The following is a 57,671-nucleotide window of genomic DNA, read 5'->3' on the forward strand; positions in this document are numbered from 1 at the left end:
AGCTCACAAAGTCGTTGAGCTCATCGGTCGAGATCGCGTGCGCGAGCCCCTCATAGATGCGGGTCTCGGCGCGCGTGTGATCGACGAGCCAGTCTTCGGTGCGCTCAATTGCCGCCGCGGGAATCACTGGATCATCCGTGCCGCGACCCCAAAACACGGGCGGGCGGATGGCCGTGAGCGCCGCATCTCCGGGATGCTCGGCACTGGCCACGAAGCCGGAGAGTGCGACGGCACTCGTGAAGCGTTCCGGGGCTAGCCGCAAGAGTTGGAGGGCCATGGCGGCCCCTTGCGAGAAACCGAGGAGGCTCACACTCGTGTACTGCTGAGCATCGAGCCATTCGAGCACGGCGTTGGCGGCGTCATCCACGCCAGAAACCTGGGGGAGCCCGCCACCGCTGAGGTCGATGGGGAACCACGAGAACCCGCCGCTTTCGGGGATTGGCGCTCGCAGCGAGGCAATCACGGGGCCGAGTGGCAGGGCGGGAGCGAGCGAGAACAGATCGCCCTCGTGGGAGCCGTACCCGTGTAACAGCACGATGAGCGGGCGGCCGGCCCGTTCGCGTTCAGGGGCCGACCAAAGAACTGCGGAGGAATCGATCTGCATGGAGCAAAGCCTACGCGGCGCAGCTAGGGGCCGACGGTGGTAAGCATCAATCTTTGAAAGCTCCGCACAGCAGGCTTAGGGGTGAATGATCACCGCCAAAATTGCCCGGAGTTGACCGTAGGGCTCGGCTGCTGCAGCGTGCACTGCGGGATCACACGTCATCGTTGCGACGAGCGAGGTGCCGGAGTCGGGCATCGAGCGGGCAATGACTTCTGCAACCTGATGTTCGCCAGTTGGTAAGGTGAGCGCCAGAGTTCCTGTGGCGAATTCGATTGCGCTTTCGCCTTGTGTTGTAGAAAAAGTGACGTCGATGGTTCCCACGTCAAGAACCGAGGCTTCGGGGCCTTTGTCGGCGTAAGCCTCAATGACGCCATCGACCATTTCTTCTGAGGGAATGCTGTCAGTGGGACTCTCAGCCATCTGGCTAGCAACAGTTTGCGACGTGATGAGCGAACACCCGGTTTCGTCGTGCTGCCACACATTGACGCCATTGTCGTCGAAGGTGACGTGCTTCCAGTCAGGAGTCATTTGCCAAGCCCACACCGGCTGCCCATCAAACACCGCCAATGTCGTCAGCGGGATGTGTTCAACGCCACCAGCCAGCGGCGCAGGCGATTGCGTTGACTTTCCCTTCGTGATCGCTGTGCCTTCAGAATTGCAGCGATCATTGTCGCAATCCGCTGCTGGTGGAGTGCCGAAGACGAGACTTGCGGTCACGACGAACGCTGCGGCGATACCAATGAACACGAGTCCGCCGGCGGCGATGAGCGCCCACGCCCAGCGCGGTAACCCGCGTCGTGGGGTCGGGTCTCCAGCACTTGCCGGGTCGTGCGCCGACCCGTCCACCGGAAGGGGACGCTGAGGTGGACTGTCGCGGGGTGTCTGATCGGTCATGGGTTCCCTTTCGCAAGACAGGCGAGTGCCTGAGACATGAACGCTAATTCGGGGGGCTGGTGCCTCCAGCGTGGAGTGCGCGAGCTGTGCACTGCGCGAGAGAAAGCGGGATTGTGGGCGACTAGTCACCGGCCAGGGCAAGCCCGCCGCGGCATCCGACCGCCGACATCGTGCACGCCAAACCCGCACGATGGGTGACAATGGAGCATGAGCTCCGTCGGCACACCAGATCCCAACTCGTCTTGGCTTTCAGATGAGGAGCTTGCGGAGACCCGCAGGCGACTGCCGCTGCTCTATGTAGAGGCGGTTCCTGTGCGAGTAGATGGGCTGGGTCGCGTCACTGAGGTCGGCACTCTGGTGCGCGGCAACGATGGTGAGATTACTCGCACCCTCGTCTCTGGCCGTGTCATGTTTGGCGAGACGTTGCGCGATGCCCTGTTCCGTCATCTGGAAAAGGATCTGGGCCCGATGGCCTTCCCACTTTTGCCCGCAAGCCCGACCCCGTTCATGGTCGCCGAGTACTTCCCGTGGCCCGGCGATAGCCAGTTCACTGATCCCCGCCAGCACGCCGTTTCGATGGCCTACGTCGTTCCTGTCACGGGTACGTGCGAACCGCGTCAGGATGCGCTTGAGCTCACCTGGTTGAGCCCCGCCGCAGCGGTCTCCGACGACGTCACCGCCGACATGGAAGGCGGCCGCGGAGCACTCTTGCGCGCCGCCCTCGCTTCCGTCGGCGTTCTGCCGTAACTCGCGAGCCCCACCACCAGTTAAACGCCGAAGGGCGACGAACCCCAACCCAGCATTGCTGGGTGAGATTCGCCGCCCTCAGACGGTAAAGCTGTGTTGCGCTGAGCCTTAGCGCCCGCTGCTCGAAGCACGACGGTTGGGTCGCACTACCTGGCCAACGCGAACGGGTCCGCTTCCGGCCTGAGCGCGGCCCTTGCCGCCGCGCGGACGCGTGGGAGCTTCAGCTTGCTGCTGGCGCGGCTGCTGAGTTGAGCGCTGTTCGCTTGAGCCTGAACCGGCAACGACGGCGCCACGGCCGGAGCCTTGACGATCGTTACGCTGTTGGCCGCCACGAGCGCCGTCGCGAGCGCCATCACGTGCCTGGCCATCGCGAGCGGCACCGTTACGGCCACCACGAGAGTTACCTCCGTTGCCGCCACGTCCACCGGCTCCGCCACGTCCACCGGCGCCACCACGGCCACCCTCACGGGCACCATCACGTTCGCCTTCGTAGAATCCGCCTTCGCCGTCGCGACGTGAACGCTTGCGCTGGGCGTTTGCACCCTGCGAACGTCCACCCTGTGACTGGCCACGGGCGGGAGCTGCTGCGCGAGGCGCAGGCTTGACGTATTCGGCTACTTCACCGGTCAGGGCCACGACGGCTTCTGACTTGGCGTTGACGTGCTGCGGGGTCACCGTGATGGCGGCCTTACGCAGCAGTGCTGCAGTGTCTTTGCGCTGGGTCGGAAGAACGATCGTGACAACGTCGCCCTCTTCTCCGGCACGAGCGGTACGGCCACTGCGGTGCAGGTATGCCTTGTGCTCGGCGGGCGGGTCAACGTGGATGACCAGCTCAATGTTGTCGACGTGCACGCCGCGGGCTGCGACGTCAGTAGCAACAAGCACCTTCACGTCGCCAGCGGAGAACGCGGCGAGGTTACGGTCACGGGCAACCTGCGAGAGGTTTCCGTGCAGGTCGACGGCGGGGATTCCGGCATCCGTCAACTGGCGTGCCAGCTTCTTGGCGTGGTGCTTGGTGCGCATGAAGAGGATGCGGCGGCCGGTGCCCGAAGCAAGCTTCTCGATGAGAACGCGCTTGGATTCGACGCTCTCGGTCTCGAAGACGTGGTGGGTCATGGCGGAGACGTGCGAGTTTGCTTCGTCGACCGAGTGCAGAACCTCGTTGTGGAGGAAGCGGCGAACCAGCTTGTCTACACCGTTGTCGAGGGTGGCGCTGAACAGCATCCGCTGTCCATTGCTGGGGGTCTTGTCGAGGATGCGGGTCACGACGGGCAAGAATCCAAGGTCGGCCATGTGGTCGGCCTCGTCAAGCACGGTGATCTCGATTGCGTCAAGGCTCACGAAGCCCTGCTTCATGAGGTCTTCGAGGCGACCGGGGCAGGCAACGATAATGTCGACGCCGGCCTTGAGGGCAGCAACCTGGCGGTTCTGACTCACGCCACCGAAGATTGTGGTGGTGTTGAGGCCATACGCGGCAGCGAGAGGTTCGATCACAGCAGAGATCTGTGTGGCGAGCTCGCGGGTCGGTGCGAGCACGAGACCCAGCGGGCGACCCGGGCGACGCTTGCCACCGGAGAGTGTGCCACCGAGGCGAGCAACCATCGGAAGAGAGAAGGCGAGGGTCTTGCCCGAGCCTGTCTTTCCGCGGCCGAGAACATCGCGACCGTTGAGCGTGTCAGGCAGGGTGTCGAGCTGGATGGGGAACGGCGTGGTCTTGCCGTCGGCTGCAAGAGCAGCAACGAGAGGCGCGGGTACGCCAAGCGAGCTAAAAGTTTGTTCAGTCAAAGTAATGGTGCCTTTCAGGCATAAGTAACAGATGGGCGTTACACCGGAGGCACACGGGCACAGTTCAAAATGAACGTGGCAGTGCTGATCTACACCGACCCAATCAGGCGTTTCGCACGGGTGCGGCACACAGGTCAGATCTCGAACTTTCGTTCGGCGCGGATTACTCCAGTTCGCCGGAGAAAGTTTTCTACGAGCCGCACGTTTCTGATTGACGTGGGCGAGAAGAGGGAAGCGTTCTACGACGCAGGGAAACACAATTGTTTCGCAAGTAACCCCAGCGTAGCAGTTATGCCTCTAGTAGCGCTCGCCTACCGGCACTTGCCCAGCCAGAGTATTGCCGGCCTGCGCGAGCGGGCACGCCCACGCCGGGTCATAGGCGCATGACGGGTTGTACGCAAAGTTGAAGTCGAGCACGAGCGACTCGGGGGTACTACCCGGTCCGAGATCGGCACCCTTGACGGTGTCGAGAAGGTAGCGGCCACCACCGTAGGTTCCACCCTTCACGCGAGAAAGAGCATCCTTCACGGGGATGAAGATGCCGCCGCCATACGAAGCAAGGCGCCACACATCGAGCGAGCCAACCGAATCAATCTCGACCGTGCCCAGCAGGTCGAACGGCACCACGCCATCCGTTCCGGTCTCGACGTTCATGCGGCGACCGTCGCCCGGAACAATGGATGCCTCGAAACGCCAAGCGGGATCGTAGGCCTCGAACGGCAGCCCCTTAAAGCCGCGCACGTCCTCCGGCAAGAGCGGCGAAGCTGGATGCGTGGCAAACATCTCATCTCGACCCGCCCGCCAAGCGGCGTGGGCGCTCGCGGCATCCGGGTTCTCGCGGATAGCGGCGTAGAGAGCAAAGTTGCGGCGGCGCCAGTCGGCTACCTCAAGGGCGGTCATGGCTTCAGGTTATCTCGCGCAGCCGACAGTGCGGCGAGCGGATCCTCGAGCTGCGTCACCCGTTCCATCACTTCGCGGTACCCCAGTTGAGCAAGGTTGGGGTCGGCAAGTTCGTGCCAGGTGCGCGGCGTTGCCACGGTGGGATGGAGGCGCCCGCGCAACGAATACGGCGTCACCGTGGTCTTGGCGGCACTGTTTTGGCTCCAGTCGACGAGCACCTTGCCGGGGCGCAGCGAACGCTTCATGTCGCTGACGACGAGGTCGGGATGATCGGCCTCTAACGCTCGCGCAAGCTCGTGCGCCACCGCTGACATCTTCTGAGAGTTGGAGCGGCCATCGAGGCCTGCATACACGTGGATGCCTTTGCTCCCGCTGGTCACCGGCACCGGTTTCAGATCCATGTCTTCCAATAGCGCGCGAGCGTAGCGCGCGACTTCGGCGCACTCGGGCAGCCCGACGCCCTCGCCGGGGTCAAGGTCGAGCACTAGCCGATCGGGATTCTTGGGCTGGCCGTTCTTGCCGAATCGCCACTGCGGAACATGAAGTTCGAGGGCAGCCACCTGAGCGAACCAGGCGAGAGTCGCGCGGTCGTTGACGAGCGGGTACACGTTGGAGTGGTCTTTGTGTTTCATTGTGCGGCGAGCAATCCAGTCAGGCGCGAAGTTTTCGAGGTTTTTCTGAAAGAAGAAAGCGCCCGGGTTCTCAGCAGTTCCTACCCCGTCAACCCAGCGCTTTCGGGTGGCAGGGCGGTCGTGGGAGTGCGCGATGACCAAGTCGGCGACGGCGTCGTAGTACTCAAGAACGTCGGCTTTGGTGGTTCCCGTTTCTGGGTAGAGCACCTTGTCGAGATTGCTCAGGGTGAGGGAGTGGCCGTCGATGGTGATGGCCTGCCGTGAGTGCGCCATCCGTTCAGAATGCGCTCAAACCACTCGCCACACAAGGCCAGCGTTTGACTCAGTCGCGGGAGATTAACAGACGCACTTCACTTTCCGCGGAGGCGAGACGGTGCGGATCGATGGTCTCACCCGCCGAGAACAGGTCAACGATGCGGGGATCGACGTAGCTTTTCTTCGCGATGGCGGGCGTATTGCCGAGCACCTCCGCGGCGGCCTCCATCGCCTCTCGGATGACGCGCGAGCGTGCCCGTTGGCTCAGTTTCTTCACTGCCACGTCGGATGCGGCTGCGCTCACCGCCAGACTTGATGCCGCCGCAATCGTGCCGCGCAGCGTGCGAAAGTCCTTGGCGGTGAAGTCGCCACCGGTGCGTTCGCGAACGTAGTCGTTGATGTCCGCAGCGGTCAGCGACCGGCGCTCGCGGCCCTCCCGCCACGACAGTACCGATGCATCGGGAGCACTGCGCAGGCGTCGCCGGATGAACTCGGCGAGATCGGCATCCACTATTTCGCTTTCCCACTGCTGGCCGCTCTTGCCGGGAAAACAGAGTTGCACGCGGTCGCCGATGACGGTGACGTGGTCGCACAGCAGAGTGGAGAGGCCGTGGCTGCCGTGCTCTTCGGCATAGCGTTCGCTGCCGACGCGCAATGAGCCGGTGTCGAGCATCCGAAACGCGGCGGCACGAGTGCGCTCGCGGGGGTCGTCGCTGGAGCGCAAAGTACGGGTGACGACACCGCGGGCGCCGGGGAGCACTGCCGCGAGTTCGAGCGCGCGGTCGAACTTCACGCGATCTTGACGCTCACGCCAGGCCGGGTGGTAGATGTATTGGCGACGGCCTGCCTCGTCGAAGCCGGTCGCAAGCACGTGACCGTTTTCGTACGGACAAATCCACACGTCAGTCCATGCCGGTGGGATGCCCAGCGAGCCGAAACGCGCCTTGAGATCGGCCTCGGTTACTGTTTCGCCAGCAGGGTCGCGGTAGCTGAATCCCCGGCCCGATCGCACGCGCGAGTAGCCGCGCCCTGTTGTATTGCTTCGCCGCAGTCGAGGCACCGCGTGTTCCTTTCGCGCCCACGATTCGGCTCACGCCGACGGCTGAAGCCACAACGGTCAACCTAAAGATTGAGATTAGTTCTTCTTGTTGTGCCCCAACTCCACGTTGGGGCAAGTCGCTGCAGTGCGGCACCACGCCACTGCCAGAAGGCCCAATAGAGCGGCCACAGCAGGGGAGTGAGAATGCCAGCGCTAAAGATCAACTGGTCGCGATACAGAGTTTTTCCCCCGGGAGCGGGGCTGACGGCCATCGTGTGTTCCCACTCGGTGACGAGAGCGAGGGGGCCGCTGAGGCCGCGGCCACGGTCGCGCACGAGGCGAACACCATGAGGGGCCTCCTCGAACGATATGTCGATTACTTGCTGACCAACCGTTACAAGGCCGAGCGCTGCCATATTGACCGGATGCTCGCCGGGCTGCCACAGCTCAGGAAAGCCGCCGACCTCCAAGGATTTGAAGGTCGTCAGCGGGGCCGACACTTGTTGAAACACGTGCGGGCTGCGGATGGCACGCCACGCGTCGTCGGGGTCACAATCGAGTACGAGCTTCAGCAGAACGCGCATAGTCATAGTTTCTACCAGTGCGATTCAGGAATCCAGAGTGGAACAGAAAAGAACCAAGTGGCGCAGGCTCGTCCTAAACTGTGGGCACCGATTCGGCAGGAGCCGCGATGCCCATTCCTCCCCACACGAGTTCGAATCCGAGCACCGCCGGGGCGATACCCGAGACGATGACGGCCGTGACTGCTCGGCGCTATGGCGACACAGATGTCCTGGCGATCGAGACCATTCCGACTCCCGCTGTCACGCCGGGAAAGCTACTAGTGCAGGTGCTTGGTTCTTCCGCGAACGCTCTCGACTGGCGCATCCTGAGTGGCACGCCGCTGTTCGTTCGATTGGTCATGGGGCTGCGTAAACCCAAGCGTCTCAGCCCGGGAGCGGATGTCGCGGGGCGCGTGCTTGCGGTCGGCGAGGGCGTTACCGGCTTCGCGATCGGAGATGCTGTCTTTGGCGAGGCAGCCGGCGGAGCATTCGCCGAGTACGCGTCTGTCACCGCCAAGAACTGTGTTGTGCTGCCGGCGGGCGTCGACTTCGTGGCGGCCGGAGCAACGCCGGTCGCTGGCCTGACCGCGCTGCAGGGCTTGCGACGCGAAGGCGCAGTGCAGCCCGGTGACCGCGTGCTCATCAATGGTGCAGCGGGTGGAGTCGGCACGTTTGCCGTGCAGCTCGCTCGCATTCTCGGCGCAACGGAGATCACTGCAGTCTGCAGCGGTCGCAACGTGGAGCAATCGCGGGCCTTGGGCGCTACGCGCGTCATCGACTACGAAAGCGAGGACTACATCGCGGCCGGCGGCCAGTACGACGTGGTCTTCGACCTCATGGGCAACCGAACCGCAGACGAGCTGCGCAGCATCCTTGCTCCCGGCGCCCGCGTCGTGGGAGTCAGCGGCCCCATGACCAACCGGTGGGTCGGCCCCGTCTTCCACCTGATGCGCATGGGGCGGGCCTTCAAAGGGACGGATGTCTCCTTCCACCAGTTCACCGCTGCACCCACGCCCGACGACCTCACCTACCTGGCCGAGTTGCTCGCATCCGGCGAGCTCGTTCCCGCGATCGAACGCGTTGTCGGGCTCGACGGAGTCGTTGACGCGATCGACCAGATCGCCTCCAGCCATGGCAGCGGCAAGGTTGCGGTCGTGCCGAGTGGGGCTCCGAACCCTGCTGAATAGCTGCGTGATTTCGTCATTGCAGCGATGCGGCAGTCCGCAGCCGCCCGCCCGCGTCTGATGTCACATTCTGTAACCCAACGTGACCGAGACGACCGCCGCGTTTAACCTCAAGAAGTGAACGATCCCCGCACCCAACCCCAGTACCAAGTTCGCTTTGGCTTCGGCGGCGCCCAAGCGCTCGAGCTGAGCACCGGTGCCGACGTTGTCGTGTGGGCGGATGCTCTCGCCGACGGTTCAACGCCCGCCCCCGAGTTGCCCGGAACATTCTCGATTCTCAGCGCCGGCACCGGGGCAGCCAAGGCCGTCGCCGGATGGGTCATCGCGCAACAAGAACTCAAAGGTGACCGCTTCACCGTCGCCGTTATCGCTGCCGGAAACGCGCACGGCGGGTTCACCGTCGACGACCTCCTCGCGGCGGGTGCGATCGTAGATGCTCTCGCCGATGCCGGCATTGACTACATTTCGCCGGAAGCGGCATCCGCCGTCGCTGCGTTTACCGGCTTGCAGCCTGCCCACAACCACCTGCTGTCGGCGAGTACGGCAGGCCAGCTGCTGATTCAGGATGCCGGACGCGGCGCCCTCGATGAGGCCATTGTCAGCAACGCTGCAGCCAGTTTTGCCATCGTTCAGCACAGTCGGCAACTCGTTCGGGAATGACCCTCGCGCTGTGAGCGTTGAACCGAATAGTCACTGACTGAGCTACCTGTCATTGACTCACGACATCGACTCAACGGAGGACAGTATGAAGGCAGTAATCGGCGACACCGTCATCGCAGAAGCACCCAAGGAAGATCTCCTCAAGATTGAGGGCAACTGGTATTTCCCGCCGGCCAGCGTGAACCACGAACTGCTCGAGAAGAGCCCCACCCCGTACCACTGCCCGTGGAAGGGTGACTGCCAGTACTTCATCGTCAGCGCCAACGGCCAGAAGTTCCAGGACCGCGCTTTTAGCTACCCGAACATCCTCCCGGGAGCCGCAGAGCGCGTCGGCAAAGACTTCTCCAACTACGTCACCTTCTGGAAAGAGGTTCAGTTCGTCGACTAATCGACAACTTTCTCTAGTGCGCAGTTAGCGTGCCGCAGTGCGGGCACGATGGCTGCGCACTTTTGCGCGGTTACCGCAGCGCTGCATCGAGCACCAGCGGCGGTTATTGGAGCGGGATTCGTCGTAGAAGACGAGAGCGCAATCGTCGGCAGCGCACTCCCGGATGCGTTCGTGCTGCTCTTCGCCAAACAAGAAGACGGCTTCACGCGCCATCGTCGCGAGGGCTTGGCCGGTGCGAACGCGCGTGCGGCCTGCCTGCAGGTTTCCTCCCGCTAGCCGCGGGGGAACATCCGGGGTCGCCGCGAACAGGTTGATGATGTCGATCTGCTTCGGGTCGGGGTCACCGTTCACGCTCAGCGTGGTGGCGATCGACGCAATCGCTTCGCGTAGACCCTTCGCATCCGTGAGGTCACGATCGGTGACGGTGCCATCGCAGGCTTCAAAGCGACCCTCAAGCCACGTCGCCAGATCGGCTGGGGTGTGCAGGCGCTCCCACTCGGGATTGTTGCCCATCGCACCGGTGTAGGCGAAGTCGAGCGCGCGGGCGCCAGAATCGAACCACCACTGACGTGACGTGCGCGACTTAAACCATTGGCCAGTCGCACCGCCGGCGTTGTCGCTCGCGGGCGTGTTGGCGGGCATGGTTCTGGGCGTGCCAGTAGGAGTGGTGGTTTCGGGATGCTGCACCTAACCATTATCGCCGGTTACGCGACACCCCGTGACCGAGTGCGCTCGCGGCTACCCGCGAGGCCGCGACACAACCCGGTGCACCCAGTCGATGCGGTTGGCCGTGCTGAAGCGACGGGAGCACAGTCCGCACGCCAGCGGCCGGGTCGGTTTGCGGTAGCGAAAGTGTTGGTGGCCTGCCGGGCAAGTACCAACCCAGGGCGCGAATTCATCGGCGATGGCTCCGCCGTGCAGGCGTTTTCCCTCATAGCCGAGCTCCTTCGCAATGACCTTCCACTGGGCCCCATGGCCGGCACCGGGGCCAGCCATCGCGTGCGCAATCTCATGCAGCAAGATTTGGTGGATCTCGTCATCCTCATACCGCGCAGCCAAATACCGCGACACCGAGATGCGCTTATACGTGAAGTTGCAGAGCCCGGCGCGTGTTTTGGCGTTGTCAAAGGTGAACTGCCAGCTGTCATCCAAGTGCAATCGGATGAGCGCATCAGCCCACACGCGCACTCGGGAAAGTTCAGCCACCTGTTGAGGCTAATCGAAAAAGTTCTAGCCCAACCGCACGCGGTTATCGACCGGCTCGACCGCATCCGCGTCAGTTGCTGCTTCGATGGATGCCGCCCGATCGGCTTCGCGCTGAGCTCGCGCCCGGCGTCGCTTGCGCTTGCGGGCGCTCGAGATGACACCGCTGGCGATCATGAAGCCGGCATACACGAACAGCGCGATGGCGATGACGGGAACAAGCCACGTCGTGGCGCTGCCGTTCACGAAATTGCTGACGTAGCCAATCCACGGAACGCTGTACCAGAGCTTGCCCTGCACCTGAACAGGCAGCACTTGCAGTTCGTCGGCGACGTCATTGTTGTCGCCCTTGAGCGTAAAGGTGCGGGTGCCGTCGCTCGAGTTGGTGATTCCGGTGACGCGGTGAGTAATGACACCGGCCTTGCCTGACTCGATTTGGTAGGTGATGACATCCCCAACGATGATCTCGTTGGTGTCGATGGGCTTGACGACGATGAGCGTTCCCGGGGGAAGGCTCGGTTCCATCGAGCTTGTCAGCACGGTGAGGGGCTGCGCGCCCGCGAGGTTGGGGATGATGATGACGAGGGCGCCGACGAGTAACACCAAGGCGAATAGTCCTCCGCTAATACCCATGCCGAGGTAGTAGAGAACTCCGTGCGATCTTTCATCGTCTGTGACGTTGTTGCGAGCGTCTGCGCGCGTCGAAATCTTAGACATCGTCAGTCTCCTTTCGCGAGCGACGACCGACGAGCCACGAAATGCCGGCGCCGATCAGCGCGGCCAAGAACAGGATCAGTACAAGGTACTCCTGGTAGAGCCGCCACGAGTTGGGGTCAAGGTTGAATGAGGTGGGAAAAGTGGGGGTGAGGCCTGACGCCGTGTCGTCCGCAGTGTCGGCTATCGCAGGGCTGGGGCTCGGAGTGGGGATAGGCAGCGTTGATGAGCTTCCGGCTCCCGTAGCTGTTGTACCGGTTCCGTTCGTTGGCCCGGGAACGGCGGGAACCACCGGAACCGTCGAGCCTGAGTTTTCGCACTGCGTTGCAGGCAAAGTTCCCGGCGTCGTATCCGAGAGGGTGAACCGCAGCGATACGGATGCCGTCGCTCCTTGACCCTGCGAGCCAGTCAAGTTGCCGAGGGCGAGAGTTGCGGTCACGGGCACGGTCTGTCCGGCGGCAATGGTCACGCCCTCGTTGGTCACGAGGCAGGGCGAGGCTCCGCTGATGGCGTGGGCTGAGCCCGCATTGCTGGGAGTACTTGTTGTCACGCTGAGCGCGTTCGCGAAGGTGGCATCCGAGTAGGACACATCTTGCATCGTGACGCGGAGGAAGCCCGCGGCGGTGCCGGTGTTGCGCACGTACACGATGTCACTTTGGCTGTCACCGGGGCTCAAGAGTGCGATGCTGTCGAAGATCACACCAGGGTAGGTGCGGGCGAAGCTCACGCCGTCATCGCTCAGCTCAACGACGCCAACACCGGTCGCGGCGCTCGCGGGAGTTGCCCCGAGAACGACGCTCAGCGCCACTATTACTGCGAGGCCGGATGCCCGGCGAAGTCCTAGCCGCATGCGATACCACTATTGCCATTGCGTGGTTGCAGCGAGATCGCAGTTGAGCTGGCAGAGGTGGATCCATTGGAAGCGACCGCTCGCACGGTCAGGTTTCCAGAATTCCCGCCGCTTGCGCCATTCCCGGTGTCAGTCACGATTGCGTTGCCGCTATTGTTTCCTCTGTTGGAGATGAGCGTGCTTGTGTTCGTCGTGTTGCCAATCAAGACATTGTCGAGATAGACGTTGTAGCCGCCGTTGGGTGCTGTGAAGCCGCTCGGAGTAGTCCACGAGAGGGTGATGTACTCCTTGTCGTTCTCCACGTTTTCGCACGAAATGGCGGTCGGTGCGTTCGGGACAGTGGACTCGAACACGCTCTGCGTGATCGTGCGTTTCGCTTCGGTCTGGCTGTCAGTTGCAATCCACGAAGTTCCAGCGTTCGTGCGAACAGTGAGCGTCGCTGTGAGCGACTTTCCGGCGTCAGCAGTCATGTTGCCGGTAAAGGTTGTTGAAGCACAAAGAATGGCGGAACTAGAGGGATTGATCGAAACAGGGAGCCCGCTGAGCGACACCGTCCCGGAGCTGAGCGTGGTGGACACGATTGGGGTGCTGGTGGCGCAAGCGGTGCTGCTGCCGACCCAGAGCTTCAGGCTTACGAGTGATCCGGTGAGCGTGCTTGTGCTGCTGCGAGCGATGACGAGGTCTTTCAACGATGTCGCCACCGAACCCGTGTTCTGAACAACGATCGATTTCGTGACCGTTTGATTGCTCGCGGTGTAGGTGGATGGCCCGAGGGAAGAAAACGTGGACGCTCCAGCGCTGGTTCCGGTGGTAACTGCTACGGATCCGGTAGTCGCGGTCGCGGTTGTGGAGGACGATGCAGTCCAAGCGGCAAAGCTGATGCCAGAGACCAGAGTAAGAAAGACGGCAACACCCGCGATGATCGACATCCGGGTGGAGCGTTTCATGCCTCGGTATCCCACCGTGGCGGCGCTTTCTCCTGATCGGATCACGGCTGCACCCCCGAAATCGTTGCGGTGATGGCAACGTTAGTCGACTGGGCACTCGCAGGAGCGTTGTCGGGAAGGGCAACAACGAGACAGGCGCTCGCGGAGGCGCCAGCGGCGAGCGTGCTGCTCAGCGTTCCCGTAGGCGTTCCGGAGGTGGGGCATGCGCCGTTGGCGACGGAGATCGTGAAGGGGTTCGTCGTTGAGGAACCCGTTGCGGCAGCAGCGATCGCTGCTGAAAGCACGAGGGGCACGTCACCCGTGTTGGTGATGGTGAAGGTGCCGGTGACTGAGTTGCCCGGTGCGAGTGTTGACCAGTTCAACGACTGCGTGCCGACCGTGAGCGCGGCTGTTCCGGCGCTCAGAGTCGGCTCGGGCGTCGCGGTGAGTGAAGAGTTGAGGTAGGCGTAGGTACCGCCGGTGCCGACCAGGCCAAGTGACACGGCGATGGTGAGCACGGCGAGTGCTTTCACGACGCCAAGAGTTCCTCCGCCGAAGATGGCGAGGGGCGATGCTGCACGGCGCTGGTGGCGACCGTTAACCACGTCAAGGCGGTGCGAGCCGCGAACTGTTGAAGAGTCCATGGTGCACCGCCTTTCGATGAGAGAAACTGCTGTGAAATGTGAAGAGGATTGTCGGGTGTGCGTCCCCCCAGGCCGCACACCCAACCGGGTAAAACTAGTTTTGCGTGAGTGTGATGGTGAAGCCGCTCAGCGATGCCGCGCCGAGCTTGGAGCTGTTCTCGGCTCCGGCGGTGGCGCTCTTCGGGTACGTGATGGTGACAGAGACAACGACGGGCTGTGTGCCAGCGGCTGCAACGACGCTCGACGTGGCTGCTCCGTTGACGGTGAAGGTAGCCGACTCGGTGAGTGCTGCGGCGAGCGCGGTGTCTGCAGCGGATGAGCTTGCTGCGGTGATCGCGGTGGCGCCGAGTGCAGCGGTAGCGGCGAGGTTGTCGCCGGTTGCGGTCACGTTGAAGGTCTTGGTGTAGGTGACGGTGTCACCCGGAACGATCTTGAAGCTGGCGGGCGACGCGACGGTCGCTGCGGTGCCGAGCTTCCAGCCGTCGGTCGAGCCGCTACCGGCTGCGATGTCGAGCGTGCCAGCAGCGATGCTGCCGGGCGAAGCGACGGTTACTGAGGAGTTCCACGTAGCGAGGGTTCCTGCTCCACCGAGGAGAAGGGCGATTCCTGCTGCACCTGCGATGGAGCCTTTGACGAGCTTGTTCATGATTTCCTTTCGCGGCGCAGCGGAGCAGGCCGGGATGAGTGTGGTTCGGGTTGGTCGGGATTCAAGAAGCTGTCTGCTGGTTTCGGGTTCCTGCATCTCAGGTGAGAAGAAACGAGGTTCGGGCCTCGCTCTCAACTTCCTAAAAACGAATCTACTTGTCCTCCCTAAGGAGGACAGTCCCCAGTAATGGGGGGCAGGCTATGTCCGCACCATGGGGGACTAGACACACTCGTTTGGGGGACGAAATACCCCGTTTTTACGGGGTTGTCGCCCAAAAACCGCGAAAAGGGTACAGCGCTTGTACCCCGAAAGTCTCAGAAAAATCGGGGTACAAGGGGACAGATCTGTCTATCCTCTACCCGGTTTGACCTGAAAAATATTTTTGGATGGGGGTGGAGATTTCACCGCAGTGGCGTCTGTGACCACCGGAGAGCTGCCAATAAAGTCCAAAAGTTCCACTCCGGCGACCACTTTTGAGGGGTGCGGGCCACCGGCAAGAAGCCGCGGCATCCAATGCAGGGGCAGTGCTGAGGGTGAGCCGACAAGCACGATGTTGCCAAAACGACGCCCCTTGAGAATCTGAGTCTCGGCGAGCGCGGCCACATGGCCGACCGTGTGCTTGAGCGTTGCGGCCTGACTGCGTGCGAAAGCGAGCCCTGGGCCGTCAGCAACGTTGACGACGACAACGCCCTCGGGAGCGAGCAGCGTCATCGCTTCCTCGTAGAACTCAACACTCGTTACATGGGCCGGAGTGCGGGCGCCGCTGAAGACGTCTACGACAAGAAGATCGACGGCTCCGCGCATGCCTGCCGGAAACTTCGCCAGCACTTCCCGGGCATCGCCGTGACGAACGCGAATGGATGCCCGCTTCGACCACGGAAGTTCGGCGCGAACAAAGTCCACGAGATCTGATTCCAACTCCACGACCTGTTGGCGTGAGCCTGGACGTGTGGCCTCGACATAGCGGGGCAGGGTGAGGGCGCCGCCACCGAGGTGAATGGCCGTGATGGGGGCGCCGGGTTCTGAGAGCTGGTCGATGACGTGGCCCATGCGCTGCACGTACTCGAAGAACAGCTGGCTGGGGTCGTCCATGTTGACGTGCGACTGCGGGGTGCCGTCCACGGTCAAAGTGAAGGCGCCATCCTGCCAACGGTCAGGGGCAATTTCGGCAAAGTGGCCGCTCAATTTCAGGGTGGTGCTGGGATGTTCGGCCATGGCATTGACTTTGCCACACTCCGTACAGACATGCAGCCGCGCTCGCGGGCGCCAGAACCGCTGGGCGGTACGGTGAAGCATGGCCGATGTGAACCGCGAACTCCCTCCCCACCTCAAGGCGCAATTGAACGCGCAGTCCTACGTGGGGCCGGCAACGTTCGGAATGCGACCGATGCTGAGCGAGCCAGAGCAGCTCGATTCCTGGAAACCGGATGTCGCGGTCGTAGGTGCCCCCTGGGATGACAGCACCACCAACCGCCCCGGTGCCCGCTTCGGGCCTCGTGCTTTGCGCGCCAGCGCCTACGACCCCGGCACCTATCACCTCGATCTTGGTGTCGAGATCTTCGACCACCTCGACGTTGTCGATTACGGGGATGCCATTACGAGTCACGGAATGTGGGAGCTATCGAAGGCGGCCATCTTCGATCGCGTCTCTCAAGTTGCCAGTCGTGGCATCATCCCGTTCATCATCGGCGGAGATCACTCCATCACGTGGCCGGCAGCCACTGCGGTTGCCGAGCACCACGGTTTTGGCAATGTGGTCATGATTCATTTCGATGCCCACGCCGACACCGCGAACATTCTCGAGGGCAACCTCGCCAGCCACGGAACCCCGATGCGTCGTCTCATTGAATCGGGCGCGATCCCTGGCCCCAACTTCGTGCAGGTCGGCCTGCGCGGCTACTGGCCGGGAGAAGAAGATCAGAAGTGGATGCGCGACAACGGTCTCAAACACTTCATGATGCAAGAGTTTTGGGAGCGCGGCGTCAAGGAGATGATTCCCGAGATTATCGCGGCGGCGAAGGCTCGAGCATCCAAGGTCTACATCTCGATTGATATCGATGTGCTCGATCCCGGCTTCGCGCCGGCAACAGGAACGCCAGAGCCCGGTGGCTTCGCGCCCATTGATTTGCTGCGCATTATCCGCCAGATTGTGCTCGAAACGGATGTCGTTGGTTTCGATGTCATGGAGGTCGCGCCGGCCTACGACCACGCCGACATCACCGTAAACAACGCCCATCGGCTCATCTGGGAGGCCTTCGGAGCGATGGCGGCGAAGAAGCGTGCGGCGGGACTCACAGCAAACCCCTAGTCGAATTTGCGGTTTAGGTCAAGAATTGGGTGGACACGGCGCGGCATAGCGGCTTATAGTAGGTCCTTGCGCTCCCAGACAAATTAAGCAGTCATATTGCGGACAGCTGGGTGCCCCGAGTATAGCGGCGGGGCGTTTCTGGTGAGCATTTCATTACCGACCGTCATTTATCTTGACAGACGAACCCGACGGGGTTCACGGAGGTTGTTCCTTGGCTGCTGCGCGCGATGCGTCCACCAATAAGTCCCCGAAAAACGGCCGCTCAGCTTCGCGGCTTTCTTTCGCAAAAATCACTGACACGCTAACGGTTCCCGATCTGCTCGCCTTGCAGACCGAGAGCTTTGATTGGCTCGTCGGAAACGACATCTGGAAGAACCGTGTAACTGACGGTGTTGCCGCTGGTCGTACCGATCTGCCGACTCGTAGTGGTCTCGATGAAATCTTTGAAGAGATTTCACCGATTGAAGACCTCGGCGAGACGATGCAACTGTCGTTCACTGATCCTGAGCTTGAAGAACCCAAGTACTCGATTGACGAGTGCAAGGAGCGCGGCAAGACTTTCGCTGCGCCTCTCTACGTGAACGCTGAGTTCATGAATCACCTCACCGGTGAAATCAAGACTCAGACTGTTTTCATGGGCGACTTCCCCCTCATGACCGCTCGCGGTACTTTCATCATCAACGGAACCGAGCGCGTAGTTGTTTCGCAGCTCGTCCGTTCGCCTGGTGTGTACTTCGACCGCCAGCCCGAGAAGCTGTCCGACAAGGACATCTACTCGGCTCGCATCATCCCGAGCCGTGGTGCTTGGCTTGAGTTCGAGATCGACAAGCGCGACCAGGTCGGCGTTCGCATCGACCGCAAGCGCAAGCAGTCGGTCACGGTCTTCCTGAAGGCCCTCGGCCTGTCCAGCGAAGAGATCCTCGAGGAGTTCAAGGGCTTCCCGTCGATCGAAGCCACCTTGGAGAAGGACAACATCCTTACCAAGGAAGAGGCGCTCAAGGACATTTACCGCAAGCTTCGCCCCGGCGAGCAGGTTGCTGCAGAAGCCGCACGCGCGCTTCTCGACAACTTCTACTTCAACTCGAAGCGCTACGACCTCGCGAAGGTTGGTCGTTACAAGATCAACCGCAAGCTCGGTCTCGACACTGACATTAAAGAGTCGGTACTCACCGTTGAAGACATCATCGCGACCATCAAGTACATGGTTTCGCTTCACGACACTTCGGCACCCAACGTTTCGGTAAGCGACAGCGGTGTAGCCAGTGTTAAGGGCGTCCGCGATGGCAAGAAGGTTGCCGTTCGTCTCGACATTGACGACATCGACCACTTCGGCAACCGTCGTATCCGTGCTGTTGGTGAGCTCATCCAGAACCAGGTTCGTACCGGCCTCAGCCGTATGGAGCGTGTTGTTCGTGAGCGCATGACCACACAGGACATCGAAGCGATCACCCCGCAGACCCTGATCAACGTGCGCCCCGTCGTCGCCGCGATCAAGGAGTTCTTCGGAACGTCGCAGCTCTCGCAGTTCATGGACCAGAACAACCCGCTCGCGGGACTGACCCACAAGCGTCGCCTTTCGGCGCTGGGCCCAGGTGGTTTGAGCCGTGAGCGCGCTGGTGTTGAAGTTCGAGACGTTCACCCCTCTCACTACGGCCGTATGTGCCCGATTGAGACTCCTGAAGGCCCCAACATTGGTCTGATTGGTTCGCTCGCATCGTTCGCACGTATTAACGCATTCGGTTTCATCGAGACCCCGTACCGTCGCCTCATTGACGGCGTTGTTTCGACGACCATCGACTACCTGACTGCAAGCGACGAAGACGACTACATCGTCGCGCAGGCAAACGCACCGCTCACGAAGGACATGAAGTTCGCTGAGCCTCGCGTGCTTGCACGTAAGAAGGGTGGCGAGGTTGACCTCGTTCCCGTTGAAGACATTGCCTACATGGATGTCTCGCCGCGCCAGATGGTGTCGGTAGCGACCTCGATCATCCCGTTCCTCGAGCACGACGATGCAAACCGCGCACTCATGGGTGCCAACATGCAGCGTCAGGCTGTCCCGCTGCTGCGCAGCGAGAGCCCGCTTGTCGGAACCGGTATGGAAGCCTTCGCCGCAATTGACTCTGGTGACGTTGTCACCACGCTCAAGGCTGGTGTTGTCTCTGAGGTTTCAGCAGACGTCGTTGTTGTTCAGCTCGATGAGGGCGGAACGCAGGAATACTTCCTGCGCAAGTTCGACCGCTCTAACCAGGGCACGAGCTACAACCACCGCGTCATCGTCAGCGCCGGAGAGCGCGTCGAAGTTGGTCAGGTCATCGCTGATGGTCCTGCAACCGAGAACGGCGAGCTCGCACTCGGAAAGAACCTCCTCGTGGCATTCATGCCGTGGGAGGGTCACAACTTCGAGGACGCGATCATCCTGAGCCAGAACCTGGTTAAGGATGACGTACTGTCGTCGATCCACATCGAAGAATACGAAGTGGATGCTCGCGACACCAAGCTCGGTAAGGAAGAGATCACGCGCGATCTGCCGAACGTTAGCCCAGAACTTTTGGCTGACCTCGACGAGCGTGGAATCATCCGTATCGGTGCAGAGGTTCGCCCCGGCGACATCCTCGTCGGCAAGGTCACGCCTAAGGGTGAGACTGAGCTTTCGGCTGAAGAGCGTCTGCTCCGTGCCATCTTCAACGAGAAGAGCCGCGAAGTTCGCGACACCTCGCTGAAGGTTCCCCACGGTGAGCAGGGCACAATCATTGCTGTCAAGGAATTCTCTGCAGACAACGATGACGAGCTCGGCTCGGGTGTCAACCAGCGTGTTGTTGTGTACATCGCCCAGAAGCGCAAGATCACCGAAGGTGACAAGCTCGCTGGTCGTCACGGCAACAAGGGTGTTATCTCCAAGATTCTGCCTGTCGAAGACATGCCGTTCTTGGCCGATGGAACCCCGGTCGACATCATCCTGAACCCGCTCGGTATCCCCGGTCGAATGAACTTCGGTCAGGTTCTCGAAACTCACCTCGGTTGGGTTGCGAAGCAGGGTTGGGAAGTTGAAGGCAAGCCGGAGTGGGCGAAGAACCTTCCTGAGGAAGCGTTCAGCGCTGCACCAGGAACCAAGGTTGCTACCCCTGTATTCGACGGTGCTTACGAAGAGGAAATCGCGGGTCTTCTTGACTCCACGACTCCTACTCGTGACGGCGTTCGTCTCATCGACCACACGGGTAAGACCCCGTTGTTCGATGGTCGTTCGGGTGAGCCGTTCCCGGCTCCCGTTTCGGTCGGTTACATGTACATCCTCAAGCTGCACCACCTCGTTGACGACAAGATCCACGCTCGTTCAACCGGTCCGTACTCCATGATTACTCAGCAGCCACTCGGTGGTAAGGCTCAGTTCGGTGGACAGCGCTTCGGTGAGATGGAAGTGTGGGCACTCGAGGCCTATGGTGCCGCCTACGCTCTGCAGGAGCTTCTGACGATCAAGTCGGATGACATCCTCGGTCGCGTCAAGGTATACGAAGCCATCGTTAAGGGCGAGAACATTCAGGAGCCCGGTATCCCCGAGAGCTTCAAGGTTCTTATCAAGGAAATGCAGTCGCTGTGCCTCAACGTCGAAGTTCTTTCGGCCGACGGTTCAACGGTCAACCTGCGCGACACGGACGATGAAGCGTTCCGTGCCGCTGAAGAGTTGGGCATCAACATTTCCGCGCGGTTCGAGTCCTCGTCTGTTGACGAGATTTAACTCGACCGACCACGACTGCAGAACTTTCGAAGAGAGAAGATAAATTGCTCGACGTTCACGCGTTTGATGAAATCAAAATCGGTCTCGCTACCGCCGACGACATTCGTCGCTGGTCGCACGGTGAAGTAAAAAAGCCAGAGACCATTAACTACCGCACACTCAAGCCGGAGAAAGATGGTCTGTTCGGCGAACAGATCTTTGGACCTTCGCGCGACTGGGAGTGCTCCTGTGGCAAGTACAAGCGTGTCCGCTTTAAGGGCATCGTTTGTGAGCGCTGTGGTGTTGAAGTAACCAAGTCGGCTGTGCGCCGTGAGCGCATGGGTCACATCGAGCTTGCTGCTCCGGTTACCCACATCTGGTACTTCAAGGGTGTTCCGAGTCGTCTCGGTTACCTGCTTGACATGGCACCGAAGGACCTCGAAAAGGTCATCTACTTCGCTGCATACATGATCATTTCGGTTGACGAAGAGGGCCGTCACGCTGACCTGCCTGCGCTTGAGAACGAGATCCGTCTCGAAATCAAGACGCTTGAGGGCCAGCGCGATTCCCGCATCGCTGACCGCTTGACCAAGTTCGAGGAAGACCTCGCCGCTCTTGAAGAAGAGGGTGCGAAGGCCGACCAGAAGCGTCGTGTCAAGGATGCTGCTGAGAAAGAAATGTCTCAGCTGCGCAAGTCGATCGATGAGCAGATTGCTCAGCTTGAGCGCGTGTGGGAAGACTTCCGCACCCTCAAGATCGGTGACCTGAAGCCTGAAGACTCTGTCTTCCAGGAACTGCAGGACCGTTTCGGTAGCTACTTCGAAGCATTCATGGGTGCCGAGGCAATCAAGAAGCGCCTTCAGGCCTTCGACCTTGCTCTCGAGAGCGTTGAACTGCACGACCAGATCGCTAACGGCAAGGGTCAGAAGAAGATCCGCGCCATCAAGCGCCTGCGCGTAGTCAACTCGTTCCTTCAGACCGGCAACTCGCCGGCCGCGATGGTGCTCGACGTTGTCCCGGTTATTCCTCCGGAGCTTCGCCCGATGGTTCAGCTGGACGGTGGCCGCTTTGCGACCTCCGACCTCAACGACCTCTACCGTCGTGTTATCAACCGCAACAACCGTCTGCGTCGACTCCTTGACCTCGGTGCTCCCGAGATCATCGTCAACAACGAGAAGCGCATGCTTCAGGAAGCCGTTGACGCACTGTTCGACAACGGTCGTCGTGGTCGCCCCGTCACGGGTACTGGTAACCGTGCCCTCAAGTCCCTGAGTGACATGCTCAAGGGTAAGCAGGGTCGTTTCCGCCAGAACCTGCTCGGAAAGCGCGTTGACTACTCCGGTCGTTCGGTAATCATCGTGGGACCGCAGCTCAAACTGCACCAGTGTGGTCTCCCGAAGCAGATGGCTCTCGAGCTGTTCAAGCCGTTCGTTATCAAGCGCCTGATCGACCTGAGCCACGCTCAGAACATCAAGAGCGCTAAGCGCATGGTTGAGCGTGCACGTCCGCAGGTCTGGGACGTCCTCGAAGAGATCATCCGCGAGCGCCCCGTGCTGCTGAACCGTGCACCAACACTGCACCGTTTGGGCATCCAGGCATTCGAACCTCAGCTCGTTGAGGGTAAGGCTATTCAGCTTCACCCCCTCGTCTGTGCTGCGTTCAACGCTGACTTCGACGGTGACCAGATGGCTGTTCACCTTCCGTTGTCGGTTGAAGCACAAGCTGAAGCTCGCATCCTGATGCTCGCAAGCAACAACATCCTCAAGCCGTCTGACGGTCGCCCAGTGACCCTGCCCACCCAGGACATGATCATTGGTCTGCACCACCTGACCACGCTCAAGGAAGGCGTTGCTGGCGAAGGCCGCGCGTTCTCGTCGGTTGCTGAAGCGATCTTCGCGTTCGATCAGCACTCGCTCGACCTCAACGCCAAGGTGCGTCTGCGTCTCGACAACGTGTACCTCTCTGAAGAAGATGCCCCTGAGGGCTTCGTTCAGGGTCAGTCCAAGCTCATGGAGACGACCCTCGGTCGTGCCCTCTTCAACGAGGCGCTTCCGAAGGACTACCCGTACATTGAGGCACTCGCTGACAAGGGCCAGATTTCGGCTATCGTCAACGACCTCGCTGAGCGGTACGTGAAGGTGGATGTTGCATCAGCTCTTGACGCGATCAAGGACGCTGGATTCCACTGGGCTACTCGCTCCGGTGTAACCGTTGCGCTGTCTGACATCGTGACCCCGCCGAACAAGCCGGAGATCATTGGCCGCTACGAGAAGATCGCAGCCAAGGTTCAGGGCCAGTACGAGAAGGGACTCACGACCGACGCCGAGCGTCGTCAGGAGCTCATCGAGATCTGGAACAAGGCAACCGCAGAAGTAGCGACTGCCATGCAGTCCAACTTCCGCACCGACAACAACATCAACCGCATGGTGTCGTCTGGTGCTCGTGGTAACTGGATGCAGGTTCGTCAGATCGCCGGTATGCGTGGTCTGGTATCGAACCCGAAGGGTGAGATCATTCCTCGCCCGATCGTTCACTCCTACAAGGAGGGCCTGACTGTAGCCGAGTACTTCATCTCGACTCACGGTGCTCGTAAGGGACTGGCTGACACCGCACTGCGTACTGCAGACTCGGGATACCTCACGCGTCGACTCGTTGACGTGTCGCAGGATGTCATCATTCGTGAAAACGACTGTGGCACCCGCAAGGGACTCGACATGCCGATCGCAGCGCAGAACGCTGATGGCAAGTGGATCCTCGACGACAACGTTGAGAACTCGGTCTACGCTCGCAGCCTTGCTGCGGAAGCCACCAACGACAAGGGCGATGTAGTTGCTGCTGCTGGTGCAGACGTCGGAGACGTTCTGCTCGAGAAGCTCGTGGCTGCTGGTGTTCACAGCATCAAGGTTCGTTCGGTACTCACGTGTGAGTCCGCTGTTGGTGTGTGTGCAGTCTGCTACGGCCGCTCGCTCGCAACGGGACTTCTCGTTGACATCGGTGAGGCTGTCGGAATTATCGCCGCACAGTCGATCGGTGAGCCCGGTACTCAGCTGACCATGCGTACCTTCCACACCGGTGGTGTTGCTTCGGCAGACGACATTACGCAGGGTCTTCCCCGCGTTACGGAACTCTTCGAAGCTCGTACCCCTAAGGGTGCAAGCCCCATCGCAGAAGCCGCTGGTCGCGTCACGATCGAAGACACCGACCGCAGCCGCAAGCTGATCCTCACGCCAGACAATGGTGACGAGCCCATCGCTTACCCGATTCTGCGTCGCGCAACCCTCCTCATCGAGGATGGCCAGCACGTTGAGCTCGGCACGCAGCTGCACGTCGGAAACGTTGACCCGAAGGAAGTTCTTCGTGTTCGCGGTGTCCGTGCCGTACAGCAGCACCTCGTCGATGGTGTCCAGGGCGTTTACCGCTCGCAGGGTGTTCCGATTCACGATAAGCACATTGAGGTCATCGTTCGTCAGATGCTCCGCAAGGTGACTGTTGTTGACCACGGTGACACCGGACTCCTTCCGGGTGAGCTGGTCGACCGTTCGAAGTACAACGAGCTCAACCGCGGTGTTCTCACCGAGGGCAAGGCAACGGCATCCGCGCGTCAGGAGATCTTGGGTATCACCAAGGCCTCGCTGGCAACGGAGTCGTGGCTGTCGGCTGCGTCGTTCCAGGAGACCACCCGCGTTCTTACGCAGGCGGCCATGGAAGGCAAGTCTGACCCGCTCATGGGACTCAAGGAGAACGTCATCATCGGTAAGCTCATCCCGGCTGGTACGGGATTGCCGCGCTACCGCGATGTATCGGTCGAGGCAACGGAAGAGGCGAAAGCCGAACGTTACCCCAACCGCATCTTCGCTGATGACGCAAGCCTCACCGAGAGCGACTTGAGCTTCGTCGACTTCGACAGCTTCAGCTCGAATGATTCCACGCCGGGAACCTACAACTAAGTAGTCTCGGCATCACCTCCGGGTGATACCACGAAGGGCCCTCGTCATTGCGACGGGGGCCCTTTGTCGTGCGACTGAAGTTGGCCGCTAGAGCGACGGAATTTCGATGCGGGAGTACTCGTCGTCATCCGCCACGAGCGTGGCCAGCAGTGGCCGGCCAGCGGGCAGTAAACGGATCGTGACTGCGCCGGTGTTGGCGGAGTCAAGGATGCGCACCGCGGCTTCTGTGATGATCGGCAGAGTGCCGTAGGGCAGCGGCAGAGGGTAGCGGTCATCGAGCAGTACCACCGAGATTCCTCGTCGCCGGGTGCGCTGCACTGCGGCCACAATCTCGGGCAGGTCGAGCTGGCGGGCGCGCAAACTATCTCGTAAGCGCGCCTCAGCGATGAGCAGTTCGTCGCGTTCCGCCGTCGTCAACTCAACTCCATCCGCTATGCGTTGCAGCTGGGGCCCCACGGCTGAGTCGAGGGCAACAAGCCGGCGGGAACGTTCCGCTGTGCGAGCGAGCGCCGCAGCTTCTGCGGCGGCGCGTGCCGTCTCAGCCTCATGGATGCCGTCCAAACGCTGGCTGGTGCGGCGCATGCCCAGAGAGAAGAGAGAGCCGACCAGCACGAAAGGTGCTTGGCGCGCAACGAGCACAATTGCTTCGAGGAGCCGGTCGTCCGTTGTGAAGCCCCACAGGATGACGGTCGTGCCGATTGCGGCGAATCCGATCCACGCGAGAAGGTCACGGCGGCGCAAGCTGAGGTAGAACATCGCGATGGCTCCGGCGCCGACGTACCACTGCGAGAACCCTCCCGTGATGGCGTTGTCGGAGGAGAGGGCGGAAGCGGCAACGCTGGCGACGATGACGTACACGCTCACTCCGGTGCTCACCCGTGGGTGAGTGTCTCGCGTGAGGACGAACCAGATGGTGGCGAACAACCCAATGGAGATGTACACCGGCACAGGGGATCGCACGTCATCCAGTGAGAGCAGTGCGAGCGACGACATCGTGACGAAGTAGATCCAGATCAATAGATGGGCACCACGACCGGTTATTTGGGGCAGTTCAAGGCGTCGAGATTGAGTGGCATCTTGTTTCATTCGGTCCACCCCACAGTCACGCACGTTCCCTCGCCGGGTTTTGACACCACGGTGGCGTAGGCGCCGGAAAGTGCCTGCACCCGGCCGAGAATGCTGACCACAATGCCAAGCCGGTTCGCGGGAACACTCTGTGGATCGAATCCTTGCCCATCGTCAGTCACCGATATTTCTACCCGGTCGGTAGCGAGCCGCAAGAGCACGTCGCGGCTGACGGGCTCGACAGTGGCCGCCGCATGGACGACGCTATTGCGCAAGGCTTCGACGGTGGCTTCGATGAGCGCACTTGCGATCGACGACGGGAGCGGTTTTCGTCGGGTGCCCTCGACAGTGAAGGTGGCGGCATCCGTCGTCTCATTGATGGATGTCGTGAGGCCCTGGATTAGGTAGTCGACGTGGATGAGCTCGGGGACACTTGCGGTCGCGTCTTTGAGCTCTCTCAGGCGGGCGATGGTGCGGGCCGCCTGAAGTCGGGTGGAGGAGGAATCGCTGCGACCGGCGCCGGCCGCGGCAAAGATTGTGGCGATCACTTCGTCATGCACGAGCGCGTCGAGGTGAGCTTGCTCCTCTCCACGCGCGGTGAGGGCTGCGGCACGCATGGTTGACGTGCGAGCGGCGGCCGTTGCGGCATCCACTTCACGTCCAGCACCCATCGCCACGGTAGCCACCGCGGTGAATGCGGCACACACCGTGATGGTGAAGAACGCGAATTGCACGGCGAGTGAGACGTCGGCGCCACCATCAGCAAGGATACGAATGGGCGTGATCGCAAAGGAATTACCGAGCAAAAAGGCCCACGCTGCGACCGGACGCCAGGCTATCGCCGCGGGTACGGTGCCGAGCGCAGTCAGGCCGACGGTCCAGGGGGCCATCTCGCCGGGCATGGGGCCGTTGATGAAAGCGGGCACCCAACTCAGCACCGCGATCGCGAAGATGACGGCATATGCCCCATGGAGAATGCGAAGCTGGTGCAAGGAACTCCACGGCGCGACGGCCACCATCACTAGGGGAGTTCCAAAGACGGCAATGCCGGCGACGAGTTGCCAATAGGGATAGGAATACTGCGCCTGATCGAAGAACGAACTAGCGGTGAGCGCCAAGAAGAAGAGTGTTGCCGCCGCCAGCACGGTTGTCATACTCCGGACAACCCCGAGTTCTGCACCTTCGGAACCGGGCGGCGTCCTCATGAGGCTGATCACGCTGCGGCCCTTCTTCATGAACTGGGAGGAGGAAGGATGCCGTCTTCGACCGCGCGCTTGTAGAGGTCGACTTTGGTGTGGGCGGGGCGCCCGGCCATCGCATATTTGTGGCGGATGCGGCGCACATACTCGGCAACGGTGCTGGTGGAGAGTCCAGCGCGGTGGGCGACCGCAACAGACTTATCGCCTGAGGCGTAGTGGGCGAGCACCTCTTGTTCCTTCGGGCTCAAGCCGGCTGCCGATAGCTCGGGGTCGGAGTCGAGCGCGGCAGCCCAGTCGGTCGTGACCACAGGATTGCCCAACGCTGCTTCGCGCACAGCATCGACGATGATGTCGCGTGCTTCCGATTTGCGCACAATACCAAGCACGCCTGCCCGGGATGCGGCCCGCACCTCGGAGGCATTGTCTGCAGCGGTGAACACCAACACGTTGAGCCCGCGCTCGCGCAGCCACGCGACGTTCTGTTCGACGGTGCTGCCGTCCGAGAGGCGCACGTCAAGAACGACGAGGTCGAGGAGGTGCACCACCGATTCGAGGTCGCTTACGCTCGACGCTGAGGCAAGGAGGGTGATGTCAGGGCAGTGGCCGAGCAACGACGCGAAGCCGAGCTGCACAGTTTCGTGGTCGTCCACGTGTGCCACTCGGTAGGAGCGTGGTGGTTGGTCCTGCGTTGTCAATGGTGCCTCGTTCGGATCGGGGTAGGCGTGTTGTTGGCAAAGGATTGCAGTTACCACAGACAAATCTACCGGAACTTTCTGTCTGTCCCCCAAACGGGTGTCATTGATAATGACGACTGTTAGAAGTGGGCACCCAGTGACACGATCAACTCGTACGACTACTTAGGGGGCAGAGGGCTTGTGAATCGTCACGCCGTTAATGATCTGATTGACTGCTCTCTTCACCGCTGGTATCGCATGGTCTCCGAATGGCGCAGCCCCGCTCCCGGAACCGAAGCTGGTTGTGTCACGTGCCGCGAATCTGAATTCGCCGCTGCTGATCGCCGCGGTCACTGGCCGCACGACCTCATCCACTCGTTCGTGGAAACACTGGAAGTTGTGACGTTCCAACTTGCTGTCTCGTTGCATGAAGAGCGACACTGCCCCGGCACGGATGCGCGTTCCACCAAGCCGTGTCCGACGTGCGTGGCAGCGGCGCGATCCACTGTGCAGGCGTGTGCTCATCGTCACGCGCAAGATATTGCCGATGTCGTGACTGAATGCGCGTTGCCGCGATTGGCCGTTTACGTCGAAAAAAACATCAATTTGGCACTTAATGCTGCGACTCGCGGCGAATGGGCTTCCTGAAACGTCCTGACTACCCCTCACAAGTGGGGCTAGTGGTGCAGATGTGAGTCGATTAGCGTTGGACTCCGCTAGGACCTTGGGGGGAGGCACGCGTGACAACACTTGCTGAAGTATTGATTCTTCGCGGAATGATGCCGATTGAGAGCATTGATTCTGTAGGAACTTCGCACTCTGATGAGGAAGCCCTCGTCAGAAATCTACTCGACAGCGGAACAATTTCGCCGGCACAACTCGCGTCCGCGCGTGCTGCGCAGGCTGGAGTGCCGTTCGTTGAGCTCGTTGACTTCGCGGTTGACCACCAGGCTGTTGCGCTTGCACCGGCCTCGATTTGCCGCCGCCACGAGGTTTTGCCGATCGCGTTCAGCGAGGGATACCTCGTGCTCGCCATGGTCGACCCCGGCAACATCTTCGCCCTCGATGACATCCGTGCAGCCACCGGTCGCCAAGTGCGCACCGTCGTTGCTGAGCGCAGCGATCTCCAAGCAGCCCTCGACCGTTTCCACCGTGCTGATGGCGAACTCTCGAGCCTCTCCAGCGAACTCGAGCAAGAAGCGACCTCCACGGATGTCGCGCTTGCCTCGAATAACAATGAGCCGACCGAAGACGACGCACCTATCGTTCGCTTCGTGAACTTGCTGATTAGCCAGGGCATCCAAGACAAGGCGTCGGATATTCACATCGAGCCCGGTGAGCATGACCTCGGAGTGCGCTACCGCATCGACGGTGTTCTGCACGAAATGCAGCGCGCACCGCGTCAGATCCAGAACGGTGTGATCTCGCGCCTGAAGATCATGGCCGAGATGGACATCGCTGAACGACGTAAGCCTCAGGATGGCCGTATTTCTGTCATCCACGGTCAGAAGAAGATTGACCTTCGTGTCGCAACGTTGCCGACCGTATACGGCGAAAAAGTCGTTATGCGTATTCTCGATAACTCGAACACGACGCTCGACCTGAGCCAGCTTTATCTGCTGGAGCACAACGCCAAGATCTTCAAAGAGGCATACACGAAGCCGTACGGCATGATCCTCGTTACCGGGCCTACGGGTTCCGGTAAGTCGACCACGTTGTACACGACGCTCAACGCGGTGGCTCGTCCCGAGATCAACGTCATCACGGTTGAAGACCCGGTGGAGTACCGCATGGCGGGCATCAACCAGGTGCAGGTTAACCCGAAGGCCGGCCTCACGTTCGCGAGTGCGCTGCGCTCGATTCTGCGTTCTGACCCGGATGTTGTTCTCATCGGTGAAATTCGAGACCAAGAGACGGCGCAGATCGCGATCGAAGCCGCTCTCACTGGCCACCTCGTGTTGAGCACCCTGCACACCAACGGCGCACCTGCCGCGATCACCCGACTGATTGAGATGGACATCGAGCCGTTCTTGGTCGGCTCCGCTATCGACTGTGTCGTCGCCCAGCGACTGGCACGACGCCTGTGCGATCGCTGCAAGCAGCCTGCGGCTCACAACCCGCAGGACCTCGTTAACTTGAAGGTCGGCTTCAACCCAGAAGGTCCGATGCCGACCCTGTACGCACCTGTTGGGTGCACCGTGTGTTCCAAGACGGGATACCGCGGTCGAATCGCACTGCACGAAGTGATGGCAGTGTCCGAAGAGATTGAACGTCTTGCTGTTGCTCGTTCGTCGAGTGCGGAGATCAGCCGCGTCGCGATCGATCAGGGGATGCGCACTCTGCGCATGGACGGCTGGGCGAAGGCTCAACTGGGCCTGACGTCCATTGAAGAGATTTTGCGCGTCGTCGCATAAGACGAAGTATCTGGGGGAATTATGGCTAAGCGGATTTACGACATCCCGTCGCAATCGGTAGACGAAAGTTTGTTCACACCGAAGGGACAGAGCGCGCCTTCCGGGCAGAGCGTCCCGGCGGATGCTCCACCGCCCATGCCGGGAACCAGCGTTCCTGGCCCGAGCAATCCACAAGCATCGTCGTCAGCGTTCCCGGAGTGGGCGCAGACGGGCGCGGCGCCGTCGGCATCGGCCGCAACGGTACCGGCTTCGCCGCTTCCGACGATTCCGCCGCCGTCTGGCTCGATCAAGAGCACCGACACTGCTGCTTCAGCGCCACCGGTGCCGCCGGCCCCAGCCGCACCAGCGGAGCCTGCCGCGCAAGCTCCGGCCGAGCCGGTCGCTACACCGGCAGCAGATGCTGCTGCCGAGGGCGGGCGTCGTGCACGCCGCATGGCAACTGAGCCGGTCACCTCGATCGACTCGCTCGATGAGCTGTTCCGTCAAGCCGCAGCGGGCGCAATGTCCCAGACGTCGGCAGCAACGTCGGCCGCTGGCGCTTCCATGCCGGCCCCGGCGGCTCCGCCTGTCGACGAGGCACCGCCTGTTGCTGCAGCACCGCCAGCACCGCCTATTCCGTCGCCGACGGCGGCCGAGGTGCCGTACTTTACCGAGGCTAGTTCTGATGCCGGCGAAAGCCCCACGGAAATCCTGAATGAGGTTCCGTTGGATCCGCCCACGATGGCGTTCCCGCCGCCGTCCGCTGCTGCTGCTGAGGGTGGTCTGCTTGACCTGCCCGAGGTTGCGCCGGAGGCAGATGAAGCCCTGAACTTCCCGCCGCCTGGAGTGGACGAGGGGCTTTTGAGCTTCACGAGTGGTTTCGGCGCTGCCGAGCCCGCTCCCACTCCCGCTCGCGAGTCGCAGCTGCTTTCTGTTCCTGAGATTGTCGAAGAGGCCCGCGAGCTGCGCCCCGACATGGAACTTACTGCGCGTGAAGGATCAAGCCCTGAGCTGCTCGAGGCGCTCAAGGAAGTTGTTTACACCGGCGCCTCTGACCTTCACATCTCATCGGGTGCTGTTCCGATGATCCGTGTTGATGGTGGACTTCAGCCGCTCAAGGGCATGGGGGAGTGGGATAAAGATCGCACTCGCGCTGCTCTGTTCAGCATCCTCGACCAGAACCAAGAAGAGCAATTCCTTGAGGTACTCGAGCTCGACTTCGCGTTCGAGCTCTCTGAGGCCGCGCGTTTCCGCGTGAATTTCTACATGGATCGCGGAAACCTTGGTGCCGCTTTCCGAATCATCCCGACCGAGATCAAGCAGCTCAAGGACCTCGGAATTCAGGAGTCGGTCGGCAACTTCGCTGGCCTTCCGCGTGGGCTCGTTCTTGTAACCGGGCCGACCGGTTCGGGAAAGTCGACAACGCTCGCCGCACTGATCGACCTCGTCAACCGCACGCGTGCTGACCACATCGTTACGGTCGAAGACCCGATCGAGTTCTTGCACGGAAACCAGAAGTCACTCGTCAACCAGCGAGAAGTTGGCCGCGATACTCACTCGTTTACCGCGGCGCTGAAGCACGTTCTGCGTCAAGACCCCGATGTCATCCTGATTGGTGAGCTTCGAGACCTCGAGACGATCTCTATCGCGCTAACCGCAGCGGAGACCGGTCACCTTGTGTTCGCAACCCTGCACACGCAGGATGCCGCTCAAACCGTTGACCGCATCATCGACGTCTTCCCGCCGCACCAGCAGGGCCAGGTTCGTACTCAGCTCGCTGCCGTGCTCCAGGGCATCGTCTGTCAGACACTCGTGCGAAAAGCCAGTGGCAAGGGTCGAGTAGCAGCCACTGAGGTGCTCACGATGACTCCCGCTATCGGAAACCTCATTCGTGAGGGCAAGATCTACCAGATTCCTTCAGCGATGCAAGCAGGTCGCGGTGGAGGAATGCACACAATGGACCAGCACCTTGCTGGCCTCGCCAAATCGGGTGCTATTACCGAAGAAGCCGCGCTGGCGAAGTCGCATGACCCTGAGGGCATGCATCGCTTGATGAGCGACAACTCAACGGGAGTACCGAGATAATGGCCGCCACCACGTCAGGCACGAAGTCCTATGAGTACAAGGCCCGTGATCACTCGGGCAAGGTCGTCAAAGGCCGCATCGACGCTTCGAGCGAGAACGCTGTTCTTACCCGTTTGCGTGCGATGGAAATTAGCCCGATCTCAGTAACCGAGGCTGGTTCCGGAACAGGTCTGAACAAGGAGATAAATATCTCCTTCCTGCAAAAGGGTGTTGGGCTTGATGACCTCGCGGTGATGAGCCGTCAGATGTCGACGATGATCTCCTCGGGTCTTTCCTTGATCCGCGCCCTGGTCATCCTGTCGGAGCAAACCGAGAACCCCACGTTGGCGAAGGCTTTGGCCGAGATTCGTCAGGACGTGGAAACCGGTGGCACGCTCTCCGACGCGTTCGCCAAGCACGGCACTGTTTTCCCGCCCATCATGATTCACCTCGTTCGCGCGGGTGAAACTGGCGGGTTCCTCGACAATGCCCTCGAGTCGATCGCTAATAACTTCGAGGGCGAGGTGAAGCTCCGTGGAACCATTAAGTCGGCGCTAACCTACCCGGTTGTTGTGCTCATCATGGCTATCGCGGCGGTTATCGGCATGCTGCTGTTCATCGTTCCGGTCTTCGAGGAGATGTTCGCCGACCTGGGCGGTGAGCTTCCGCTACTGACCCAGATCTTGGTGTGGATGTCGGATGCGATGGTCATTGTCGCGCCGATCCTCGTGATCGGTGGCATCGTCTTCAGCGTCTGGTGGGGCAAGAACAAGCACACGGAGCGGGTCCGGAAGTTCCTCGACCCGTGGAAGCTCCGGATGCCCGTCTTCGGCCCGCTGTTCCGCAAGGTGTCGATATCGCGCTTTACGCGCAACTTTGGAACGATGCTCGGTGCCGGTGTTCCCATTCTTCAGGCGCTGTCGATCGTCGGCGAGACGTCGGGGAACTATGTCATCGAAGAGTCTCTGCGTCGCGTTGCCGATGCTGTCCGCTCGGGGCAGTCGGTTTCAGTGCCGTTGGCGAAAGAAACGGTGTTCCCGTCGATGGTGACTCAGATGGTCGCGGTTGGTGAAGACTCCGGATCAATGGAGGTCATGCTGTCAAAGATCGCTGACTTCTACGACGACGAGGTTCAAAAGACTACTGAGCAGCTCACGGCGCTTATTGAGCCCCTCATGATTGGTGTCATCGGTGCAATCGTCGGTGTCATGGTTATCGCGCTTTATATGCCGATCTTCGCCATCTTCGACCAGATCAAGTAGTCCCTAGCCGTTAGGCACCTAGCAGGCCCAAGCGGGGGCGTCGCGACCCGAGTCGCGATGCCCCCGCTTGGTCTTTAACGACCAGGAGGCCGCCGCGGCGATGAAATAGCCGGCTGCGGTTTACTGCGGTGTCGGTGGGAGCGGCGGCACATTCCGGCCGTCATTACCCACGAATAGGGCGCAAAACCGGCACCGACGCGCGTGTCACCCCTCAGACTGGGGGCGTGATTCGAGCGGTTCACCCCCGTTTGTGGGATTCTCAGGTTGCCCACATGTTGGCATTATTTTTTGTGGGGGGCTGAGAAGCTAATTTTTTCTGGGGGCCCCTGTCCAAGATCCGAACCACAGACAGGAAAACCAAAATGATCGCACGTTTGAACGAAGCACTGCGCACCAAGCGCAACGACCTCGACAACGACCAGAAGGGCTTCACTCTCGTTGAGCTCCTCGTCGTTGTTCTGATCATCGGCATCCTTGCCGCGATCGCTATCCCCTTCTTCCTCAACCAGCGCCAGGGCGCTTGGGAATCACAGGTCAAGTCGGACATCGCTAACGCTGTTATCGCAGCTGAGACCTTCGCGGTAAGCCACAACGGTGCCTTCACCGGCATGGACCTCACCGGACTCACCGACAACGGCTACAAGCCGACGCCTTCTGTTGAGTTGACCCTCGGCACGGTTGACGCGACGAGCTACGAGTTCATCGTTACTCACACCGAATACACCGACCCCACCTGGACCTACACCAGCTCCACTGGTGTAACCGTAAAGTCCTAGTCCTCTAGGGCTCACCGAGACGGGGCGTCGCCAAGCGGCGGCGCCCCGTTTCCGGTCCATCCGAGAGTGATCGCTCTCACCGGGGAGAACCCATCTCCCAGCTTGACTTGCACACCCTTAACACCCGCACGAAAGGGCTCATCATGAATAAGGTTCTACAGCGTCTTCGTAGCTCCGAGTCAGGATTGAGCCTTCTTGAGGTTCTCGTCGCGATGATGATCTTCGCGATCGTATCGCTCGGCGTATTGCAGACCCTCACCACGGTGCTGGCCATCACCCGCGACAACCGCGCTCGCGTTGTTGCCACCAACTTGGCTGCTCAAGAGGTCGACCTGGCACGTGACGCCGGCGATGTCTTCACACTCTTTGATGAGACCTACACCAAGACGCTCAACGGCGACGTCTTCACGGTCTCTCGCTCTACCGCGTGGGTTCCTTCCAGCAATACCGCAGCGTCCTGCGGTTCGGGCGGTGGAACGCTCCAGTACAAGCGCATCAACGTCGAGGTCAGCTGGCCCAACATGCGCGAAGGCACAGAGCCTGTTCGCTTCGACACGCTTCTTGCTCCGGATGACCGCATCAATGACCCGGCACTGGGAACCATTCTGGTGTCGGTCCTCGGCGGCTCCGGCGAAGGATCGTCGGGCGTGAGCGTGAATGCCAGCCCTGCGTCTCCTGCAGAGGGCGCTCAAAGTCTTTCGACGTCGCCCGCGGCGACCGATGCTCAAGGCTGCAGCTTCATTTTGAAGGTTGCTCCTGGCAACTACAACGTGAGTGTGTCGCGCTCGGGATACATCACCGACGACGGGCAGTCGTCGTCGCCGTCGCAGCTCACCCAGGTCGTTGCCGGAACCGCGAGCTCAGTCTCGTTCAACTACGACGACGCCGCTCGCTTCGACCTGAGCTACGTTTCAGACCCGGTACCTTCGGACGTTGAAATCCCGAAGAATATGGATACCACGTTCCTCAGCTCCTATGGTGTCTACGCCGACACGGCCAGTACAACGAGCCTCACCCGCAATGTAGATCTCTTCCCGTGGCGGTCCGGTTATGTCGGAATCGCTGGTGAGTACATTCCCAAGCCGGAAGACCCCGCGAGCACCGCAGACTATTGTGCGTCTCCGAACCCTGCCTTGTGGCCGGAGGAAGATGTCGCGGGAGTCACCTACCGTTCTCCCGATCCGGCTGCCGTTGCGGCTAACCCTGGCGACAGCGTCGACATGGTCGTGCCGATGGGCCTCGTCGATGTGAGCGGTATCGCAGGTTCTAAGATTCGCGTGAAGTCGACAGCGCCGGTAGTCGGCAGCGGTGACCCGGGCTGCACCGAGTCCATCACGTTGAACTTCAATACCTTGGATGCCAGCACTCAGTACATCGCTTTGCCCTACGGAACGTGGGAAGTCGAGCGGCGCATCGCAGGCATCTGGCTTCCGCTCGGGCTCGGTAGCGTCCTCGCTCCCATCGTGGGCGGAACAGAAACTGTTGCTGGCGTAGTGACTGTCGACCCGCGGGTGGCTAGCTAATGCAAAGACTTCGGACTGCACTGTTTTCGCGGGTGTCACGACTCCGTCGTGACGACGCTGGCGTGACGCTGAGCGAACTCATCGTCACGATCGCGCTCATGGGAATGCTCCTCGCGATGGTCATGACGATCTTTATTACCTTCACGCGAACCTTCAGCGAAGAGCGCTCCGCTAGCGCAAATACTTCGGCCGCCACGATCGCAATGAACGAGCTCACTCGTGTTATTCGCTCGGGAACAGAGAACCCGGTGGCATCGGCAACGTTGAACGAGCCAGTTTTTAGCTTCGCTAGTCCTGAGAACGTGGTTTTGCAGGCCTATCTGGACACGGATGCACTGAGTCCAGAGCCCGTCAGAGTCCAGTTTGAAATCACTGGCGACCGCACTCTGGTCGAAACTCGCTGGGATGCGCGGCCCTTGTCCTCCGGCTACTTCTCCTTTTACAGCACTGCCGCCTCTGAGCGCACTGTGGTGCGTCAAATCGCTTCGGGCTCGACCCCTGTTTTCCGCTTCTTCACGAAAGACAACGTCGAGCTGACGATTCCTTCTGGCGGCTCTCTCTCCGAAGCTGACCGTCGTCAGATCGCCGCGGTGAAAGTGACGATGACCGTGCAAACCGATTCGACCGGTAATGCTAAAACCGCGACTCTCGAAAATACCGTAGGTATCCCGAACCTAGGGTTCTCCAGGATTGGAATCGATCGATGATCCGTTTTCTTCGTGCTCGTATCGGTGGCGAACAGGGTGCAGCCCTGCCCATGGTGATTGGTATCACCGTCGTTCTCGGGCTTCTTGTCACGACCGCCGTCGCGTACGCCACCGGTGGGTTCCGCCAAGCAGCCGCGACTCAAGAGTGGTCGGCATCGCTGGCAGCGGCCTACGCCGGCGTTGAGGATTACCAGAGCCGACTCTCCGAAGACACGTCGTACGTGCAGTATGGCAATCCGGCCGCAGATTTTTCGTCGACGAGTGACGTACGCCTTCCCACGGGAACAAACGCGAACCCTGCGTTCAACGTTACTGCCGGCGAAACGTGGGTCAAGGTTCCCGGTAGCGCCGATGATTCGTATTTCCGCTACGAAGTCGACAACTCTAAGTACCAGAGCAGCGGAACTATCCGCGTGCGGTCGACAGGAAAAGTTGGTGGCGAGACTCGCACGATCGTGGCAGACCTTCGTCAGTCCGGCTTCATCGACTTCCTGTACTTCACTGACTACGAGATCATGGACCCCTCGTTTAGTAGCGCCCCTAGCAGTTGCGTTAAGTACTGGTGGGATGGTCGAAGCAGCATTTCAGGGAACTGCGGTGAAATCGCCTTCTCCGGCGGTGACACCATCGATGGCCCCGTCCACTCGAACGACACCATCCGTATTTGCAGCGCAAGCTTCCTCGGTGCCGTAACGACGAGTTACCGTCCCTCGAGCGGAAACAAGTACAACTCTCGTGACTCAAATGGCAACTACTGCAGCGGCCAGTACTTCGACATCCCCGGATCGCCGAGCTTCAGCCCGGTAATCGGAATGCCGGCGACGAACTCACAGCACTTGCGCGAGACACGTTCCGATCTGGTTACCGATGGCGTTCCTCGTCCCGGCTGCTTGTACACCGGTCCCACCGAGATCACGCTGAACTCCAACGGCACCATCACGGTGCACTCCCCGTGGACCAAGAAGACCCAGATCACGGGTTCACCGGCTACCGGAGGCAGCACCCCCGCAATGTGCGGAAGCGTCTCGCAGCTCAACAGCAGCTCCGGAGCCACCTTCACCTTGCCGCCGAGCAACGTGATCTACGTGCAGAACGTACCCAGTGTTTCTAGCGACCCCAACTACTGGGCAAGCTGGAACCGCCCGAGTGGACTCTCCTGCGTTGGCGAAAGCGGATACAAGGACAGCAACGGCAACGGTAACGGAATCGGGTACCCGATCCGCTACGAAGTCGCTCCCAATGGAAGCTACGACTGCCGCAACGGCGACTTGTTCGTGAAGGGCACGCTGAGTGGACAGACCACGTTGTCAGCCGAGCACTATGTGTACGTCACGGGCGACATCAAATATAACGATCCTCAAGAGGACGTCCTCGGCCTGGTCGGAAACGATGCAGTATGGGTCTGGAATCCGACGACGGGTGACAACCGTTACTACCACCACACGTTGCTTGGCGGCACGAACCGCCGCATCGACGCTGCCATCCTCTCCGTCGGCCACACCTTTGCCGTGCAGAATCCCAGCATCGGAGGCGGTCGGGGAACACTGACTGTCAACGGCGCTATCGCGCAGAAATTCCGTGGAATCGTGCGCAGTGGTAGTGGCGGCTACGTCAAGGACTATGTCTACGACGGTCGCCTCAAGTACACCGCCCCGCCGAAGTTCCTTTCGCCCGTCACGACCACGTATGGTGTGAACGTGTGGATTGAAGTGGAGCCGGCCTTCGAGGCATCAGGCGCTGCTCGATGACAGCAACTGCTCTGCTGGTTATCTTCGCTGTAATTTTGGGACTTGCCGTCGGCTCGTTCTTGAACGTAGTGGTGTGGCGGCTGCCGCGGGGCGAGAACCTCACGTCGCCGCCGAGCGCCTGCCCCAAGTGTGAACATCGCATCCGCTGGTACGACAACGTCCCGGTGCTGGGCTGGCTCATGTTGCGTGGGCGCTGCCGCGACTGCTCCGAACCGATCGCGGTTCGTTACCCGTTGGTCGAAGCAGCGACTGCACTCGCTTTCGGCGCAGTAGCGGCGGTGATTGGCGCCGAGACTAGTCTCATCTGGGCTGTGCCGGCATTCCTCTATTTGGCAGCGATCTCCATCGCCTTGACCCTGATCGACCTGGATACGCAGACGTTGCCGAACCGCATCGTGCTGCCGTCGATCATTGTTGGCATCGTACTTCTGGCCGTCGCGAGTGCTGGCACCGGCGATTGGGGAGCGTTCCTAGGAGCTCTCCTCGGTGGTGCGGCGCTCTTTACTTTTTACTTGATCGTCGCTCTCATTCAGCCTCGCGGCATGGGAATGGGCGACGTCAAACTTGCTGCCGTGCTTGGCCTCTACCTGGGGTGGCTCGGATGGGGGGTCGTAGCGGTGGGTGCCTTTGCGGCATTCTTGCTCGGGGGCATCTTTGCAATCGCACTGCTCATTGTTCGGCGAGCAGGCCGTCGCACAGCCATCCCATTTGGACCGTGGATGATCGCGGGCGCGTGGGTAGGCATTGCTTTCGGTTCACAACTGTGGAATGGATATATGGTGGCCGCCGGTCTCGTCTGACCGTGGCCCGGGGGGAACTATGGGAAAGAAATTAGTAGGGCTGGATATCGGCTCAACGGCAGTTCGTGCTGTTGAAGTCGAAAACCCGCACCTTCAGAAGCCAACGGTGCTTCGCTTCGGTGAAGTATCGCTGCCAGAGGGCGCTGTGCGCGCGGGCGAGGTCATTGACTCTGCCACCGTCACGGCATCCATTAAAAAGCTGTGGTCGGCAAACGGCTTTCGCACCCGCGATGTCGTAATCGGCTACGGCAACTCCAAGGTTGTCGCACGCGATGTAACGGTGCCACGACTTCCGCTGAACCAAGTGCGCGAGTCGCTGCCCTTCCAGGTGCAGGATCTCTTGCCCGTTCCTGCTTCGGATGCCCTGCTCGACTTTTATCCCGCTGCTGAGTCAGAGGGCGAAAACGGTCCGATGCTGCAGGGAATGCTCGTCGCGGCGATCAAGGCGCCCGTTCTCGTGAACGTCAATGCTGCATCCGCCGGCGGTGTGACACCCGTCAACGTGGATCTCGCACCCTTTGCGCTCACGCGTTTGTTTTCCACGCCGGAGCTTTCGACGATGACGACACTGTTGGTCGACATCGGAGCTTCGACGACCACGTTGGTCGCGTTGGAGGGTCACGTCCCTCACTTCATCCGCTTCCTTCCCAACGGTGGCGCTGACATCACCAAGGGAATTTCACAGCGCCTCGATATTTCAACGCGAGATGCAGAAGCAATTAAGCGTTCAGTCGGCGTTGTCGCAGCACGCGCGACGGCTGAGCAGCGCCCCGCGCTTGAAGTCTCGTTCGAACTGGTTAACGAAACGCTCATGGCGATTCGTGCCACGATCGCTTACTTCCAGAATGCACGCAATAACCGTGCGATCGATCGCATCGTCATGACTGGTGGCGGTTCACAGTTGTTGGGCCTCGTAGAAACAGTTTCTGAGTTCACGAAGACGCCGGCATCGTTGCCTGACCCGTTCACTATGACCGCGGTCTCTCGTGGTCTCAAGGGAACCGGGTCGCCGTTCGATATGGCAGTGGCACTGGGATTGGTTACGGGGGTTTCCGCATGAGCGACAATAAGCAAAAAGCACCTAAGGCTCGTAAGGAGCTCAAGGTTCCTACCGCGTACCCGCCCTACGTCAATCTGCTGCCGCCAGAAGTCGGTCAGAAGAAGGCAGCGGCCCGTGCTCGTGGCCGTGCAATTTTCGTTGCAATCATTGCGATTGGTGTCGTAGTCCTCGCGTCGGCGGGTATGAACCTGTATGCCCTGCAGCGCTACCTCGCGCTCGAGAACGCGCGCTCGCTCACCCAAAGCTTGCTCACGCAGCAGGGTGAATACAACGATGTTCGCGTCGCGAGTCAGATGGTGCAGTCCACGCAAAGCGCTCGGATCTTCGCCCTTTCTACCGAAATCTCGCTGAATAGCATCGTTCTTGGCCTCAACAAGCTACTCCCCAGTGCATCTGCAGTCGTGTCATACAGCTTTGAGACGTCGACCCCACTGCAGGCCTACGGCGAGTCGACATCGGTGCTTGACCCACTGCGAATCGGCCAGTTAGCAATGGAAGTCAACTTCCCGTCTGTTTCTGACGTTGACAAGTGGGTTCGTGCGGCGCAGAACGTCGACGGCGTCACGGATGCGACTCTTGTGACGGTCGAGATGGAGGAGGATGGCTCCTACACCGCTGCGGTCATCATCTTCGTGAACGACGAAGCGTTGCTTCACCGGTTTGACGGGGTCGTTGCCGAAGCTGAAGAAGCTGAGGCCGAGCCCGCACCAGAGCCTGCGCCGGAACCAACGTCGACGCCAGCGCCGACTGAAGAACCGACCGAAGAATCGACTGAAGAGGGGAGCGGATCATGACCATGACACGCCTGTGGACCTTGATCGGCGCAATCGCCGTGATCATCATTCTCGCCGGTGGTTACGCCGTCGGCGTGGGCCCTGCCTACAACGCGTCGGTGGATTCTGACGGGCAACTTGCTGATGTCGAATTGCAGAACCAGGTGAAAGCTACCGAGCTTGAACGGCTTAAGGCGCTCGACGAAAACTCGGAAGAATTGTTCGCCGAGCTCGAAGAGCTTCAGTTGGCTATCCCCGCTTCGCACGACACGTCGGTCTTTGCGGCCCAGCTTGCTGACCTCGCGGCAAAAGCGGGAGTCACGCTCAACAGCGTCTCGTATGTGAGCGCTGAGCCCGCGTTGGCACCAGAGTCGGATGAAGCTCCCGCTGCGCCCGTCGAAGGCGAAGAAGACGCTGACGCGGATTCTCCGGCGGAGGTCGAGGCAGGCTCTGACGAGAACACCCAAGCAGTTGGTTCCGTGCCTGGGCTGGTAGCTGTTGCCGTCAGCATTGAGATCGAAGGCGAGTATGCCGCGGTCCATTCGTTCCTGGAACGAGTGCAGAAGGCCGTTCGTGCTTTTACCGTTGGGCAGGTCACTGTCGATGAGGGCGACGAGGCTGGCCAGTTTGAGCTTAAGGCAACCGGATACGTGTATGTGCTTCCTGGTGCGGAAGTTTCATCGGTCACCGCTGACGCAACCGGTGATGACTCGACTGTCGGATAGCGTTTAGGTACGATTTGCAAGAACGCCACGACCTTTGGGTCGTGGCGTTCTTCTCGTTTCTGAGGGTTGCTTCGGTAGACTGAGCGAATCAGTCGCTGGCACGAGGAGGCATCAGTCATGACCGATCCATCTGTAGAGCGTGGTTCTTCACCGGAGAACGACGACAACATCGAGGATGCTGTGGTTGTCGACGAGACCCCCGCTGCTTCTGACGCTGCAACGCCGCTTGTCGATCCCTTCGAGGCGCCTACTGCGCCCACTGAGTCTGCTGTGTACGACGACGCCACGCTCGAAGCTGAAGCGGAGCCTGTTGCGGAGCCCGCTCTGGTGGTGGCGCCCGAGATCGTCGCCGAGCCCGAGCCCGAGCCCGAGCCGGTGGTGGCCGAGACGACGGGAGCCGCTGCATCCGGTGAGCCCCGGGTCGTTTATGTGACTGCGCCGACGCCGCCGAAGGTTGCGGGCAACCGTGGATTCGGTATTTTCATTGCGCTGGCATCCACTGTCGCCTTCGCGATCGTTTTCGCCATCGCTGTCGTCATCATTGGTGCAGCCGAGTCGGGCCGAGTTGCGGTCGCTTTCGTGCAGGCGCCCTCGTTCTACGTTCCTGTCGCCTTCTTCGCACTTGGTGCCATCGTGATCGCGCTCATTGTGAACCGCGCAGGTTGGGCGGCACACGTCTTTTCGAGCATCATCGTGGGGCTCGTCGTGTACTTCGGTACAGTCGGCGCCCTCTTGCTCATCAACGGTGTCATTCAAAATACTCCGGAGCAGGCTCACGCAATGTTCCTTGCAGCGCTGGCGGATCCGCTTGTGATCGCAGCCGGTTTGCTGGGCCGTGAGGTCTCGCTGTGGACGGGTGCGTTGGTCGCGAGACGAGGCCGCAAGGTCACGCAACGCAACGTGGATGCGCGTGCCAAGTGGGAAGCTGAGCTCGCGGAGAAAACTGCTGCTCAGCGCTAAAGTCTCTGCCGTGCACGCGTGCCCTGTTCTGGAGCCTGCGTGTGGGCTGTGACCATTTGACCCCGGCCTATCCCGGGGGCTATTCTTTCTGAGGTGTGCGCTTTGTCGTGCGCTTAAGCCATGCCTCTCGAGGATTACCGCTCACGCGGGGTTTAGGCGCGAGTCACTCCACACCACAGGGTTCGACCTTCCGGTTGGCCCCCACGGCATACCCACAAACCAACCGATCAGTTCGGTAGGGGCGTGGGTCCAGATGAACTCGGTGTTCTGAAAAGAACGTCGAATGCTAACCATCATGACGCTGTCACCGTGCAGCAAAATCAAGGAGTAATTTAGTGCCCACCATTCAGCAGTTGGTGCGTAAGGGACGCTCGCCGAAGGTCGTCAAGACCAAAACGCCCGCCCTTAAGTCCAACCCGCAGCAGCGCGGCGTTTGCACGCGCGTCTACACAACAACTCCGAAGAAGCCGAACTCGGCTCTTCGCAAGGTTGCTCGTGTCAAGCTTTCTAACGGTACCGAGGTCACGGCCTACATTCCCGGTGAAGGTCACAACCTTCAAGAGCACTCGATGGTGCTCATCCGCGGTGGTCGTGTAAAGGACCTCCCCGGTGTTCGCTACAAGATCGTTCGCGGAGCGCTCGACACCCAGGCCGTTAAGAACCGTAAGCAGGCTCGTAGCCTCTACGGCGCGAAGAAGGATAAGAAGTAATGCCTCGTAAAGGACCAGCACCAAAGCGTCCCGTAGTCGCAGACCCGGTTTACGGCGCACCCATTGTCAGCCAGCTTGTCAACAAGATTCTTCTTGATGGCAAGAAGGGCCTTGCTGAGCGCATCGTTTACGGCGCACTCGAAGGCGTAACCGAGAAGACCGGCCAAGACGCCGTTGTCACGCTCAAGAAGGCTCTCGATAACGTTCGCCCGACCCTCGAGGTCAAGTCGCGTCGTGTCGGTGGATCGACCTACCAGGTTCCTGTTGAGGTCAAGTCGCACCGTGCTAACACGCTCGCATTGCGTTGGCTCACGAGCTACGCAAAGGGTCGTCGTGAAAAGACGATGACTGAGCGTCTCACCAACGAGATCTTGGACGCATCGAATGGCCTTGGCGCCGCTGTAAAGCGCCGCGAAGACACCCACAAGATGGCCGAGTCGAACAAGGCATTCGCTCACTACCGCTGGTAGTCAGCACCTCGCAGTGAGGCGGGTCAGACGCTGTCTGGCTCGCTTCACTCTTGAGATTCTCGCTTCACCAACATACTTCGGAGGAACCTGTGGCACAGGACGTGCTCACCGACCTGACTAAGGTCCGCAACATTGGCATCATGGCTCACATCGATGCCGGCAAGACCACTACGACTGAGCGCATCCTGTTCTACACGGGTGTAAACCACAAAATTGGTGAAACTCACGATGGTGCGTCGACTACTGACTGGATGGAGCAGGAGCAAGAGCGTGGCATCACGATCACGTCCGCTGCTGTGACCTGTTACTGGGACAAAAACCAGATCAACATCATCGACACCCCCGGCCACGTTGACTTCACGGTTGAGGTGGAGCGTTCGCTCCGCGTTCTCGACGGTGCAGTCGCTGTGTTCGACGGTAAAGAGGGTGTTGAGCCGCAGTCGGAGACTGTATGGCGCCAGGCCGACAAGTACGACGTTCCTCGCATCTGCTTCGTCAACAAGATGGACAAGATGGGCGCGGACTTCTACTACACGGTAGACACCATCGTGAAGCGCCTCGGTGCTCGTCCCCTCGTTATCCAGCTCCCCATCGGACTCGAGTCTGAGTTCGAGGGTGTTGTTGACCTCGTTGAGATGCGTGCACTCACGTGGCGCGGCGACTCCAAGGGTGACGTTCAGATGGGCGCCAAGTACGCCATCGAAGAGATCCCCGAAGACCTCAAGGAGAAAGCTGCGGAATACCGCACCGCTCTGCTCGAGGTTGTCGCTGAGACCGACGACGCCATCATGGAGCGTTACTTCGCCGGCGAAGAGATCAGCGTTGCTGAGATCAAGGCTGCGATCCGTAAGCTCACCGTCAACAGCGAGATCTACCCGGTTCTCTGTGGTTCTGCTTTCAAGAACCGCGGCGTTCAGCCGATGCTCGACGCTGTTATCGACTACCTTCCCTCGCCGGTTGACGTGCCTCCCATGGAAGCACGCGACCCCCGCGATGAAGACAAGATCATCATCCGCAAGCCTGACGCTTCGGAGCCGTTCTCGGCTCTGGCCTTCAAGGTTGCTGTGCACCCCTTCTTCGGTCGCCTCACGTACATTCGCGTGTACTCGGGACACCTTGACTCTGGTGGAGCTGTTGCTAACTCCACCAAGGGCAAGAAGGAGCGCATCGGAAAGATCTTCCAGATGGCTGCTAACAAGGAAATCCCTGTCGACAGCGTTACCGCTGGACACATCTACGCCGTCATTGGCCTCAAGGACACCACGACTGGTGACACGCTGTGTGACCCGAACGACCAGGTCGTTCTTGAGTCGATGACATTCCCTGAGCCCGTGATCGAGGTAGCGATCGAGCCGAAGACGAAGGCTGACCAAGAGAAGCTTGGTATTGCTATTCAGAAGCTCGCTGAAGAAGACCCCACGTTCCGTACCGAACAGAACCAGGAAACTGGCCAGACGGTAATCAAGGGAATGGGTGAACTTCACCTCGACATCCTCGTAGACCGCATGAAGCGCGAATTCAACGTTGAAGCCAACGTTGGTAAGCCGCAGGTTGCGTACCGCGAGACCATCCGCCGCATCGTGGACAAGCACGACTACACCCACAAGAAGCAGACGGGTGGATCGGGACAGTTCGCTAAGGTCCAGATCTCGCTCGAGCCGATGGAGGTTGAAGGCGACAAGATTTACGAATTCGTAAATAAGGTCACCGGTGGCCGTATTCCTCGTGAATACATTGGCTCAATCGACCAGGGTTTCCAGGCATCGATGAACGTCGGAATCCTCGCAGGATTCCCGATGGTCGGCGTCAAGGGAATCATCCTCGATGGTGCTGCTCACGATGTTGACTCGTCAGAAATGGCGTTCAAGATCGCGGGAACCATGGCATTCAAAGAGGCAGCGCGCAAGGCTGACCCAGTTCTCCTCGAGCCGCTCATGGCGGTCGAGGTTCGTACTCCCGAGGAGTACATGGGAGACGTCATCGGTGACCTTAACAGTCGCCGCGGACAGATCCAGTCCATGGAGGACGCGACCGGCGTAAAGGTCGTTCGCGCCCACGTACCACTGTCGGAAATGTTCGGCTACGTCGGTGACTTGAGGTCCAAGACTTCAGGTCGTGCGGTGTACTCGATGACGTTCGACAGTTACTCTGAGGTTCCCCGCGCGGTAGCTGACGAGATTGTTGCAAAGAACAAGGGCGAGTAATCGCCGCACTACCAGCGCGCAACTAACATAGATACACACCAACTTGCGAAACATTCGGCAGTGAAAAGTCGTCGGGTGCAGAGCAACCGAGTCCTGAGGAGGACCCACAGTGGCTAAGGCCAAGTTCGAGCGGACCAAGCCGCACGTAAACATCGGAACCATCGGTCACGTTGACCACGGAAAGACCACGCTCACGGCAGCGATCTCGAAGGTACTTGCTGACAAGTACCCTTCGGCGACGAACGTGCAGCGCGACTTCTCGTCGATTGACTCGGCTCCGGAAGAACGTCAACGCGGTATCACCATCAACATCTCGCACGTTGAGTACGAGACCCCCAAGCGCCACTACGCACACGTAGACGCTCCGGGCCACGCTGACTACATCAAGAACATGATCACCGGTGCAGCTCAGATGGACGGTGCAATCCTCGTGGTTGCAGCGACCGACGGACCGATGGCTCAGACTCGCGAGCACGTTCTGCTCGCGAAGCAGGTTGGTGTTCCTTACCTGCTCGTTGCACTGAACAAGTCCGACATGGTAGATGACGAAGAGATTCTTGAGCTCGTTGAGCTCGAGGTTCGCGAACTCCTCTCCAGCCAGGGCTTCGACGGCGACAACGTTCCTGTTGTTCAGGTTTCAGGTCTCAAGGCTCTTGAGGGCGACGAGAAGTGGACCCAGTCCATCCTCGACCTCATGGATGCTGTTGACGAGAACGTTCCTGACCCCATCCGCGACAAGGACAAGCCGTTCTTGATGCCGGTTGAAGACGTCTTCACGATCACTGGTCGTGGAACCGTTGTTACGGGCCGCGCCGAGCGTGGAACGCTTTCGATCAACTCTGACGTTGAGATTGTTGGAATCCGTCCGACCCAGAAGACCACGGTCACTGGTATCGAGATGTTCCACAAGCAGCTCGACGAAGCATGGGCTGGCGAGAACTGTGGTCTGCTTCTTCGTGGAACCAAGCGTGAAGATGTTGAGCGTGGACAGGTTGTTGTTAAGCCTGGTTCCGTTACTCCTCACACGAACTTCGAGGGAACCGCATACATCCTGTCAAAGGATGAGGGTGGGCGTCACAACCCGTTCTACGCGAACTACCGTCCGCAGTTCTACTTCCGTACCACCGACGTCACCGGCGTCATCACGTTGCCTGAGGGCACCGAGATGGTTATGCCTGGCGACACCACTGACATGACCGTTGAGCTTATTCAGCCCATCGCCATGGAAGAGGGCCTCGGCTTCGCCATCCGTGAGGGTGGACGCACCGTAGGTGCCGGTAAGGTAACCAAGGTTCTGGCGTAAGCTCAGTAACTAATTACGACGAGGGTCGAGCCGAAAGGCTCGGCCCTTCGTCGTTTAACCAGCGCGGCCGGTGAGCCTCGAGGTGAGGGCGCGAGCGGCGGCCATTGTGGCCTGGCCGAGCGCGTCCCACTGGTCTTCGACGGCATCCGTTCTGAAAGTGAGCCCGATCGCTGCCGAAGGGTAGCCATTGCGGTCGAACGCTGCAGCGCCAACCGAGGCATACTCCGCAGTGATGTCGCCCACTTCGCTCGCCCAGCCGCGCTCACGAGTCGCAGCCAGTAGCCGGTCGAGTTCTGCCAGTGTGTTCGGCCCTGCGGTCTGGCGCCGGGTAAGGCTGCTGCGCGCGGGATAGAGCGCTCGCACTTGCGGAGCAGTCAGTTGCGCCAGCATGGCTCGGCCAGTCGCAGTCAAATGCGCGGGAAGTTTGACGCCAACAGCCGAAACAGTGGTGGGCGCTCGGGTTCCTTGCACTCGAGCGGCGTAACTGACATCCGCACCGCTGAGCACGGCAAGGTGCGCGACAACCGGGATCGGGGCTTCGGCCGCGAGGCTCCGCATGAGCGGGCTAGCGAGTGCGGAGAGCCGTTCGCTACGCAGTGCAGACGTGCCGATCTCGGAGACGAGGGAGCTCAACCCATAGGTGCGGTCTTCGGGGTAATGCACCACGAATCCTTCGTCGATCATGACGGTAAGCAGCTGGTAGACGGAAGACCGGGGGAGCGCTAGCTCGCGCGCCAAAGCAGAGGCGGGCACAGGCCCTTTGCGGGTCGCGAGGTGGCGCAGCACAGCCATGGTGTTGCGCGCGGCAGGAATGTTGGACACGCGGCTCCTGTCTGGTATTTCAGACACCATATCGCGATATCCACTCGTGGCGGAGGGGCGATGCGCGTTCACTGGGATCATGACCTCAGCCCCCGGCCAAACAGTGACCATCGGCGTCGGCGCCGCGAGCATCTCCGATGTTGTGGCGGTCGCGCGCCACGGTGCACCCGTCACGATCTCGCCCGAAGCAACGAGCGCGATGGTTGCGTCGCGTGCGGTGATTGAAGCGTTGGCCGAAGACGTGCGCCCGCACTACGGTGTCTCCACCGGTTTTGGCGCGCTGGCGACAAAGCACATCGCCCCCGAGCAGCGCCTGCAACTGCAGCGGTCACTCGTGCGCAGTCACGCGGCAAGTTCCGGTGCGGAAATTGCCGACGAAGTGGTGCGGGCCACGATGCTGTTGCGACTCTCGACGATGGCCACCGGGCGCACCGGCGTGCGGCCTGTCGTTGCGGAAACCTACGCGGCTCTGCTGAACGCGGGGATCACCCCCATCGTTGGTGAGTACGGCAGCCTCGGCTGTTCCGGAGACCTCGCTCCGCTCGCGCATTGCGCGCTTGCGGTGATGGGCGAGGGCGACGTACGCGTTGCGGGCGAGCAGCTGCCGGCATCCGCTGCGCTGAAAGCCGCCGGAATTACCCCAGTTGTTTTGCACGAGAAAGAGGGCTTGGCGCTGATCAACGGCACCGATGGGATGCTCGGCATGCTGTCGTTGGCGATTACTGATCTTGAGGCGTTGCTCACCACCGCCGACCTGTCCGCTGCCATGAGCGTGGAGGGTTTGGCGGGAACCGACCGAGTCTTCGCGGAGGACCTGCATGCCCTCCGGCCTCATCCGGGTCAGGCGCAGTCGGCAGCCAACATGCGCGCGGTGCTTCGAGACTCCGACACGATTGCGGCCCACGCTACGAGAGGCTTCACGCGGGTGCAGGATGCCTACTCGTTGCGGTGCGCGCCCCAAGTTCACGGAGCGGCGCGCGACACGGTTAATCACACGCGTCGGGTGGCCGAGCGTGAGCTTATGAGCGCGATCGACAACCCGGTGGTGACGGTGGATGGCCGGCTGGAATCCAACGGCAATTTCCATGGGGCCCCGGTTGGCTACGCTCTCGACTTCTTGGCGATAGTTGCCGCGGATGTTGCGAGCATGAGCGAGCGTCGCACTGACCGATTCCTCGACAGCAATCGCAGCGGCGGCCTTAACGCGTTTCTGGCCGACGATCCCGGGGTGGACTCTGGGCACATGATCGCGCAGTACACCCAGGCGGGAATCGTCAGCGAGATGAAAAGGATGGCGGCGCCGGCATCCGTCGATTCAATTCCGACGAGCGCGATGCAGGAAGACCACGTCTCGATGGGGTGGAGCGCTGGTTTGAAGCTTCGCCGCAGTATCGATGGGTTGTCGCGCGTGATCGCCATCGAGTTGCTGACGTCGGCGCGGGGAATCGAGATGCGCGGCGAGCGACCATCGCCGGTGTCAGCGGCGGTGATCGCGAACTTGCGCGAGCACGTTCCCGCCGCAGGGCCCGACCGTTATTTGGCCCCCGACATTGCGGCGAGCGTTGCGCTTGTGCAGTCGGGCGCACTCTTGTCCGCCGCACGCACCATTACCGAACTCAGCTAGGAGACGTCATGATTCAGGCACACCGCGGTTCCACGCTCAATACTCTCGGCTGGCAGCAGGAGGGTGCTTTGCGCATGCTCCAAAACAACCTCGACCCTGAGGTTGCTGAGCACCCGGAAGATCTCGTCGTCTATGGCGGCACGGGCAAGGCTGCGCGTAACTGGCCCAGTTATCATGCGATTGTTCGTTCGCTCACGACCCTCAAGGGTGACGAGACGCTGCTGGTTCAGTCGGGCAAGCCCGTCGGTGTGATGCAGACCCATGAGTGGGCTCCCCGGGTGTTGTTGGCGAACTCCAACTTGGTTGGCGACTGGGCGAACTGGGATGAGTTTCGTCGGCTCGAGCAGCTTGGCCTCACAATGTACGGCCAAATGACGGCAGGATCGTGGATCTACATTGGTACGCAGGGCATTCTGCAAGGCACCTACGAGACCTTCTCTGCAGTCGCGGCTAAGAGATTCGGCGGTACTCTGGCGGGCACCATCACCCTTACGGCTGGCCTCGGAGGTATGGGCGGGGCCCAACCGCTCGCCGTAACCATGAACGACGGTGTTGCGATCTGTATTGATGTTGACCAGAGCCGCATCACGCGTCGCATCGATCACGGCTACCTCGACGTTGAGGCGAAGTCGCTCGCGCACGCGGTCGAACTCGCTGTTGCCGCGCGCGATGCGAAGAAGCCGCTCTCGATTGGGGTGCTGGCGAATGCGGCTGCTGCGGTGCCCGAGTTGCTCGCAATGGGGGCGCCGATCGATATCGTCACCGACCAGACCAGCGCTCACGATCCTCTCGCTTACCTTCCTCTCGGCGTGGACTTCCACGACTGGCAGAGTGCCCGCAGCCAGCCCGATTTCGCCCAGCGTGCCCGCGAATCGATGGCGATTCATGTCGAGGCGATGGTTGGCTTCCAGCGTCAGGGAGCTGAGGTCTTTGACTATGGCAACAACTTGCGCACCGAGGCGCTCGCGGCGGGTTATGCCGATGCGTTTGCATTCCCCGGCTTCGTGCCGGCCTACATCCGTCCGCTATTTGCGGAGGGCAAGGGCCCGTTCCGGTGGGCCGCTCTCAGCGGCGAGGCCAGCGACATCCACAAGACAGACAAGGCGATTCTCGAGTTGTTCCCCGAGAACGAATCGCTCGCTCGCTGGATCAAGCTTGCGGGGGAGCGCGTGCACTTCCAGGGGCTCCCCGCCCGCATCTGCTGGTTGGGTTATGGCGAACGTGACAAGGCCGGTTTGCTCTTCAACGAGATGGTCGCCTCGGGTGAGCTGGCTGCCCCGCTCGCGATTGGGCGCGATCATCTCGACAGCGGTTCGGTGGCGTCGCCGTACCGCGAGACCGAGGCGATGAAGGATGGCTCCGACGCGATCGCTGACTGGCCGTTGCTCAACGCGCTGGTCAATACCTCGTCGGGAGCAACGTGGGTCTCCATTCATCACGGTGGCGGTGTTGGCATCGGCCGGTCGATCCACGCGGGCCAGGTCACGATTGCTGATGGCACCGAGCTTGCCGCCCAGAAGCTTGAGCGAGTGCTCACGAATGACCCAGGTATGGGCGTCATCCGTCACGTTGATGCTGGCTACGATGAAGCCATCGCGGTCGCCGACAACCTCGGCGTTCGCATTCCCATGAACGAGGCTCCGCTCACGAAGGGTCACAATGCTCAACGCTGATCCGCTGTGGCCGCGTGCGGGGGATTGGCCTTCGCCGGTTGACGACGAGTGGGCGGATGTCGCACTCATCGGTATCCCGACGTCGCGCACGTCACTCTCTCCGACGCAGGCTCACACAACTCCCGCTGCGGTTCGTGAGGCACTTCGTCGTTATGCCGCGCTGTCTGATCTTCGGATCGTGGACGCCGGCACCGTGCGCGAACCCGACCTGAACGAGCAGGGTGCGATTGATGCGGTGGCGCAGCTGCGGGCTGAGCTCGTTATCGCGTTGGGCGGCGACAATGCGGCTACGGTTCCGACGGCGTTGGGGCGGTGGGGCGCAGACATCACGTCCGCTGGGCTGATCACGCTCGACGCCCACTACGACCTACGAGACGGCGCCAGTAACGGTTCACCCGTGCGTCGCCTTCTTGAGGCCGGCCTCGATGGCAGTCGTGTGGTGCAGATCGGTATTGAGCCGCTGGCCAATTCTCACGCCTATGCCGAGCGCGCTAGGGACGCGGGCATCATGGTGATCACGCGTGACGAGTTGCGTTCGCGCTCGATGGATGAGGTGATGGCGCAGGCGCTGGAGATTGCTGGCGCGGCGGGCGGGCCTATCCACGTCGATCTTGATGTCGATGTGTGTGATCGCTCGGTTGCTCCCGGGTGCCCCGCGTCGGTGCCGGGGGGTATCTCGGCGATTGAGTTGCGCACGGCCGCACGGCGCGCTGCCGCGCATCAAGCCGTCTCCTCGATTGATCTCGTCGAGGTGGATGCCGCCGCTGACGCTCCTGATGAACGAACGGTGCGCTTGGTGGCGCTCTGCGTCCTCGAAGCAATCGCGGGAGTGTCGCTGCGATGACAAGCACGGCGATCGAGAACATTGGCCTATTGCTCACGCATGATGACGAGCGTGCAGAGATCGCCGATGCCGCCCTCGTATTCGACGAGGGTCGCGTGGTCTGGTGGGGTGCGTCGGTCGATGCTCCTGCTGCTGACGGGCGAGTGGATGCCGCTGGTCGCTGTGTCCTTCCTGGTTTTGTTGACAGCCATAGCCACATCCTTTTCGCGGGGGACCGCTCGGATGAGTTTGAGGCTCGCATGGCTGGCCGCCGCTACGAGGCGGGCGGCATCCGTCGCACGGTCGCACTTTCGCGGGCGGCGACTGACGCTGAGTTGCTCGCGAATGCGACCGCTTTGGTTGCGGAGATGCGCCGCCAGGGCACGACGACGATCGAGATCAAGAGCGGGTACGGTCTCAGCGTTGCAGATGAGGCGCGGATGTTGCGGCTCGCGGCCACGCTCACTGAAGAAACTACGTTCTTGGGTGCGCATGTCGTCCCCGATGAGTTTGCGGCAGACCGTGCGGCCTACGTGCACCTGGTGATGGGCGACATGCTGGAGGCGTGCGCTCCCCATTCGCGCTGGATTGATGTGTTCTGCGACAACGGTGCCTTCACCGAGGACGAGACGCGCGCCATCATCACGGCCGGGCAGGCTCGTGGCTTGGGCGCTCGTCTGCACGGTGCGCAACTGGCGGAGTCAGGTGCTGTGCAACTCGCGGTTGAGCTGGGCGCGGCGAGTGTCGATCACTGCACTTATCTCAGCGATGACGATGTTCAAGCGCTCGCGGGCAGCAGTACGGTTGCTGGCCTGCTTCCCGGGGTCGAGTTCTCCACCAGACATCCGTACGTGGATGCCCGGCGACTCCTTGACGTTGGCGTGACGGTTGCGCTCGCCAGCGATTGCAATCCCGGCTCGAGTTTCACGTCATCCCTCCCGTTCTGCATTGCCCTCGCGGTGCGCGAAATGGGGATGACGTCGCTAGAAGCCGTCACGGCGGCGACGCTCGGAGGGGCACGTTCCTTGCGCCGCGATGACGTGGGTCGTTTAACGGTCGGCGCGCGAGCGAATGCTCAGCTTCTCGATGCTCCGCACTACCGCCATCTGGCGTATCGCCCCGGGGTTCCTCTGGTCTCCAGCGTCTTTGTGGATGGCGTTCACGAGCTGGTGCGGCCCTTGGCCTGAGACTCCCCAAAAGTCCCGCTATCAGGCGCAAGCGGATGCTCAAATCGAGCCATCACGTCGCCAGCGTGACGACGGCGAATGGCGCCGCAAAAATCCGACACGCCCGGGTTGCAGTAAATGCGTGGATGTGACAAACTCTTCTAGTTCAACATTTCGCCGCCACGTGCGTGCGGATCACTTCCAGGCAGTGCATAGTTCCACATCGTATGACCCTCGCAGAGCGTGAGTTATACACCGTGTTGTAGCTAGGCCGCGGGGAGCAGAACCAAGCTTAACCAACTCCCCAATTCGATTCGAAAGAATTCGTGCTGCGGGAGACGCTTGTGCCAGTTCGCTGGCATGTGCTCCTCGCGGTTTCGCGAGTTGGTATCACAAGCAGTGACAGCAAGAACTTGACAGATAAATAGTGGTGCGAAAGCAAAAGTGCTGAGCGTCTTCGGGTGGCAACATCCGGCGTCGAACAGCCCAGGTGCACGCAGTGCAGCCAAAGTACTAAGGGAAGAGAGCCAGTCATGGCGGGACAAAAGATCCGCATTCGACTTAAGTCGTACGACCACGAGGTCATCGACTCGTCGGCACGCAAAATTGTTGACACGGTTACCCGCGCGGGTGCCACGGTAGTAGGCCCCGTGCCGCTGCCCACCGAGAAGAACGTGATTGCAGTTATCCGTTCTCCCCACAAGTACAAGGACAGCCGCGAGCACTTCGAGAAGCGCACCCACAAGCGGCTCATCGACATCATCGACCCGACGCCCAAGGCTGTGGATTCGCTTATGCGTCTCGACCTGCCGGCCGACGTCAACATCGAGATCAAGCTTTAGCTCGCGCAGTTATTGAGCGACAGAGCCGATAAGGAAAATAATGTCTACAACTAAGACGACTAAGGGTCTGCTGGGCACAAAGCTCGGCATGACGCAGGTTTGGGACGAGAACAACAAGCTCGTTCCCGTGACCGTTGTCGAAATCACCCCGAACGTGGTTACGCAGCTGCGTAGCCCCGAGGTTGATGGATACAGCGCAGTCCAGATCGCGTACGGCCAGATCGACCCTCGTAAGGTCAACAAGCCGCTTACCGGTCACTTCGACAAGGCAGGTGTTACGCCTCGCCGTCACCTCACCGAGATTCGCACCCCTGACGCCGCGGAGTACACCGTTGGCCAAGAACTCGCGGTCGACATCTTCACTCCAGGCTCGAAGGTCGACGTTGTCGGCACGAGCAAGGGTAAGGGTTTCGCCGGTGTTATGAAGCGTCACAACTTCAAGGGTGTATCTGCAAGCCACGGTTCGCACCGTAACCACCGCAAGCCTGGTTCCATTGGTGCCTCGTCGACCCCCAGCCGTGTCTTCAAGGGCATGCGCATGGCCGGTCGTATGGGTGGTGACCGTGTAACGGTCATGAACCTCGCCGTCCACTCGATCGACCTTGAGAAGGGACTCGTGCTCATCAAGGGCGCTGTTCCCGGTGCTCGTGGCCGTATCGTCTTCGTCCGCAACGCAGTGAAGGGGGCGTAGTACACATGGCTACCTCCATCGACGTCATCGACGCCAAGGGCAAGAAGGTCGACTCTGTTGAACTTCCCGCCGAGATCTTCGACGTGCAGACCAACGTTCCGCTCATCCACCAGGTTGTTGTTGCACAGCGTGCAGCAGCACGTCAGGGTACGCACAACACCCTGCGCCGCGGTGAAGTTTCGGGTGCTGGTCGCAAGCCGTTCAAGCAGAAGGGAACCGGTCGCGCTCGTCAGGGCTCGATCCGTGCTCCTCAGATGAAGGGTGGTGGCATCGTTCACGGGCCGCACCCGCGTGACTACTCACAGCGCACCCCCAAGAAGATGATTGCTGCAGCACTTCGCGGCACGTTGTCTGACCGGGCTCGTGGTGAGCGCATTCACGTCATCGACGCTCTCGCTGTAGACGGCAAGCCTTCGACGAAGTCTGTCTTGGCTCTGCTGAATAACATCGCGCCGAGCAAGAACGTTCTCGTTGTTCTCCAGCGCGAAGATGCAACCAGCCTCAAGAGCATTCGCAACCTCGACACGGTTCACGTCTTGGCTTACGACCAGCTCAACGCCTACGACGTCGTCGTCAGCGACGACATCGTGTTCAGCAAGGGCGCGTTCGACGCGTTCGTTGCGTTCAACACCAAGTCTTCGAACAAGGAAGAGGTCAGCGCATGACCGTCACGTACAAGGACCCGCGCGACATCATCATCGCTCCCGTGGTCTCTGAGAAGAGCTACAACCTGATCGATATGGGCAAGTACACCTTCGAGGTAGACCCCCGTGCGAACAAGACCGAGATCAAGCTCGCTATTGAGAAGATCTTCAGCGTCAAGGTCGACTCGGTCAACACGTTGAACCGCACGGGCAAGACCCGTCGTACCCGTTTCGGTATGGGCAAGCGCAAGGACACCAAGCGCGCCATCGTCACGCTCAAGTCCGGTTCCATCGACATCTTCACCGCTGTCGGCTAGGGACCAAGGAGAAACTAATGGCTATTCGCAAGTACAAGCCCACGACGCCTGGTCGTCGTGGATCCTCGGTTGCAGACTTTGCTGAGATCACCCGTTCAACGCCGGAGAAGTCGCTTCTGCGCCCTCTGCCGAAGACTGGTGGACGCAACAACGCAGGTCGCATCACGACTCGTCACATCGGTGGTGGCCACAAGCGCCAGTACCGCGTAATCGACTTCAAGCGCAACGACAAAGACGGCGTAAACGCCCGCGTTGCCGAGATCGAGTACGACCCCAACCGCACCGCACGTATCGCACTGCTTCACTTTGTTGATGGCACCAAGCGCTACATCGTTGCTCCGAACAAGCTCAATCAGGGCGACATTGTTGAGTCGGGTCCCGGCGCAGACATCAAGCCTGGTAACAACCTCCCGATGAAGAACATCCCCGTCGGTACGGTTATCCACATGATTGAACTTCGCCCCGGTGGCGGCGCCAAGATGGCCCGCTCCGCTGGAGCATCAGTTCGACTCGTTGCAAAAGAGGGCCCCTACGCGCAGCTGCGTTTGCCTTCCGGAGAAATCCGCAACGTTGACGTTCGTTGCCGCGCAACGATCGGCGAGGTCGGCAATGCCGAGCAGTCGAACATCAACTGGGGAAAGGCCGGCCGCATGCGCTGGAAGGGCGTTCGCCCGACCGTCCGTGGTGTTGCCATGAACCCTGTTGACCACCCCCACGGTGGTGGTGAGGGCAAGACGTCCGGTGGACGTCACCCCGTTTCCCCTTGGGGCCAGGCAGAAGGGCGCACACGTAAGCGCAAACTGCCCAGTGACCAGCTCATCGTTCGCCGCCGCAATGTCGGCAAGAAGCGCAAGTAGTAGGAGAGTCAGAAGATGCCACGCAGTCTGAAGAAGGGCCCCTTCGTCGACGACCACCTCCTACAAAAGGTTGTCAAGGCGAACGAAGCCAAGAGCAAGAACGTAATCAAGACCTGGTCGCGCCGCTCGATGATCGTTCCAGCAATGCTGGGTCACACGATCGCGGTGCACGATGGTCGCAAGCACATTCCGGTGTTCATCACCGAAACCATGGTTGGGCACAAGCTCGGCGAGTTTTCGCCCACCCGTACCTTCCGTGGACACGTGAAGGACGACAAGAAGGGTCGCCGCCGCTAACGCGGTGGTGAAGGAGGTAGAGAAATGGTGGAGTCGATCGCACGCGTGCGTCACATCCGCGTGACCCCCATGAAGGCTCGTCGCGTTGTCAACATGATTCGCGGCAAGCAAGCACAGGAAGCACTGGCAATTTTGAAGTTCGCACCTCAGGGCGCGAGCGAGCCGGTCTACAAGTTGGTTGCATCTGCAATCGCGAATGCGCGAGTCAAGGCAGATGCTTCGAACACGTTCCTGGACGAACAGGATCTGATCATCTCGAAGGCTTACGTCGACGACGGTGCAACGCTCAAGCGTTTCCAGCCGCGTGCCCAGGGCCGCGCGTTCCAGATCCTGAAGCGCACAAGCCACATCACGGTCGTGCTGGCCACGCCAGACCACGTCGTTGAAGCCGAGGCCGACAAGGCAGGGAAGAAGTAATGGGACAGAAGGTAAACCCCTACGGTTTCCGTCTGGGAATCACCACCGACCACGTGTCGCGTTGGTTCTCTGACAGCACCAAGCCGGGTCAGCGTTACAGCGACTACGTTGCGGAAGATGTAAAGATCCGCAACCTGCTCAAGTCGAACCTCGACCGCGCAGGAGTTGCTCGCATTGAAATCGAGCGCACCCGTGACCGCGTTCGCGTAGACATTCACACTGCCCGTCCGGGCATCGTGATCGGTCGCCGCGGCGCCGAAGCAGAGCGTATCCGTGGCGAGCTCGAAAAGCTCTCCGGTAAGCAGATCCAGCTCAACATCCTCGAGGTTAAGAACCCCGAGGCTGAGGCTCAGCTCGTTGCACAGGGAATCGCGGAGCAGCTCGCTGCTCGTGTCGCCTTCCGTCGTGCAATGCGCAAGGGTCTTCAGGGCGCCCAGCGCGTTGGTTCGGTCAAGGGTGTTCGCATCCAGGTATCGGG

General features: G+C 60.7%; 55 protein-coding genes and 1 pseudogene (2 of these 56 cut by a window edge). 36 read left to right on the forward strand and 20 right to left on the reverse strand.

From position 1 onward, the window contains the following. Both I6E60_RS03470 and I6E60_RS03475 read right to left on the reverse strand, forming a co-directional pair. Positions 1–604: the 5' portion of an alpha/beta hydrolase gene (locus I6E60_RS03470; RefSeq protein ID WP_197178910.1), read on the reverse strand. It extends 20 nt beyond the left edge of the window; only the first 604 of its 624 coding nucleotides appear in the window; its start codon is at positions 602–604; the stop codon falls past the left edge of the window. 75 nt (positions 605–679) lie between these two features. Continuing rightward, positions 680–1,498, reverse strand: a complete 819-nt coding sequence (locus I6E60_RS03475; protein WP_197178913.1) for a hypothetical protein — start codon at positions 1,496–1,498, stop codon at positions 680–682. Between the two features lie 207 nt (positions 1,499–1,705). Here I6E60_RS03475 and I6E60_RS03480 point away from each other — a divergent pair, with 207 nt between their 5' ends. After that, on the forward strand, positions 1,706–2,245 hold the full coding sequence (locus I6E60_RS03480) for an NUDIX hydrolase family protein (RefSeq protein WP_197123033.1): 540 nt from the start codon (positions 1,706–1,708) through the stop codon (positions 2,243–2,245). 108 nt (positions 2,246–2,353) lie between these two features. On the opposite strand, the gene I6E60_RS03485 is transcribed toward I6E60_RS03480, so the two are convergent. The 5 genes and pseudogenes from I6E60_RS03485 to I6E60_RS03505 form a co-directional block, all read right to left on the reverse strand. Further along, positions 2,354–4,030, reverse strand: a complete 1,677-nt coding sequence (locus I6E60_RS03485) for a DEAD/DEAH box helicase (RefSeq protein WP_197178915.1) — start codon at positions 4,028–4,030, stop codon at positions 2,354–2,356. A 297-nt stretch (positions 4,031–4,327) separates the two neighbouring features. Beyond that, a complete protein-coding gene (locus tag I6E60_RS03490) occupies positions 4,328–4,930 on the reverse strand; it encodes a DUF1684 domain-containing protein (RefSeq protein WP_197178917.1) in 603 nt (200 codons plus the stop codon). A gap of 20 nt (positions 4,931–4,950) precedes the next feature. Continuing rightward, positions 4,951–5,835 (reverse strand): annotated as a pseudogene (gene ligD / locus I6E60_RS03495) (non-homologous end-joining DNA ligase); the annotation flags it as partial. A gap of 49 nt (positions 5,836–5,884) precedes the next feature. Continuing rightward, positions 5,885–6,877, reverse strand: a complete 993-nt coding sequence (locus I6E60_RS03500; protein WP_197178919.1) for a DNA topoisomerase IB — start codon at positions 6,875–6,877, stop codon at positions 5,885–5,887. Between the two features lie 62 nt (positions 6,878–6,939). Further along, complete coding sequence (locus tag I6E60_RS03505) at positions 6,940–7,446, reverse strand: hypothetical protein (RefSeq protein WP_231601115.1); 507 nt, start codon at positions 7,444–7,446, stop codon at positions 6,940–6,942. Positions 7,447–7,547: 101 nt separating this feature from the next. On the opposite strand from I6E60_RS03505, the gene I6E60_RS03510 reads away from it, so the two are divergent. The 3 genes from I6E60_RS03510 (at position 7,548) to I6E60_RS03520 (ending at position 9,651) form a co-directional block, all read left to right on the forward strand. Next, positions 7,548–8,606, forward strand: a complete 1,059-nt coding sequence (locus I6E60_RS03510) for an NAD(P)-dependent alcohol dehydrogenase (RefSeq protein WP_197178920.1) — start codon at positions 7,548–7,550, stop codon at positions 8,604–8,606. A 114-nt stretch (positions 8,607–8,720) separates the two neighbouring features. Then, complete coding sequence (locus I6E60_RS03515) at positions 8,721–9,263, forward strand: 2-phosphosulfolactate phosphatase (protein ID WP_197178921.1); 543 nt, start codon at positions 8,721–8,723, stop codon at positions 9,261–9,263. A gap of 85 nt (positions 9,264–9,348) precedes the next feature. Next, a complete protein-coding gene (locus tag I6E60_RS03520) occupies positions 9,349–9,651 on the forward strand; it encodes a DUF427 domain-containing protein (RefSeq protein WP_197123043.1) in 303 nt (100 codons plus the stop codon). 24 nt (positions 9,652–9,675) lie between these two features. Here the strand turns inward: I6E60_RS03520 and I6E60_RS03525 are convergent, their stop codons facing one another. From I6E60_RS03525 to I6E60_RS03560, 8 genes are all read right to left on the reverse strand, one after another. Continuing rightward, entirely contained in the window at positions 9,676–10,338 is a 663-nt protein-coding gene (locus tag I6E60_RS03525; protein ID WP_197178922.1) for a CGNR zinc finger domain-containing protein, read from the reverse strand. A gap of 51 nt (positions 10,339–10,389) precedes the next feature. Beyond that, positions 10,390–10,857 carry a SprT-like domain-containing protein gene (locus tag I6E60_RS03530; RefSeq protein ID WP_197178923.1) on the reverse strand — a complete coding sequence of 156 codons (468 nt, stop codon included), beginning with the start codon at positions 10,855–10,857 and terminating at the stop codon, positions 10,390–10,392. 24 nt (positions 10,858–10,881) lie between these two features. Further along, positions 10,882–11,571 carry a signal peptidase I gene (locus I6E60_RS03535; RefSeq protein WP_197178925.1) on the reverse strand — a complete coding sequence of 230 codons (690 nt, stop codon included), beginning with the start codon at positions 11,569–11,571 and terminating at the stop codon, positions 10,882–10,884. After that, entirely contained in the window at positions 11,564–12,418 is an 855-nt protein-coding gene (locus I6E60_RS03540; protein WP_197178927.1) for a hypothetical protein, read from the reverse strand. Before I6E60_RS03540 ends, I6E60_RS03535 begins: the two co-directional genes overlap by 8 nt. Next, positions 12,409–13,365: a hypothetical protein gene (locus I6E60_RS03545; protein ID WP_197178929.1), complete on the reverse strand. Its 957-nt coding sequence runs from the start codon at positions 13,363–13,365 to the stop codon at positions 12,409–12,411. The genes I6E60_RS03540 and I6E60_RS03545 overlap by 10 nt, the downstream gene beginning before the upstream one ends. 41 nt (positions 13,366–13,406) lie before the next feature. Next, on the reverse strand, positions 13,407–13,988 hold the full coding sequence (locus tag I6E60_RS03550; RefSeq protein ID WP_197178931.1) for a TasA family protein: 582 nt from the start codon (positions 13,986–13,988) through the stop codon (positions 13,407–13,409). Positions 13,989–14,082: 94 nt separating this feature from the next. Beyond that, the gene (locus I6E60_RS03555) at positions 14,083–14,634 is read right to left on the reverse strand and encodes an alternate-type signal peptide domain-containing protein (RefSeq protein WP_197178933.1); all 552 of its coding nucleotides are present in this window, start codon (positions 14,632–14,634) and stop codon (positions 14,083–14,085) included. 348 nt (positions 14,635–14,982) lie between these two features. Then, entirely contained in the window at positions 14,983–15,849 is an 867-nt protein-coding gene (locus I6E60_RS03560) for a spermidine synthase (protein ID WP_100388164.1), read from the reverse strand. A 79-nt stretch (positions 15,850–15,928) separates the two neighbouring features. On the opposite strand from I6E60_RS03560, the gene speB reads away from it, so the two are divergent. The 3 genes from speB (at position 15,929) to I6E60_RS03575 (ending at position 24,604) form a co-directional block, all read left to right on the forward strand. Continuing rightward, a complete protein-coding gene (gene speB, locus I6E60_RS03565) occupies positions 15,929–16,942 on the forward strand; it encodes an agmatinase (protein ID WP_197178935.1) in 1,014 nt (337 codons plus the stop codon). A gap of 211 nt (positions 16,943–17,153) precedes the next feature. Next, positions 17,154–20,678 (forward strand): DNA-directed RNA polymerase subunit beta, encoded by a 3,525-nt coding sequence (gene rpoB, locus I6E60_RS03570; RefSeq protein WP_197106487.1) that lies wholly within the window; start codon positions 17,154–17,156, stop codon positions 20,676–20,678. 44 nt (positions 20,679–20,722) lie between these two features. Continuing rightward, positions 20,723–24,604, forward strand: coding sequence for a DNA-directed RNA polymerase subunit beta' (locus I6E60_RS03575; protein ID WP_197123062.1), 3,882 nt, complete (start codon positions 20,723–20,725; stop codon positions 24,602–24,604). 87 nt (positions 24,605–24,691) lie between these two features. On the opposite strand, the gene I6E60_RS03580 is transcribed toward I6E60_RS03575, so the two are convergent. The 3 genes from I6E60_RS03580 to I6E60_RS03590 form a co-directional block, all read right to left on the reverse strand. Then, positions 24,692–25,690, reverse strand: a complete 999-nt coding sequence (locus I6E60_RS03580; protein ID WP_197123064.1) for a hypothetical protein — start codon at positions 25,688–25,690, stop codon at positions 24,692–24,694. After that, the gene (locus tag I6E60_RS03585) at positions 25,687–26,823 is read right to left on the reverse strand and encodes a sensor histidine kinase (protein ID WP_231601116.1); all 1,137 of its coding nucleotides are present in this window, start codon (positions 26,821–26,823) and stop codon (positions 25,687–25,689) included. The genes I6E60_RS03580 and I6E60_RS03585 overlap by 4 nt, the downstream gene beginning before the upstream one ends. A gap of 77 nt (positions 26,824–26,900) precedes the next feature. Continuing rightward, positions 26,901–27,518, reverse strand: a complete 618-nt coding sequence (locus I6E60_RS03590) for a LuxR C-terminal-related transcriptional regulator (protein WP_307784369.1) — start codon at positions 27,516–27,518, stop codon at positions 26,901–26,903. A 225-nt stretch (positions 27,519–27,743) separates the two neighbouring features. Here I6E60_RS03590 and I6E60_RS03595 point away from each other — a divergent pair, with 225 nt between their 5' ends. Both I6E60_RS03595 and I6E60_RS03600 read left to right on the forward strand, forming a co-directional pair. After that, entirely contained in the window at positions 27,744–28,190 is a 447-nt protein-coding gene (locus tag I6E60_RS03595; RefSeq protein ID WP_197178938.1) for a hypothetical protein, read from the forward strand. A 92-nt stretch (positions 28,191–28,282) separates the two neighbouring features. Then, the gene (locus I6E60_RS03600) at positions 28,283–29,956 is read left to right on the forward strand and encodes a GspE/PulE family protein (RefSeq protein WP_197178940.1); all 1,674 of its coding nucleotides are present in this window, start codon (positions 28,283–28,285) and stop codon (positions 29,954–29,956) included. A gap of 35 nt (positions 29,957–29,991) precedes the next feature. On the opposite strand, the gene I6E60_RS03605 is transcribed toward I6E60_RS03600, so the two are convergent. Next, on the reverse strand, positions 29,992–30,408 hold the full coding sequence (locus I6E60_RS03605) for a hypothetical protein (protein ID WP_197178943.1): 417 nt from the start codon (positions 30,406–30,408) through the stop codon (positions 29,992–29,994). Between I6E60_RS03605 and I6E60_RS03610 the strand changes: the two genes are divergently transcribed. The 15 genes from I6E60_RS03610 (at position 30,389) to tuf (ending at position 47,020) form a co-directional block, all read left to right on the forward strand. After that, a complete protein-coding gene (locus I6E60_RS03610; RefSeq protein WP_304611049.1) occupies positions 30,389–32,020 on the forward strand; it encodes a type IV pilus twitching motility protein PilT in 1,632 nt (543 codons plus the stop codon). The genes I6E60_RS03605 and I6E60_RS03610 overlap by 20 nt on opposite strands. Continuing rightward, positions 32,020–33,261 (forward strand): type II secretion system F family protein, encoded by a 1,242-nt coding sequence (locus I6E60_RS03615; protein ID WP_197178945.1) that lies wholly within the window; start codon positions 32,020–32,022, stop codon positions 33,259–33,261. The genes I6E60_RS03610 and I6E60_RS03615 overlap by 1 nt, the downstream gene beginning before the upstream one ends. A 362-nt stretch (positions 33,262–33,623) precedes the next feature. Next, entirely contained in the window at positions 33,624–34,037 is a 414-nt protein-coding gene (locus I6E60_RS14600; protein ID WP_197178947.1) for a prepilin-type N-terminal cleavage/methylation domain-containing protein, read from the forward strand. A 143-nt stretch (positions 34,038–34,180) separates the two neighbouring features. Further along, the gene (locus I6E60_RS03625; RefSeq protein ID WP_197178949.1) at positions 34,181–35,560 is read left to right on the forward strand and encodes a prepilin-type N-terminal cleavage/methylation domain-containing protein; all 1,380 of its coding nucleotides are present in this window, start codon (positions 34,181–34,183) and stop codon (positions 35,558–35,560) included. Then, the gene (locus I6E60_RS03630; RefSeq protein WP_197178951.1) at positions 35,560–36,267 is read left to right on the forward strand and encodes a Tfp pilus assembly protein FimT/FimU; all 708 of its coding nucleotides are present in this window, start codon (positions 35,560–35,562) and stop codon (positions 36,265–36,267) included. Before I6E60_RS03625 ends, I6E60_RS03630 begins: the two co-directional genes overlap by 1 nt. Further along, the gene (locus tag I6E60_RS03635) at positions 36,264–38,015 is read left to right on the forward strand and encodes a hypothetical protein (protein WP_197178953.1); all 1,752 of its coding nucleotides are present in this window, start codon (positions 36,264–36,266) and stop codon (positions 38,013–38,015) included. The genes I6E60_RS03630 and I6E60_RS03635 overlap by 4 nt, the downstream gene beginning before the upstream one ends. After that, the gene (locus I6E60_RS03640) at positions 38,012–38,815 is read left to right on the forward strand and encodes an A24 family peptidase (protein WP_197178955.1); all 804 of its coding nucleotides are present in this window, start codon (positions 38,012–38,014) and stop codon (positions 38,813–38,815) included. The genes I6E60_RS03635 and I6E60_RS03640 overlap by 4 nt, the downstream gene beginning before the upstream one ends. Before the next feature lie 19 nt (positions 38,816–38,834). Beyond that, complete coding sequence (pilM, locus tag I6E60_RS03645; protein ID WP_197178958.1) at positions 38,835–39,875, forward strand: type IV pilus assembly protein PilM; 1,041 nt, start codon at positions 38,835–38,837, stop codon at positions 39,873–39,875. Further along, a complete protein-coding gene (locus tag I6E60_RS03650) occupies positions 39,872–40,669 on the forward strand; it encodes a fimbrial assembly protein (protein ID WP_197178959.1) in 798 nt (265 codons plus the stop codon). Before pilM ends, I6E60_RS03650 begins: the two co-directional genes overlap by 4 nt. Beyond that, complete coding sequence (locus I6E60_RS03655; protein ID WP_197178960.1) at positions 40,666–41,373, forward strand: hypothetical protein; 708 nt, start codon at positions 40,666–40,668, stop codon at positions 41,371–41,373. The genes I6E60_RS03650 and I6E60_RS03655 overlap by 4 nt, the downstream gene beginning before the upstream one ends. Positions 41,374–41,490: 117 nt before the next feature. Next, complete coding sequence (locus tag I6E60_RS03660) at positions 41,491–42,333, forward strand: hypothetical protein (protein ID WP_197178961.1); 843 nt, start codon at positions 41,491–41,493, stop codon at positions 42,331–42,333. A 335-nt stretch (positions 42,334–42,668) separates the two neighbouring features. Continuing rightward, positions 42,669–43,043: a 30S ribosomal protein S12 gene (gene rpsL / locus I6E60_RS03665; protein WP_197123092.1), complete on the forward strand. Its 375-nt coding sequence runs from the start codon at positions 42,669–42,671 to the stop codon at positions 43,041–43,043. Beyond that, a complete protein-coding gene (gene rpsG / locus I6E60_RS03670) occupies positions 43,043–43,513 on the forward strand; it encodes a 30S ribosomal protein S7 (RefSeq protein ID WP_009773140.1) in 471 nt (156 codons plus the stop codon). The genes rpsL and rpsG overlap by 1 nt, the downstream gene beginning before the upstream one ends. An 89-nt stretch (positions 43,514–43,602) precedes the next feature. Further along, complete coding sequence (fusA, locus tag I6E60_RS03675) at positions 43,603–45,717, forward strand: elongation factor G (protein WP_197123093.1); 2,115 nt, start codon at positions 43,603–43,605, stop codon at positions 45,715–45,717. A 109-nt stretch (positions 45,718–45,826) separates the two neighbouring features. Then, positions 45,827–47,020: an elongation factor Tu gene (gene tuf, locus I6E60_RS03680; protein ID WP_197106468.1), complete on the forward strand. Its 1,194-nt coding sequence runs from the start codon at positions 45,827–45,829 to the stop codon at positions 47,018–47,020. A 54-nt stretch (positions 47,021–47,074) separates the two neighbouring features. Here the strand turns inward: tuf and I6E60_RS03685 are convergent, their stop codons facing one another. Beyond that, the gene (locus I6E60_RS03685; protein ID WP_197178962.1) at positions 47,075–47,842 is read right to left on the reverse strand and encodes an IclR family transcriptional regulator; all 768 of its coding nucleotides are present in this window, start codon (positions 47,840–47,842) and stop codon (positions 47,075–47,077) included. A gap of 79 nt (positions 47,843–47,921) precedes the next feature. On the opposite strand from I6E60_RS03685, the gene hutH reads away from it, so the two are divergent. The 12 genes from hutH to rpsC form a co-directional block, all read left to right on the forward strand. Further along, positions 47,922–49,466 (forward strand): histidine ammonia-lyase, encoded by a 1,545-nt coding sequence (hutH, locus tag I6E60_RS03690; RefSeq protein WP_197178963.1) that lies wholly within the window; start codon positions 47,922–47,924, stop codon positions 49,464–49,466. Positions 49,467–49,474: 8 nt separating this feature from the next. Then, a complete protein-coding gene (hutU, locus tag I6E60_RS03695; protein WP_197123096.1) occupies positions 49,475–51,139 on the forward strand; it encodes a urocanate hydratase in 1,665 nt (554 codons plus the stop codon). Continuing rightward, on the forward strand, positions 51,126–51,983 hold the full coding sequence (locus tag I6E60_RS03700; protein WP_197123097.1) for an arginase family protein: 858 nt from the start codon (positions 51,126–51,128) through the stop codon (positions 51,981–51,983). Before hutU ends, I6E60_RS03700 begins: the two co-directional genes overlap by 14 nt. Further along, a complete protein-coding gene (gene hutI / locus I6E60_RS03705) occupies positions 51,980–53,149 on the forward strand; it encodes an imidazolonepropionase (protein ID WP_197178964.1) in 1,170 nt (389 codons plus the stop codon). Before I6E60_RS03700 ends, hutI begins: the two co-directional genes overlap by 4 nt. Positions 53,150–53,661: 512 nt before the next feature. Then, positions 53,662–53,970, forward strand: a complete 309-nt coding sequence (gene rpsJ, locus I6E60_RS03710; RefSeq protein WP_009773132.1) for a 30S ribosomal protein S10 — start codon at positions 53,662–53,664, stop codon at positions 53,968–53,970. 40 nt (positions 53,971–54,010) lie between these two features. Then, entirely contained in the window at positions 54,011–54,661 is a 651-nt protein-coding gene (gene rplC / locus I6E60_RS03715) for a 50S ribosomal protein L3 (protein ID WP_197123099.1), read from the forward strand. A 5-nt stretch (positions 54,662–54,666) separates the two neighbouring features. Continuing rightward, positions 54,667–55,326 (forward strand): 50S ribosomal protein L4, encoded by a 660-nt coding sequence (gene rplD, locus I6E60_RS03720; protein ID WP_197109484.1) that lies wholly within the window; start codon positions 54,667–54,669, stop codon positions 55,324–55,326. Beyond that, positions 55,323–55,622: a 50S ribosomal protein L23 gene (rplW, locus tag I6E60_RS03725; protein WP_010203832.1), complete on the forward strand. Its 300-nt coding sequence runs from the start codon at positions 55,323–55,325 to the stop codon at positions 55,620–55,622. Before rplD ends, rplW begins: the two co-directional genes overlap by 4 nt. Positions 55,623–55,639: 17 nt before the next feature. Further along, a complete protein-coding gene (rplB, locus tag I6E60_RS03730) occupies positions 55,640–56,479 on the forward strand; it encodes a 50S ribosomal protein L2 (protein WP_197106460.1) in 840 nt (279 codons plus the stop codon). Positions 56,480–56,494: 15 nt separating this feature from the next. Next, positions 56,495–56,776, forward strand: coding sequence for a 30S ribosomal protein S19 (gene rpsS, locus I6E60_RS03735; protein WP_009773127.1), 282 nt, complete (start codon positions 56,495–56,497; stop codon positions 56,774–56,776). 24 nt (positions 56,777–56,800) lie between these two features. After that, the gene (rplV, locus tag I6E60_RS03740; protein WP_197106459.1) at positions 56,801–57,193 is read left to right on the forward strand and encodes a 50S ribosomal protein L22; all 393 of its coding nucleotides are present in this window, start codon (positions 56,801–56,803) and stop codon (positions 57,191–57,193) included. Further along, on the forward strand, positions 57,193–57,671 hold the 5' portion of the coding sequence (rpsC, locus tag I6E60_RS03745) for a 30S ribosomal protein S3 (protein ID WP_197106458.1). It continues 337 nt past the right edge of the window; only the first 479 of its 816 coding nucleotides appear in the window; the start codon lies at positions 57,193–57,195; its stop codon lies off the right edge, out of view. Before rplV ends, rpsC begins: the two co-directional genes overlap by 1 nt.

It is taken from the genome of Salinibacterium sp. SWN167 (assembly GCF_015864665.1).
Lineage (GTDB): Bacteria > Actinomycetota > Actinomycetes > Actinomycetales > Microbacteriaceae > Rhodoglobus.

What these genes read in the sequence shown, in the direction of transcription:
- rplD (WP_197109484.1), top strand. Translation starts at nt 54,667, where the DNA reads ATGGCTACCTCCATCGACGTCATCGACGCCAAGGGCAAGAAGGTCGAC.
- hutI (WP_197178964.1), top strand. Translation starts at nt 51,980, where the DNA reads ATGACAAGCACGGCGATCGAGAACATTGGCCTATTGCTCACGCATGAT.
- rplC (WP_197123099.1), top strand. Translation starts at nt 54,011, where the DNA reads ATGTCTACAACTAAGACGACTAAGGGTCTGCTGGGCACAAAGCTCGGC.
- I6E60_RS03480 (WP_197123033.1), top strand. Translation starts at nt 1,706, where the DNA reads ATGAGCTCCGTCGGCACACCAGATCCCAACTCGTCTTGGCTTTCAGAT.
- I6E60_RS03535 (WP_197178925.1), bottom strand. Translation starts at nt 11,571, where the DNA reads ATGTCTAAGATTTCGACGCGCGCAGACGCTCGCAACAACGTCACAGAC.
- speB (WP_197178935.1), top strand. Translation starts at nt 15,929, where the DNA reads ATGGCCGATGTGAACCGCGAACTCCCTCCCCACCTCAAGGCGCAATTG.
- I6E60_RS03585 (WP_231601116.1), bottom strand. Translation starts at nt 26,823, where the DNA reads ATGACAACCGTGCTGGCGGCGGCAACACTCTTCTTCTTGGCGCTCACC.
- I6E60_RS03660 (WP_197178961.1), top strand. Translation starts at nt 41,491, where the DNA reads ATGACCGATCCATCTGTAGAGCGTGGTTCTTCACCGGAGAACGACGAC.
- I6E60_RS03610 (WP_304611049.1), top strand. Translation starts at nt 30,389, where the DNA reads ATGGCAACTGAGCCGGTCACCTCGATCGACTCGCTCGATGAGCTGTTC.
- I6E60_RS03560 (WP_100388164.1), bottom strand. Translation starts at nt 15,849, where the DNA reads ATGGCCGAACATCCCAGCACCACCCTGAAATTGAGCGGCCACTTTGCC.
- I6E60_RS03540 (WP_197178927.1), bottom strand. Translation starts at nt 12,418, where the DNA reads ATGCGGCTAGGACTTCGCCGGGCATCCGGCCTCGCAGTAATAGTGGCG.
- I6E60_RS03475 (WP_197178913.1), bottom strand. Translation starts at nt 1,498, where the DNA reads ATGACCGATCAGACACCCCGCGACAGTCCACCTCAGCGTCCCCTTCCG.
- rpsJ (WP_009773132.1), top strand. Translation starts at nt 53,662, where the DNA reads ATGGCGGGACAAAAGATCCGCATTCGACTTAAGTCGTACGACCACGAG.
- rplW (WP_010203832.1), top strand. Translation starts at nt 55,323, where the DNA reads ATGACCGTCACGTACAAGGACCCGCGCGACATCATCATCGCTCCCGTG.
- hutU (WP_197123096.1), top strand. Translation starts at nt 49,475, where the DNA reads ATGATTCAGGCACACCGCGGTTCCACGCTCAATACTCTCGGCTGGCAG.
- I6E60_RS03490 (WP_197178917.1), bottom strand. Translation starts at nt 4,930, where the DNA reads ATGACCGCCCTTGAGGTAGCCGACTGGCGCCGCCGCAACTTTGCTCTC.
- I6E60_RS03510 (WP_197178920.1), top strand. Translation starts at nt 7,548, where the DNA reads ATGCCCATTCCTCCCCACACGAGTTCGAATCCGAGCACCGCCGGGGCG.
- I6E60_RS03615 (WP_197178945.1), top strand. Translation starts at nt 32,020, where the DNA reads ATGGCCGCCACCACGTCAGGCACGAAGTCCTATGAGTACAAGGCCCGT.
- rplV (WP_197106459.1), top strand. Translation starts at nt 56,801, where the DNA reads ATGGTGGAGTCGATCGCACGCGTGCGTCACATCCGCGTGACCCCCATG.
- I6E60_RS03550 (WP_197178931.1), bottom strand. Translation starts at nt 13,988, where the DNA reads ATGGACTCTTCAACAGTTCGCGGCTCGCACCGCCTTGACGTGGTTAAC.
- I6E60_RS03700 (WP_197123097.1), top strand. Translation starts at nt 51,126, where the DNA reads ATGCTCAACGCTGATCCGCTGTGGCCGCGTGCGGGGGATTGGCCTTCG.
- I6E60_RS03625 (WP_197178949.1), top strand. Translation starts at nt 34,181, where the DNA reads ATGAATAAGGTTCTACAGCGTCTTCGTAGCTCCGAGTCAGGATTGAGC.
- pilM (WP_197178958.1), top strand. Translation starts at nt 38,835, where the DNA reads ATGGGAAAGAAATTAGTAGGGCTGGATATCGGCTCAACGGCAGTTCGT.
- I6E60_RS14600 (WP_197178947.1), top strand. Translation starts at nt 33,624, where the DNA reads ATGATCGCACGTTTGAACGAAGCACTGCGCACCAAGCGCAACGACCTC.
- I6E60_RS03650 (WP_197178959.1), top strand. Translation starts at nt 39,872, where the DNA reads ATGAGCGACAATAAGCAAAAAGCACCTAAGGCTCGTAAGGAGCTCAAG.
- I6E60_RS03635 (WP_197178953.1), top strand. Translation starts at nt 36,264, where the DNA reads ATGATCCGTTTTCTTCGTGCTCGTATCGGTGGCGAACAGGGTGCAGCC.
- I6E60_RS03580 (WP_197123064.1), bottom strand. Translation starts at nt 25,690, where the DNA reads ATGAAACAAGATGCCACTCAATCTCGACGCCTTGAACTGCCCCAAATA.
- I6E60_RS03555 (WP_197178933.1), bottom strand. Translation starts at nt 14,634, where the DNA reads ATGAACAAGCTCGTCAAAGGCTCCATCGCAGGTGCAGCAGGAATCGCC.
- I6E60_RS03655 (WP_197178960.1), top strand. Translation starts at nt 40,666, where the DNA reads ATGACCATGACACGCCTGTGGACCTTGATCGGCGCAATCGCCGTGATC.
- I6E60_RS03520 (WP_197123043.1), top strand. Translation starts at nt 9,349, where the DNA reads ATGAAGGCAGTAATCGGCGACACCGTCATCGCAGAAGCACCCAAGGAA.
- hutH (WP_197178963.1), top strand. Translation starts at nt 47,922, where the DNA reads ATGACCTCAGCCCCCGGCCAAACAGTGACCATCGGCGTCGGCGCCGCG.
- rplB (WP_197106460.1), top strand. Translation starts at nt 55,640, where the DNA reads ATGGCTATTCGCAAGTACAAGCCCACGACGCCTGGTCGTCGTGGATCC.
- I6E60_RS03545 (WP_197178929.1), bottom strand. Translation starts at nt 13,365, where the DNA reads ATGAAACGCTCCACCCGGATGTCGATCATCGCGGGTGTTGCCGTCTTT.
- rpsS (WP_009773127.1), top strand. Translation starts at nt 56,495, where the DNA reads ATGCCACGCAGTCTGAAGAAGGGCCCCTTCGTCGACGACCACCTCCTA.
- I6E60_RS03630 (WP_197178951.1), top strand. Translation starts at nt 35,560, where the DNA reads ATGCAAAGACTTCGGACTGCACTGTTTTCGCGGGTGTCACGACTCCGT.
- rpsG (WP_009773140.1), top strand. Translation starts at nt 43,043, where the DNA reads ATGCCTCGTAAAGGACCAGCACCAAAGCGTCCCGTAGTCGCAGACCCG.
- I6E60_RS03640 (WP_197178955.1), top strand. Translation starts at nt 38,012, where the DNA reads ATGACAGCAACTGCTCTGCTGGTTATCTTCGCTGTAATTTTGGGACTT.
- I6E60_RS03505 (WP_231601115.1), bottom strand. Translation starts at nt 7,446, where the DNA reads ATGACTATGCGCGTTCTGCTGAAGCTCGTACTCGATTGTGACCCCGAC.